We start from the raw sequence: 55178 nt of genomic DNA on the forward strand, positions 1-55178 counted from the left end.
TACGAGGGCCTGCGCCCGGCACGCCGAGAGCACGCACCTGACCCCGCGGGGCCCGCCCTCCGGGCGGACGACGGGAATTTGACGACAGGACCTAGTCCTCCCAGTCGGAGTCCGACCTGCCCCTGCGGCGGCCGAAGAAGTTCGGGGTGACGCGCGCGGCCTGGACCACGTTGACGCCCACGATGCCGGCCCAGGCGACCAACAGGCCGGACAGATGCGCCACGCCGCCGCCGATCGCGGACAGAGGGACCGCCAGGACCAGTGACACGATCCCGAAGCCGAAGCGCTCCCCCCACGAATCCGACGTCCCCTCCGGGGAGCGCGTACCGCGGGCCACCACCATCTGCTGCTCGGCCAGCTGCCGCCGTACCCGGCGGTCCACCGCGCCGTCGAGGCGCTGTTCGACCTTCTCCAGGAACGAGTCGACGAGCGCGGACTCGTATTCCTCGCCCAACTCCCTGCGTGCGTGCAGGGTGGCGTCGAGTTCCTTCTTCAGTTCGGCGTCGCCGCCCGCTTCCCTACCGGTCATGCTGTCCAGGTTAGGGAGCGACGGCCCCCGTGGCACTGGGGATAGCCCCCCTGTCGGGGCTGGGCTGCACCCCCCCGGGGGCGCAGCCGGGGCCAGTACCCCGAGCGCACCGGTCGCGCCGGCCGCCGTGAGACCCGACATCCGCCGGACACGCTCTAGGGGAGGAGGGTGACCAGGCTGGAGTCGAGGTCGAACCGCGCGGCGGCCACATGCGCCGGGGTGAAGGCCGGGTCCGCCCGGATCGCGTCCCGGACCCAGGCCGCGTGCGCCCGCACGGTGTGGTCGGCCCAGTCCCCGGGCACCGCCCGGGTACGGAGCGCCGCCGGCGTGATCTCGTCCACCAGAAGGCCGAGATGGCCGGGCACGGGCGCCCCGGTACGGAGGTGTTCGAGCGTCGCCGCGACGGCCCCGCAGCGCTCGTGCCCCAGTACCAGCACGAGGGGAACGCCCAGCTCCTCCACCCCGTACTGGATGGATCCGAGGACCGCCTCGTCGAGCACCTGCCCGGCGGTCCTTATGCAGAGCAGGTCCCCGATCCCCTGGTCGAAGACCAGCTCGGGCGGGACGCGGGAGTCGATGCAGCCGACGACGACCGCGAACGGGTGCTGCCCGGCGGCGAGGACATGCCGCCGGGCGCGCTCCTCGTGCGGATGACGGGGACGTCCGGCGGCGTACCGCCTGTTGCCCGCGAGGAGTTCGTCGAGCGCCGCGCGGGCGGTCGCCGGCCGGGAGCGGGGTGCGGCGACGGCCGGAGCCGACGCCGTGGTGGTGAGTACGGAGGCGGTGGTCGCCGCCAGAAAGGCCCTGCGGTTCGAGGGCATGACGCTCCCTCAGGAGTTGTGCCTGTAGCGCCAAATCACCGTACGCACACGCACACTCACCCTGAGTGTCGATTTAATGATCCTTGATTGAATCGTCGTCAGATCATCGCTGCCGGGATACCGCCCCTTGATCCGGCGGCGGAGCTGTCCGCGGGGAGGTCCAGGGGCCGCAGTTCGTCCGCGTACGAGACGGAGATCCGGCGCATCAGGCCGTCCTCGGTGATGTCGTACTGGCCCAGGCGCCACAGCGGCGGCGAGTACGCGTGGATCGACACCGCGTCGTCGGTGGCGCCGGTGAGACGGTGGATGTGCTCGGGACCGAAGCAGAAGGACTCGCCCGTGCCGACGGTGACGGACAGATGGCTGCCGCCGATGCGCGGGTTGGACTCGGTCAGCGCTCCCTGCACGACGCCGACCGCGCCGGAGGAGATGTCGTGGTCGTGCCAGCCGGTGTCGTTGCGCCGGGTCCAGCACAGCAGCCAGACATCGACGTACTCGTCGCGGTACAGCGACGCGTAGTGCCGCTCCTCGTCGGAGAACGCGACCTGTTCGCGCCAGAGTTCGGGGCGGGTGGCGAGGTCGTCGACGAGGGCCTGGAGCTCGCGCTTGTCGAGCGTGCGGTCCGGCAGGGCCTCGTACGTCATGGGGTGGCTCCCTTCAGGAGGCGGGCGGGGTTGGCGGTGCGCAGGGCGTGGACGGCGGCAGCCGCGCCGAGGTCGGGGACGGTGGGGGAGGCGTAGGGGCGGTCGCTGCCGCTGACGACCACGTCGATGCCGACGGCCCGCACCAGCGAGTCCACGGCGCGCGTCCCGTACGACGAGGTCTCGTAGAAGGCGTTGAAGTCGACCTCCCCACGCCCGCCGCCGCGCGCCGCGAACCGCTCGCCGTGCAGTGGGGCGAGGCCCGCGAGGGCGGCGAAACAGACGCGCAGACGGGGGTGACGGGTGCGGCCGAAGGCGCGGAAGGCGAACCAGGACGCGTGCATCTGGTGGACGTACGGGACCAGCGCGGGCCACCAGGGCGGGGTGCCAGGGGTGGGCGGGGCCGTTCCCGGGTGGACGAACAGCGGCTTGTCGTGGCGGGTGAGGGCGTCGAGGAGGGGCGCGCAGAAGTCCCAGCCGGCCGCGTCCAGCAGGGCGGTGGCGGGGAGCTGGAGGCCCGCGCAGCCGCGGCGGAGTTCGCGCTCGACCGCGTCTGGGTCCGGTTCCGACAGGCAGGCGGAGGCCCAGACGCCGAAGGGGGCCGGGAGCGCGAGGGCGCCGTCGTGGAAGGCGGCGAGCAGCGGGGCGGCCTCGGCGGACGGCAGGTGTTCGATGCCGAGCGGGCTGGAGAGGGAGACCAGGGCCAGGTCCAGGCCGTCGGCGTGGGCGAGCGCGGTGCGGGCCGTGACGTCGTGGTCGGCCGGGGCGACCTCGTACGGCGGCTCGCCCGCCAGGTGCAGGGTCCAGCCGTCGAGGTACGGCGGTGCGGTGCGGGCGCGCAGCAGCTCGACGAAGGCGGGCGGCCAGATGTGCTGGTGGACGTCGGTGGGCACGCGGCGGTCCTCGCTGGGTGTACTGAGGTTAAGCGCTTCACTGATGCGATTAACTTAAGCGGTTAACAAGGAGGCGTCAAGCGTGCGGACGGGGCGGGGACTGGGTGTGGGCGGGGTGTGGGCGGGGGCGGAGACGGGGGTGGAGGCGGTGCGGGTGGGGGGTCGGCCGGAGGATCGGCCAGGGGCCGACCGGGCCGTGCGCCCACAATGTGGACGCGTCCCGGTAGGCTTCCCGGCATGGCCAGGCCCAATAAGCGCACCACCCTCCGGGAGGTGGCCGAGGCCACGGGCCTCTCCACCGCCGCCGTCTCCTACGCCCTGCGTGGCAAGCACGTCTCGAAGGAGACCGAGGAACGGGTGCGCAAGGCCGCCGCCGACCTCGGCTACGAGGCCGACCCCATCGCCCGCGCCCTCGCCAGCGGTCGCACCAGCATGGTCGGTGTCCTGGCGGGCGATCTCCAGGACCTCTGGCAGCAGCAGCTGATGGCCGCCATCGGCCGTGAGCTGCTGGCCGGCGACCGCTACGCGCTGATCCTCGACGCGGGCGGCGACCCCGACCGTGAGCTGAAGCTCGCCAAGCAGCTGCGCGACCAGCGTGTCGACGCGCTGCTGGTGTCGCCGGTGAACCCCTCGGCCGAGGGGTGGGCGGCGATCGCCGAGGCGTTGCCGGTGGTGGCCGTCGGCGACTCGCTCAGCACGGCCCGTACCGCCGGGCAGGTCATCTTCGACAACCGGGCCGGCATCGACTCCGTCCTGGAATATCTCTACGGGCTCGGCCACCGCCGGGTGACCGTGCTGACCCCGACCCGGCCGAGCACGCCCGACCGGCCCGCCGACGTGTACGTCCGCGAGGCCGCCGAACGGCTCGGGCTGCGTGCCGAACTGGTCCCCTGTCCGCAGGAGTTGGGCGAGGCCACGGTCGTCGCCCGACGCCTCCTGGACGGGCCCCGGCCCGCGACCGCCGTCTTCTGCTTCTCCGACTCACTGGCGTACGGGGTGTACGCCGCCGCCGCCGAGGCCTCGCTCTCCGTCGGCCGGGACGTCTCCGTGGTCGGCTTCGACGACCACCCCGTGTCCCGGGTCCTCACCCCACCGCTGACCACGGTGGACTGGGGCCTCCCGGAGATCGCCGCGGAGGCCGCACGCCTGACCGTCGCGGCGATCGAGGGGAAACGGGTCCGCAAGAAGCGGATCCTGTGCGCGCCGAGGATGAGCGAACGGGGCTCAGCGGTCCGGGTGTAGTCCCCAGGTTCCGCGCCCCCGCCGCCCCTACCCGTCCCATCCCCACTCGGGGGCTCCGCCCCCAAACCCCCGATCGGCCTGAACGGCCTCGTCCTCAAACGCCGGACGGGCTGAAAGACGCGCGCCGGCGCTTGTGAGGGGCGCGGGGAACTGCGCGACCAGCCCCCACTCACCCGCAGCCGACAAACCCACCCGGGGGGCCTGGGGGCGGAGCCCCAGGTTGAGGATGGGACGGGTAGGGGCGGCGGGGGCGAGGGAATGCCCCCCCGGCCCCGACGGCACCCGACCGCTCACGCCAGCTTCTTGCTCTTCAGCCACGCGTCGGCGACCGCGTCCGGGTCCTTCTTCTCCTTGTCCACCAGGCGGTTGAGCTTGGTCAGTTCCTCGGAGGTGAGGACGTTGCCGAGGGTGGCCAGGGCCTTGCGGACCTTCGCGTCGGCCTTGCGGGAGGCGATGAGGGGGACGATGTGCTGGGAGGGGATCAGGTTGAGGGGGTCGGTGAGGACGACCCAGCCGTTCTCGATGACGTCCACGTCCGTGGTGAAGACGTTGGCGACGTCGATGTCGCCCTTCTTCAGGGCGCCCTTGACCAACGGGCCCGAGGAGTCGAGGGACTTGAACTCCTTGAACTCCACGCCGTAGCGGTCCTTGAGGCCCACCACGCCGACGACCCGCTTCTTCATCTCGGCGGCGGCACCCAGGACCAGTTCGCCGTTGGCCTTGCGCAGGTCGGCGAGGGAGGTCAGACCGTACTTGGCCGCCGTCTCCTTGGTGACGGCGAAGCTGTCGCGGTCCTCGGCCGCCGCGTAGGGGAGGACTTCGAGGCCGCCGGGGAGCACGGTCGTCAGCGTGTTCTGCATCGCGCCGGCCTCGGTGTCCGTGGCCTTCGCGTCCAGGTACAGGAGCAGGCTGCCCTGGTACTCGGGGAGGAGGTCGATGTCGCCGCCCTCCAGCGCGGGCACGACGATCTCGCGCGAGCCGAGGTTGGGGCGGACCTTCGTCTTGATGCCCGCGGCTCCCAGGACACCCGCGTACAGGTAGCCGAGGATCTGGTTCTCGCTGAAGTTGGCGGTGCCGATGGTCAGGCCGCCGGCGCTCGATCCGGAGCCGCCACCGCTGCCGCTGCTGGAGCTGTCGAGCGAGGTGATGCCGCTGCTGCAGGCGGCCAGGGCGGGGACGGAGGCCGCGGCGAAGAGGCCGCCGAGCAGAGTCCTACGGTTCATGGTTCTTCGGCTCCTCAGTGGGCGGCGGTACGACGGTGACGGAACAGGTAGCGCTGGAGTCCGGCCAGCGCGAGGTCGAGCACGACGGCGACGATCGCGACCAGCGCCGCCCCGCCGAGGACCTGGACGAGGTCGCGCTGCGCCAGGCCGTCGAAGACGTACCGGCCGAGGCCGCCGAAGCTGACGTACGCGGCGATCGTGGCGGTGGACACCACCTGGATGAGGGAGAGACGCAGGCCCGTCATGATCAGGGGAAGGGCGAGCGGGATCTCGACCTGGAACAGGACCTGGTGGCCGCGCATGCCCTGGCCCCGCGCCGCGTCCTTCACCTCCGGGTCGACGGCGCTCATGCCGGCGTAGGTGTTGGTGACGATGGCCGGTACCGCGAGGACGACAAGGGCCACGTACACCGACCACAGGGACAGGCCGCTGTCCAGGAAGACCAGGACGACCAGGCCCACGGTCGGCAGCGCGCGGCCGAAGGAGGACAGGTTGATGGCGAGGAACGCGCCCTTGCCGGTGTGACCGATCAGCAGGCCCAGCGGCAGCGCGATCGCGGCCGCGATGAGCGTGGCGAAGAGCGAGTACTCCAGGTGCTCCGCGATGCGGTGCGCGATGCCGTCGGTGCCGGCCCACTGATCGCCGCTGACCAGCCACTTGGCGAGGTTCTTGAAGAGTTCGTACATGTCAGGCTCGCCGCCTCGTCCACGGAGTGAGTACGTACTGGATCGCGACCAGCAGCGCGTCCGCGACCAGCGCGAGCAGCAGGGTCAGGACCACGCCGACGATCACCGGCGTCGGGAAGTTGCGCTGGAAGCCGTCCGTGAAGAGCTGGCCGAGTCCGCCGTCGCCGATGTAGGTGGCGACGGAGACCAGGGAGATCGACATGACCGTCGCGATCCGGACGCCCGCCATGATCACGGGGAGGGCGAGCGGGAGTTCGACGGTGAGCAGGGTCCGCAGCGGGCGGGTGCCCATCGCCTTGGCGGCTTCCTTGGTCTTCACGGGGACCGAGTCGAGGCCCTCGACCGTGTTCCGGAGCAGGACGACCAGGGTGTAGACCGTCAGGCCGATGACCGTGGTGGTGCGGGTCAGGCCGCTCACCGGGAGCAGGAGGACGAAGATCGCGATCGACGGGATCGTGAACAGGACGTTCGAGAGGCCGAGAAGCACGCCGCGCAGGGCGCGCACCCGGTGGGCCACGACGGCCAGCGGGAGGGAGATCAGCAGGCCGAAGAAGACGGCCAGCAGCGCGGCCTGGAGGTGGGAGAGGGCGAGGGAGGCGAGGTCGTGGGTGTGGTCGCCTATCCAGGACCAGTCGACGGTCATATCGCCACGCTCGCGGTGCCGTGGGTGCCGTGCGCCTTGCTCGCGTGCTCGTGGATGTCGTCGCGGGAGGTGACGCCGGTGAGCACGCCGTCGGCGTCCACACGTGCCACCAGTCCGGTGGGCGAGGCGATGGACTCGTTGAGCGCCGCCAGCAGGGAGTCGGTGTCCTTGAGCGGTCGTACGGGGAGTTCGGCGTCGTCCGCCGTCGCACGCCAGTGCCGCGGCTTGCGGGCCTCGTCGAGGACGAGGGTCCAGGCGCCGCCCTCGGGGGCCGCGCCCTGCGGTACGTCGGCGAGGTGCTGGAGCGAGAGGAGCTTGAGGCCCCGCTCGGCGCCGAGGAAGTCGGCGACGAAGTCGTCCGCGGGGCGGGCGAGCAGGTCGGCCGGGGTCGCGCACTGCACCAGATGGCCGCCGGTGCGGAAGATCGCGATCTGGTCGCCGAGCCGGACGGCCTCGTCGATGTCGTGGGTGACGAAGACGATGGTCTTGCTGAGCTCCTTCTGGAGGCGGAGCAGTTCGTCCTGGAGCTGGGTGCGGACGACCGGGTCGACCGCGCCGAAGGGCTCGTCCATGAGCAGGACGGGCGGGTCGGCGGCGAGCGCGCGGGCCACGCCGACGCGCTGCTGCTGGCCGCCGGAGAGCTGGTGCGGGTAGCGCTTGCCGGCGTCGGCGGCGAGACCGACGGTCTCCAGGAGCTCGGCCGCCCGCGCCCTGGCCTTCTTGCGGCCCCAGCCCAGCAGCAGCGGCACGGTGGCGATGTTGTCGAGCACCGTGCGGTGCGGGAAGAGGCCGGCCTGCTGGATGACGTAGCCGATGGAACGGCGCAGTTCGGCCGCGTCCTGCTCGAGGACGTCCTTGCCGCCGACGCGGATGGTGCCGGAGGTCGGATCGACCATCCGGTTGATCATCCGGAGGGTGGTGGTCTTACCGCAACCGGAAGATCCGACGAGGACGGTCACGCCCCCTTCCGGCATCTCCAGAGAGAGGTCGTGGACTGCGGTGGTGCCGTTGGGGAAGCGCTTGTGGACCGTGTCGAACTGGATCATGAGGTGTCCCTTGCCCGGTCTGCATATCGTCATGCAGAGTTCTCTGTACCTGAATAGGTTGTCAACGGCCCGGTGTTAATCGCTGGTTACTTATGACCGCCAGGCAAGATCCAATGTCGGGATTGAGGGGAGTTTGAGCTCTATGTCGTCTCGAAATGCGGACACGCCGAGTGCGGTGGTGGCCGGTCTCACCGCCGGTCTGGTGGTGCTCGACGGGTGCAGCACCGGTGTCGCCGACATCGTGCGGCTCGCCGACGGGGCCGCGCGGCCCGTTCCCGGCACCGAGGCGATGAAGCGCGTCGAGCAGTCCTGGGACGCAGCCCGGCAGATCGCCGCCACCGGCCGCGTCTACGGGCGCTCCACCGGCGTCGGCGCCAACCGGAACGAGGACGTGCCGACCGAGGCCGCCGCCGAGCACGGGCTGCGCCTGCTGCGCAGCCACGCCGGTGCCATCGGTGAGGAGCTCCCCGCCCGCCAGGTCCGGGCCATGCTCGCCGTCCGCGCCAACCAGCTCCTGGCGGGCGGAGCGGGCCTGCGCCCCACCGTCGTCACAGCTCTGTGCGAGGCCCTGGAGACCGGCGCGTACCCGGTCGTGAACGAGTTCGGGTCGGTGGGTACGGGGGATATCGCGGCGCTGGCCCAGGTGGGGCTGGCGCTGGTGGGGGAGCATCCCTGGCGGGGGCCGGACGGCTCACGGACGTCGTCCGTACCGTCCGGGCCGCGGTCCCCGGGACAGGGGGCGCCGCTAGCGGGGCAGGGAGTGTCGTCCCAGGGCCAGGGCCAGGGCCAGAGCCAGAGCCAGAGCCAGAGTCAGGGTCAGAGCCAGGGCCAGAGCCACGGTCCGTCGGCTCAGGGGCTGTCGCCGCTCGGTCTCGGGGAGAGGGTGACGTCCTTCGGGGAGGAGGTGTCGTCCGTCGGACAGGGCCTGCCCCCCGAACCCCAGCCCCTCGACAACAACGACGCCCTCGCCCTCATCAGCAGCAACGCCCTCACCCTCGGGCAGTCCGCGCTCGCCCTGGACGAACTGCGGGGGCTGATCGAGGCCACACAGGTCGTCGCCGCGCTGTCACTGCTGGCCGTCGACGGATCGCACGAGGCGTACGCGGCACCCGTGCACGCCGCGCGCCCGCACAAGGGCTCGGCCGAAGTCGCCCGTCGGATGCGGGAGTTGATCGGAGCGGCGGACCGGCCCACCCCGCCGCTCGGGCGGATCCAGGACCCGTACGGCTTCCGGTGCGTCCCGCAGATCCACGGGCCCGCGCAGGACGCCGCGGACGCCCTCGAAGGGGTCCTGGTCGTCGAGATCAACGCCGCCGCCGAGAACCCCCTCATCTCACCCGAGGACATGGCCGCGTACCACCACGGCGGCTTCTACCAGGCTCAACTCGCCCTCGCGCTGGACCACTTCAGGCTCGCCGTCACACAGGTGGCGCGGCTGTCGACCTCGCGGCTCTCCACCCTCAACGAACCCGCCTACACCCGCCTGCGCCCCTTCCTCGCCGACCACGAGCCCGCGTCCTCCGGCGTGATGATCCTGGAGTACGCCGCCGCGGCCGCCCTCGGCGACCTGCGCGCCTTCTCCGCGCCCGCCTCGCTCGGCCACGCTGTACTCTCCCGGGGCGTCGAGGAACAGGCGAGCTTCGCCTCGCTCGCCGCACGGCAGACACTGCGGGCGTGCGGTGCCTACCGTCTCGTCGTGGGCTGCGAACTGGTCTCCGCCGTACGGGCGCTGCGCCAGCGCGATCTGCGGCCCGACCCGGAGCTGCCGGTCGGACGGGCGATGGAACTGGCCGAGTCCGTGCTCGGCCTGGACCAGACCGACCGGCCGCTGACGGACGACGTGACGGCGGCGGCCGCGCTGCTCGACCGGTTCACGGACATCTGGAGGGGGAGCGAGTCATGAGCGTGGACAGGAGCATGGACGTGAGCGCGGAGGCGAAGGCCGGCGTGAAGGCCGACGTGAAAGCCGGCGGCGTGAAAGCCGACGTGAAAGCCGGCATGGATGCCGGTGTGAAGGCCGACGAGAGCGTGATGGACAGTCCCGCCGGGCGGCTGCAGGCGCTCTTCGAGGGGCACCGGCTGACGCCCACCCAGCGGCGCATCGCGCACAGCATGGTGCGCAGCGCCGCCGACGTGCCGTTCCTCTCCAGCGTCGAACTCGCCGAACTCGCCGGGGTCAGCCAGCCCTCCGTCACCCGCTTCGCGGTCGCGCTCGGCTTCGACGGCTACCCGGCGCTGCGCAAGCACCTGCGCGAGGTCGCGCCCACCGAACAGTCGGCGACCCCGGGCTCGTACAACGAGTACCAGCAGGCCGTCGAGGCCGAGATCGAGAACCTGAAGCACCTCGCCGAGGTGCTCGCCGACCCGCGCCCGGTGCAGCGCGCGGGACGGCTGCTCGCCGCCTCCCGTCCGCTCCCGGTGCTCGGACTGCGCGCCGCCGCCTCCCAGGCGTACGGCTTCGCGTACTTCGCCGCCAAGGTCCACCCGGACGTACGGCTGCTGCACGAGGGCGGCACCATGCTGCACGACCGCATCGACGCGGCCGTCCACGCCGGAGCCACCGCCCTGCTCTGCTTCGCGCTGCCCCGCCACCCGCGCGAGGTCGTGGACTCGCTCGCCTACGCCAAGGGGGCCGGGCTGACGGTGGTGACGGTCGCGGACTCCGCGTTCGCGCCGGTCGCCAAGGTCTCGGACCTTCTCCTGCCCGCCGCCGTCGGCACCGGACTCGCCTTCGACACGGCCTGCTCCCCGATGCTCCTCGGGCGCGTCCTTCTGGAAGCGATGTGCGACGACATCCCGGACGCCCAGACGCGGCTGGAGGAGTTCGACGCGCGGGCGGCGGCCAGGGGCCTGTTCGTGGAGTAGCCGCGGTCCCATGCGGGGGCCGGGGTTCGGCGGAGTAGTCACGGTTCGGTGGAGTGGCCCCGCTTCTCAGACTCGTCTCACCTTCGCTCGTTAGCGTGCGCGCCCAAAGACGCTGAAGACGCAAGCAGCCGAAGACGCAAGCACGGGAGGCGGAGAACGTGGCGCGCGGAGGGCAGGGCCTGGCTCGGGTGGCCGTCGTGGTGAGGGCCGGGGCGGCACCACTGTGGTGGTTCGGGGTGTTCGCGGCCGGTATCGGGGTGCTGTTGCCGGGGCTGACCGGACGCCGGATCGGGGTCATGGCCGGGGCCGCGCTGTTCATCCTCGCGGCCGTCGTGGTGGCGTACACCCGCAGGAAGCGGTACGCCGCACTCGTCCGCTCGGCCGCACGCGCGAGCAAGCAGGACGTGCTCCAGGACCGGGCCGTGACGGTACGCAACTGGCGCCGGGGTCATCGCCGGTGGCTGCTGCTCGCCTTCGTGGCCGCGCTCGGCAGCTCCTTGGCGGTGCCCGCCGCGGGCGGCATGCTGCTCGCCGGTGCGGGCGTCGGGCTGTGGCTGAAGGCCGGCTGGCTCGGGCGCCGGGAACGGGCCGAGGAGGCCCTGATCTGGGTGCGCGTCGACTGGCTCGGCCGACGCGCCGGTGCTCCCGCCGGAAAGCCGGTCAAGGCCTGCCGGGCCATCGGAGTGGCGGCCGGCGACGCCGCGCCCGGCGGAGCGCGACGCCGCTGACCCGAGGCGGCGACCGAGGGTCGCTACACCTCGAGGTCCGCCTCGATCCTCTTCAGCTGGTGCCGGGCCATCGCCAGGTTGGCCCGCTTGGCGTCGAGGACCAGGTACAGGAAGAGCCCGTTGCCGCCGCGCCCCTTGATCAGCCGGATCAGGTGGTACTGGTCGGACAGCGTGATCAGGATGTCCTCGATCTCGCCCTTCAGCCCGAGGTGCTCCATGGTGCGGATCTTGGCGCGGACCACGTCGGTGTTGCCGGCCGCCGCCACGGTGAGGTCGAAGCCCTTGCTGCCGCCGATCGTGCCCAGCGCCATTCCGCTGGTGTAGTCGACGAGGGCGGCTCCGGTCGCGCCCTCGATGGAGGCGAGTGCTTCCTTCAGCGCGGTTTCGGTGTTGGTCATGGTGTGGTTCTTCCTTTCGGGTTGTCGGCCCGACTTTTCGGTCCGACTCTCGGGCCGACTCTTCGGTCAGCTTTCCGATGCGGTGGGGGCGTTGGGGGTCGGGGTCGGGGGCGTGCGGGGCGTGCCGCGCGCCGTACGGGTGCGCGTCGGCATGGAGGCGGGCCGCGCGGGAGCCCGCGCCGGAGCGACCGGTTCACCGCGCGCCGTCGCGGCCTCCACGAGCTCGCCGATCCGGGTACCGGAACGGCGCCCCTCCAGATGCAGCCGGCCGACATTGACCCGGTCCTGGGCCAGCAGCGTCAGCACGGCGGAGCCGCCCGCCGCGTACGTCGCCACATAGCCGTCGACGCCGCGCACCAGCAGTTCGCGGAACTCGCCCTGCCCGGTGGCGTCCGCCATCCGCACGGCCACCCCCAGCGCGGCCGCGGTGAGCGCGGCCACGCCCTCGGGCTCCACTCCGGGCGTGTCGTGGGCGAGTACGAGTCCGTCGACGCTGGCCGCCAGCGCACCGGTCAACTGGGGCACGCGGGCCCTCAACCGGTGCAGCTCGTCGAGGACTTCGGGTTCCGCCGCCATCAGCAGTCTCCTCTCGGCACGCTGTCGCAGCGCGCGGATCACAGGGCCTCCAGCGCGTCTCGGAGCCGGCGCAACAACGCGACGTCGGGATCGGCGGAAGACTGGGTGAGCACCTTGGGCAACGGCGCACGCTCCGGCGCGTTCGCCGCCGTGACGAACCCGGCCGCGGCCAGCCGGCGGACGTCGACGAGGGTGTGGAACGCGGGCCGCCCCAGGGCGAGCGAGATGTCCGACGCCGTCCGCAGACCGTCCACCCGGCCGAGCACGGCCCACTGGCGCAGGGGGACCGACGGCTCGGCGGCGCGCCGGGCGCGCGCCAACGGGGCGGTGTCCGTCGCCGGGTCGGGCCAGACCCGGTGCAGCAGTTGGCGGCGGCGCAGCGTCTCACGCTCCACCGCGGCCACGGAGACGGGACGCACCGGACCGAGCCAGTGCGCGGCCCCGTACCGGAACCGGGCCGGAGTGCTGCTCGGCCCCAGCACGAAGTACGCCGCGTCGTACAGCGCCCCGAGATGGCACAGCTCCAGCGCGCCCTCGGCGATCCGGCCGCGCTCGACCAGGAACCGTCCGACCCGCCGCCGCGCCCCGGCCTCGGCCACCGCCTCCCGCCAGGACTCGGCCGCCAGCACTCCGCGCGCGGTGAGCAGCACGTCGAGCGAGGGGGTGGCGGGGCTCTCGGCGTGCACGACCTCGCCGTCACAGAGGTAGAGCACCCCGCGCTCGCGCACCAGCACGCCGGTGGCCCGCTCGGCGGCGAGTCGGCTGAGCATGGGCGAGAGGCCGACGGGGACCGCCGCCCTGTCCGTGTCGGTGTCGGTGCTGGTGTTGGTGTCGTTGTGCTTGTCGTGGTCTTGGCCGTTGTCCTTGCGCACGGCGAGTTCGGGTGCGGGCGGTGTTCTGACCGTCGTCATCCCAGCACCAGCCGTCCGGCCATCTCACCGAGCCGGATCCGGGCCAGCGCGAGATTGCCGTCCGCCCGGTCCAGCCACAGATGCAGGAACACGCTGCTGTCGAACGTGGTCCTGACGAACCGCAGCAGGTGGTAGCTGTCACGGTTGCTGACGATCAGGTCCTCGACCGGGGTCTCCTGCTCGGACCAGTCGGACCCGTCGGACGGGGCGAACGCCTTGTGCTCCGCGGCGAGCCGGGCGAGCTCCGCCGCTTCCGCCGCGGTCGTCTCGTGGTCACCGCCCGGGGCGTCCCCGACCGTGCCCAGGGCCAGCCCGCTGGTCCAGTCGACCACCGCGGCGCCCCGGGCACCGGGCAGTCGCATGGCTTCCAGTAGGCACTCGTCGATTCCGGGCACCACGTATCCCCTCCCGCCAAAGGGTTCGGCCGAGTGACGCCGAAGTTACGCAACGTGTGCGCTACGGGTGAGGGATCTGGCATTTTCCTGTGGAACATGCGCGCGGTGACTAAGGTGGGTCAACTGACCATATTTTCAGTCCTCTTCACGCTGTTCGGATGCTGGTGAGGGCGTTGTGAAGGCGCACCGGGGGGCGCTCGCAGGTCCACCGGGGTGCGCGGCGAGGCCACGCACGCCGTGTTCTATTTCGGGGTGCCGGGTGCCGGGTGCTACAGCGCCGTGAGTGCTGTCGGCCGCGCGCCGCCCGACTCCGCGACGATCTCCTCGACGCCCTGCGGCTCCCGTACGACCGCGAACCGCACGTCCGTACTCCGGCCGCCGTCGCCGTTCCCGCCCTCGACCGACGCGAAGCCGTAAACGCCCGGCCGGGCCAGGGAGTTGTACGCGTAGTGGTGGGCGAAGTAGTACGCGCCCGTGTCCAGCGCAGCCGCGTAGTCGCCCTGTTCGAGCAGCGGGAGCGCGCGCCCCTCGGCGAGCAGGTCGCCCGCGAAACAGGCGGGCCCCGCGATGTCCTGGACGACGTCCGGCCCCGCCTTGGGCTGCCCCTTCGTGTCGTACGCGGCGATCCGCAGTGGCCAGGCCCCGGGCGCGTACACCGTGCGGGTCGCGATCTGCACCCCGGCGTGCGTGACCGCGACCGGCCGGCCTCCGGCGGACTTCGTGTACTCGACCCGCGCGACCACGGTCCCGTGCTTGGCCAGCAGCGACCGCCCGAACTCGGTGACCAGCCCGTACCGCCCGTCGAAGAGCCCCGGCACCGCCTCGGCGAGCAGCCGTGCGTACTGCGCGTACGTCGGGGTCGTGACGTCGGAGCCGAAGTTGACCGGCAGTCCGCCGCCGATGTCGAGTGTGTCGATCTGCTGCCGCCCGACACGCCGGTTGATCTCCTCGGCGAGTGCGTACGTCTCCGCGATCCCCCGCGCCATCAGCGAGAGCGGAATGCCCTGCGATCCGGTGTGCGCGTGCAGCCGGGTCAGCCACGGCCGGTCGGCGTACGCCTGGACGATCCACTCCCGGGCACCCTCGTCGCGCAGCGCGACCCCGAACTTCGAGGTCGCCGTCGCCGTGGACAACGCCTCGATGGAACCCCCGCCGACCTGTGGGTTCACCCGGATTCCGATGGGGGAGCGGGGGGAGCCGGGGTGCGAGGATCCCGCGGGACCGCCGCTCGGTCCGCCGGGCAGGTCCCCGATCAGGCCGTCGATGCGGTCCAGCTCCTGCGGATTGTCCGCGTTGACGGCGATGCCCAGTGCCAGCGCCTCGCGCAGCTCGGCGATCGTCTTGGCGGGTGAGTCGAGCACGGTCTCGGAGGGCGGCACGCCGGCCGCCCGTGCGAGGGCGAGCTCGCCGGGGCTCGCGACCTCCGCGCCGATGCCGTGCTCGTGCAGCAGTCGCAGTACGGGCACCAGCGGGGTCGCCTTCACCGCGAAGGCGTGGAGCACGGGTGTGCCCGGCGCCGTCACCGCGTCGAAGGCGGCCCGCAGCTCCGCCACCGAGGCCTTGATGCCGGGAACGTCGAGGAGGGCGATGATGGGGGCCTCGGGCCCCAGCAGTCCATGCTCCACGGCGGCCCGGACGGCATCGTCGCGCCGCGCCACGCGATCGGAGCCGGACTCGCCCCCGCCCGCCGAAGGCGCCCCACCCGAAGGCGCCGCCGCTGAAGGCATCCCGGTCGAAGGCGTCCCCGTCGAAGACACCCCGGTCCCTGCCGCCCCATCGCTCACTGAATCCTCCATCGTGTCCCTGTCTGTGCCTATACATCCCAGCCAAACATCCGCGCCACGCCCCCGCTGGCCCACTCATCTATTGACTAGCTCTATTCAAGAAGTCAGGATGTGAATATCTACTGCAACAGTCCGCTGGGAGGCAGACCATGTCAGGACCCCGCCCCGTCCGAGCGCCGCGCGGTACGGAACTGAGTGCCCTGGGATGGCAGCAGGAAGCCGCCCTGCGGATGCTGCAGAACAACCTCGACCCCGAGGTCGCCGAGCACCCCGACAAGCTCGTCGTCTACGGCGGCACCGGCAAGGCCGCCCGTGACTGGCGCTCCTTCGACGCCATGGTCCGCACGCTGCGGACCCTCAAGCAGGACGAGACGATGCTCGTCCAGTCCGGCCGGCCCGTCGGCGTCATGCAGACCCACGAGTGGGCCCCGCGCGTCCTCATCGCCAACTCCAACCTGGTCGGCGACTGGGCGAACTGGGAGGAGTTCCGCCGTCTGGAGGCCCTCGGCCTCACGATGTACGGCCAGATGACCGCCGGCTCCTGGATCTACATCGGCACCCAGGGCATCCTCCAGGGCACCTACGAGACCTTCGCCGCCGTCGCCGCCAAGAAGTTCAACGGCACGCTCGCGGGCACCATCACCCTGACCGCCGGTCTCGGCGGCATGGGCGGCGCCCAGCCGCTCGCCGTGACGATGAACGACGGCGTCGCGATCTGTATCGACGTCGACCCGCGGGCGATCGAGCGCCGCATCGAGCACCGCTACCTGGACGTGAAGGCCGACTCCCTGGAGCACGCCCTCCAGCTCGCCGTCGAGGCCCGCGACCAGCGCAAGCCGCTCTCCATCGGCCTTCTGGGCAACGCCGCCGAGCTGCTGCCCCGCATGCTCGCCGAGAGCGCCCCGATCGACATCGTGACCGACCAGACCTCGGCCCACGACCCGCTGGCCTACCTCCCCGTCGGCATCGACTTCGACGACATGGCCGACGCGGCCGCCAAGGACCCGGCGGGCTTCACCACCCGCGCCCGGGAGTCCATGGCCAAGCACGTCGAGGCGATGGTCGGCTTCATGGACGCCGGCGCCGAGGTCTTCGACTACGGCAACTCGATCCGCGGCGAGGCCCAGCTCGCCGGGTACGACCGCGCGTTCGCCTTCCCCGGCTTCGTCCCCGCCTACATCCGCCCCCTTTTCTCCGAGGGCAAGGGCCCCTTCCGCTGGGCCGCCCTGTCCGGCGAGGCGTCCGACATCGCCAAGACCGACAAGGCGATCCTCGACCTCTTCCCCGAGAACGAGTCCCTGCACCGCTGGATCAAGCTGGCCGGCGAGCGCGTCCACTTCCAGGGCCTGCCCGCCCGTATCTGCTGGCTCGGCTACGGCGAGCGCGACAAGGCCGGCGAGCGCTTCAACGACATGGTGGCGTCCGGCGAGCTCGCCGCGCCCCTGGCCATCGGCCGCGACCACCTCGACTGCGGCTCCGTCGCCTCCCCGTACCGCGAGACCGAGGCCATGCTCGACGGCTCCGACGCGATCGCCGACTGGCCGCTGCTGAACGCCATGGTGAACGTCGCCTCCGGCGCCTCCTGGGTCTCCATCCACCACGGCGGTGGCGTCGGCATGGGCCGCTCCATCCACGCCGGGCAGGTGTCCGTCGCCGACGGCACCAAGCTGGCCGGCGAGAAGATCCGCCGTGTGCTCACCAACGACCCCGGCATGGGCGTCATCCGGCACGTCGACGCCGGGTACGACATCGCCGAGTCCGTTGCCCAGGAGCGCGGCGTGCGCATCCCGATGCGCGAAGGCGACGAGGGCGGCGCCGCGTGACCTTCCAAAGCATGTGGGCGGAGCTGCTGCCGATCGGCCGCAGCTCCGCCTCCGGCGGCTACCGCCGCTTCGCCTGGACCGGGGCCGACGCCGACTGCCGGGCCTGGTTCCGGGCCCAGGCCGAGTCCCGCGGGCTGCGCTACGAGCTGGACCGCAACGGCAACCAGTGGGCCTGGCTCGGCGACCCCGCCGAGGGCGACGCCGTGGTCACCGGGTCCCACCTGGACTCCGTGCCCGACGGCGGGGCCTTCGACGGGCCCCTCGGCGTCGTGTCGTCCTTCGCCGCCCTGGACGAACTGCGCGCCAGGAAGGCCGAGTTCACCCGCCCCCTCGCCATCGTCAACTTCGGCGACGAGGAGGGCGCCCGCTTCGGACTCGCCTGCGTCGGCTCCCGGCTGGCCGCCGGACAGCTCACCGTCGAGCAGGCGCACCGGCTGACCGACGGCGACGGCATCACGCTCCCGCAGGCCATGGAGCGCGCCGGACACGACCCCGACACCATCGGTCCCGACCCCGAGCGCCTCGCCCGCATCGGCGCCTTCGTCGAACTGCACGTCGAGCAGGGCCGCGCCCTCGACCTCAGCGGCGACCAGGTCGGCATCGCCAGCGCCATCTGGCCGCACGGCCGCTGGCGCTTCGACTTCCGGGGCGAGGCCAACCACGCGGGCACCACCCGGCTCGTCGACCGCCGCGACCCGATGCTGTCGTACGCCGAGACCGTGCTCGCCGCCCGCCGCGAAGCCCAGCTCGCCGGCGCCGTCGCCACCTTCGGCAAGATCTCCGTCGAGCCGAACGGCGTGAACGCCATCCCCTCCCTCGTGCGCGGCTGGCTCGACTCCCGCGCCGCCGACCAGGCGACCCTCGACACGGTCGTCACCGGCGTCGAGAAGGCCGCCCGCGAGTACGCGGAGGCCCAGGGCGTCGAACTCGACGTCGTCCGCGAGTCGTTCACCCCCGTCGTCGAGTTCGAGCACGCCCTGCGCGACGAGCTCGCCCGCATCCTGGGCAAGGACGGGGAAGGGGCCGTGGGACTCACGGTTCCCGTCCTGGGCACGGGCGCCGGACACGACGCCGGAATCCTCTCCGGGACCGTCCCGACCGCCATGCTGTTCGTACGCAACCCCACGGGTGTCTCGCACTCCCCGGCCGAGTACGCCGCCGAGGACGACTGCGTGGCCGGGGTGACCGCACTCGCCGACGTACTCGAAGGGCTGGCCTGCAGGTGACGCAGACGTACTGGCTTGAACACGCCTGGCTCGACACCCACGTCGAGCCGGGCGTGGCCCTGGACGTGACGGACGGCCGGATCACCGCCGTCCGCGAGAACACCGCCACCCCGCCCCCCGGCGCCGAGATCCTCCGCGGACTGACCCTCCCCGGCCTCGCCAACGCCCACTCGCACGCCTTCCACCGCGCCCTGCGCGGCACCGTCCAGGTCGGCTCCGGCACCTTCTGGACCTGGCGCGAGATCATGTACTCCTTCGCGGACAAGCTGACCCCGGACACGTACCACGCGCTCGCCCGCACCGTGTACGCGGAGATGGCGCTCGCGGGCGTCACGGCCGTCGGCGAGTTCCACTACGTGCACCACAACCCCGGCGGCACCCCGTACGCCGACCCGAACGCGATGGGCGAGGCGCTCATCGCGGCCGCGGGCGAGGCCGGCATCCGGATCACCCTCCTCGACACGGTCTACGTGTCCTCCGGCTTCGGACAGCCGCCCAACCACCACCAGCTCCGCTTCTCCGACGGCAGCGCGGAGGCCTGGGCGGAACGCTCTTCACTTCTCAAGGACCGTGATCACGCACGGATCGGTGCGGCCATCCACTCCGTACGGGCCGTGCCCGCCGGACAGCTGGCGACGGTCGCGCGCTGGGCCGAGGAGCGGCGGGCCCCGCTGCACGTGCATCTGTCGGAGCAGACGGCGGAGAACGACGCCTGCCAGGCCGCGCACGGGTGCACCCCGACGCGACTGCTCGCCGACCACGGCGTGCTCGGCTCCCGCACGACAGGCGTCCACAACACGCACCTCACGGACGAGGACATCGCGCTGCTGGGCGACTCCCGGACGGGCACGTGCATGTGCCCGACGACGGAACGGGACCTGGCGGACGGCATCGGCCCCGCCGTCGCCCTCCAGCGAGCCGGCTCGCCCCTCTCCCTCGGCTCCGACAGCCACGCCGTCATCGACCTGCTCGAAGAGGCCCGCGCGATGGAGCTGAACGAGCGCCTGCGCACCCGCACCCGCGGTCACTGGACGGCGGCCGCCCTGCTGCGCGCCGCCTCCGCCGACGGCCACGCGGCCCTCGGCTGGCAGGACGCGGGCATCCTCGAAGCGGGCGCGCTCGCCGACTTCACGACGATCGCCCTCGACTCGGTCAGAACAGCGGGGCCGGTGCCGCGCCTGGGCGCCGAGACGGCCGTATTCGCGGCGACGGCGGCCGACGTACGGCACACGGTCGTGGGCGGCCGGCATGTCGTACGAGACGGAGCGCACGCCCTTGTCCCCGATGTGCCGCAGGCCCTCGCGCAGGCAGTCGAAGCCCTGCGCGCCTAGAGACGACCGCCGAACTCCGCCCCCACGAGGACGCCATGAGCAGCACCACCGGCACGACCACCGTCATCACCAACATCGCCAGCCTGGTCACCAACGATCCCTCCCTCGGCGACGGATCCCCGCTCGGTCTGATCCAGGACGCGGCCGTCGTCATCGAAGGCGACCGCATCGCGTGGACCGGTGACTCAAGAAAAGCACCCGCCACTGACAACCGGGTCGACGCCGGTGGCCGGGCCGTGATTCCGGGCTTCGTGGACTCCCACTCGCACCTGGTCTTCGCGGGCGACCGCACCCAGGAGTTCAACGCCCGCATGTCGGGCCGCGGCTACACGGCGGGCGGCATCCGCACCACCGTCGCCGCCACCCGCGCCGCCAGTGACGAGGACCTGGAGCGCAACCTCACGCACTACCTCCACGAGGCCCTGCGTCAGGGCACCACCACCTTCGAGACCAAGTCGGGCTACGGCCTCACCGTCGAGGACGAGGCCCGGGCGCTGCGCATCGCGGCGGCGCACACCGACGAGGTCACCTACCTCGGCGCGCACATCGTCTCCCCGGACTACGCCGACGACCCGGCCGCGTACGTGGCCCTGGTGACCGGCGAGATGCTCGACGCCTGTGCCCCGTACGCCCGTTGGATCGACGTCTTCTGCGAGAAGGGCGCCTTCGACGGCGACCAGGCCCGTGCGATCCTCACGGCCGGCAAGGCGAAGGGCCTGCACCCGCGCGTCCACGCCAACCAGCTCTCGTACGGCCCCGGCGTCCAGCTCGCCGTCGAACTCGACGCGGCGAGCGCCGACCACTGCACCCACCTCACGGACGCGGACGTCGAGGCCCTGGCGAACGGCCGGACGGTCGCGACCCTGCTCCCCGGCGCCGAGTTCTCCACCCGCGCCGAGTGGCCGGACGCCCGTCGCCTCCTGGACGCGGGCGTGACCGTCGCCCTCTCCACCGACTGCAACCCGGGCTCGTCCTTCACCTCCTCCGTCCCGTTCTGCATCGCGCTGGCGGTACGGGACATGGGGATGACCCCGGACGAGGCGGTCTGGTCGGCCACGGCGGGCGGCGCGGCGGCCCTGCGCCGCACGGACATCGGCCGCCTCACCGTCGGCGCCCGCGCCGACCTCGCCCTCCTGGACGCGCCCAGCCACGTCCACCTCGCCTACCGGCCGGGTGTACCGCTGGTCACCGGCGTCTGGCGGCGCGGCGTACGCGAGCTCTGACGCAGGGGTTACGAGGCCGGGGTCACGAGACCGGGGGTCACGAGGCCCCCGCCCGCCACCGCTGACTCGTACCCCCGTCGAGCGGCAGCAGGGACAGGCCGTCCCCGCCGCTCGGCGTGACCGCGGTCTCGACGGCGATGGACGGGCGGATCACGCCGTCGTCGTCCACGGTGAACCTCAGGTTCTGGCCGTGGCTGCCGTCGATCGAACCGCAGTCCCAGATCCCGACGCCGTTGTCGACGGAGCCGCGGCTGTCCAGACAGAGGTCGGAGTCGGCGTACGACTGCAGGACGCCGCGCCCGGAGTCGACCCGCCACCGCTGGGTGCGGGCCGAGGTGCAGGGGGCCGTGACGACGTCCGCGCCCTGCGTCAGATCGCCGTCGCGGATGTCCAGGCACAGGCCCGAGGCGACGTTCACGACCTGGGCGTAGTCGCTGCCCGGCGGGTAGGCCGGGGCGGGCGTGGGGGACGGCGTCGCACTGGCCGATCTCGTCGGGGAGGGGCTCCGCGTCGGGGAAGGGGACTTGCTGGTCGCGGAGGGCAGCGGGGCCGGGGGCGAGGGGGTCGCCGAGACGGTCGCCGTCACCGTCACCTGCGGCACGCTCGACGGGGTGGTGACCGAGCCCGCCGTGTTCTGGGACGGCGAGCCGCCCGACGACAGCACGACGAACAGCAGCGGCACCAGGGCGACGCCGAGGGCCGCGGCCGAGGTCAGGACGAAGCGGCGGGACGGCGGCCAGGGCCCCGACGAGGTGGGGACGCCGGGCCGGGGCTCGCCCGCCTCGCTCATGACGTACGCCGTGCCCGCCCACGGCAGCAGTCCCTCGGCCAGGGCGGTGCGCGGATGGTCGCGCAGGGCGGACAGCTCCTCGTACGCCGTCGTGCAGTGCGCGCAGTGCGCCATGTGGGCGTGCAGGTCGGGGCTGGAACGGGGGTTGTGCGGCCGCAGCGACTCCTCGATCAGCCGCCGGAAGTCCCCGCAGCGCGGGTCGTCGGAGGCGGCGAGCCGGGACTTCAGACAGGCCTGGCCCAGGGCCTGCAGCGCGGGCTGCCCGCCGTACGTCACGTCCTCACGGGTGAGGCCGAGCAGGACGGCCGCCCGGTCGGCGGGCTCCTCTTCCACGACCCCGTACCAGAGCAGGCCCTGGGTACGGGACGGGAGGGACTGGAACGGGGCGAGCACGGGCGGCACGGGCCCGCCGGGGCCCGCCGTGCTCAGCACGAGGAGCAGACCGGGGTCGAGGCCGGCGGCCCCTTCGTCCCTCGCCCACGAGGCGGCCACCTGCCCCGCCAGCAGCAGGAGCCGGTGGCGCCAGGGGACGCTCGGATTCGAGCCGCGCGCCGTCTCCTGGGCCGCCAGGGTGAACGCCTGCGCCGCGAGCTGCCGCGCCGCCGACTCGCTGCGGGTGCACAGTCGGGCGTAGGCGAGGACGGACGGGCGGTGCCGCTCGCGGAGTTCCTGGAGGGCCGGATACGCGCTGTCGGTGTCGGCGCTCAGCAGTTCGGTGAGCCGCGTGTCGGACGCGCCCGCGTCGTCCTGAGCCATGTGTCGGCCTCCTCGTACCCCGTGCGGTCACTCGCTCCCGTCCTGACGTACCAGCCAGTTTGGAGTGCTCATAGTGACGGGGGTGGCCCTTTGAGGAAAGAGGGAGGGAGGAGGCGCAAGAAAAAAAGCGGTCCGGCGCCGTCGGCGCCGGACCGCTCTCAGCTGAAAGAGATGAGGTGCCGGAGGGGGCGGGGAGCGGTCACTCCTCGACCGTCACTCCTCGACCGTCAGTGCCTTCCGCAGTCGCACCAGCGTCCGCGACAGCAGCCGCGACACATGCATCTGCGAGATCCCGAGCTCGTCGCCGATCTCGGACTGCGTCATGTTGGCGACGAAGCGTAGCGAGAGGATCTGCCGGTCGCGCGAGGGGAGTTCGGCGATCAGGGGCTTGAGGGACTCCACGTACTCGATGCCCTCGAGGCCGTGGTCCTCGTAGCCGATGCGGTCCGCGAGCGCGCCTTCGGAGTCGTCCTCCTCGGGCTGGGCGTCCAGCGAACTGGCCGTGTAGGCGTTCGAGGCGGCCATGCCCTCGACGACCTCGTCGTTGGTGATGCCCAGGCGCTGCGCCAACTCGCTCACCGTGGGTGCCCGGTCGAGCTGCTGGGCGAGTTCGTCGCCCGCCTTGGCCAGGCCGAGACGCAGTTCCTGCAGTCGGCGCGGTACGCGCACGGACCAGGAGGTATCGCGGAAGAAGCGCTTGATCTCGCCGATGATGGTCGGCATCGCGAAGGTGGGGAACTCGACGCCGCGGCTCAGTTCGAAGCGGTCGATCGCCTTGATCAGGCCGATCGTGCCGACCTGGATGATGTCCTCCATCGGCTCGCTGCGGGAGCGGAAGCGGGAGGCGGCGAACTTGACCAGCGCGAGGTTGAGCTCGACCAGCGTGTTGCGCACGTACGAGTAGTCGTGGGTGCCTTCTTCGAGGGACTCCAGCCGCTCGAAGAGGGTCTTGGACAGGGCCCGTGCGTCCACCGGTCCCACCTCGTCGTACGGGGGGATCTCGGGAAGTCCTTCGAGTCCGTCGACTCCGCTGGTTCCGGTTTCGTCGAGACGCTCCTGGCGTTCCAGAGAAGGTGTCGACGTCGCCGTCTGGGTCTGCGATCCGTCGAGCCGGGGTGACATGGTGTCCTCCATCGTTCTCGGCATATGGCCGCCGATGCCAATGCGTGCACTGCGGTGTGCGGCGCCTCCGAAGCCGGCCGTGTCGAATAGGTGTCGCTACTAGCCCTACCCGCTTTCGCGCGCCGCCCGCAAGTGCGTTGCGTGATGAAATGTCCATTTTCAGGGGGTTGTTCGGGTGTCGGGGATCGTGTGGAAGGCGTAGTGTTCGAGTGCGTACATCAGCAGTCGCGACGCTCGGGAGAGAGACGGCATGGACCGCCAGACGGTCGGCAGCGCACAGTCGGGCCGGCTTCTAGTCGAGGTGCGGGAAGAGGGCTCAAGCGCCGTCGTGACCCCCGCGGGTGAGTTGGATCACCACACGGCTGAATTGTTGCGTGAGCCACTCGATGACTGCCTTGACAAGGGGCACTCGCGACTGGTCGTGGACTGCTCGCGACTGGAGTTCTGCGACTCCACCGGGCTGAACGTGCTGCTCGGCGCCCGGCTGAAGGCCGAGGCCGCGGGGGGCGGAGTCCACCTGGCGGGGATGCTGCCGGTGGTGGCCCGGGTCTTCGAGATCACCGGGGCGGAGGCCGTCTTCACCGTCCACGAGACGCTCGATGCGGCCCTGGCCGACTAGGCGGGGCGGTCGGGGCCCCGCCTCGGCATGCTCCGGAGTCCCCTCTGCGATCGCGGCATCGCCCGCGTCACACCATCCCTGTCGAACAAAAGGGTGTTCCGACGGATCGGTCGGGCAGGAGACATCCTGACTATGTCGGCAACAATCGGTGGGAACGTCGTAGGTGATCGTCGTAGATATTCGTCCGGAACGCCCTGAGTGCGGAAGCACCCGCGGCGCGTACCACATGCTGAGTGCTGAGTCTTGAATCGTGAAACTGGTGAATCGGTGAGGTGAAGCGCTGATGAGCACCACCCGGCCTTACTCGCCGGGCGACCGCGGCCCGGAGTCGGGCGACGGCGGCGCTTCCGGGGCACCTGGGGGCGGCGGCCTGGCCGTCCCGTCAGGGGGGCGTCAGGCCCGCAGGCTGAGCTTCGACGGCGAGAGCGGCGTCGTGCCCCTCGCCCGCGACTTCGCCCGCCAGGCGCTGCACGCGTGGGGCTGGCTGCCCGCCGCGAGCGCCGACCAGCGGGCCGCCGCCGAGGACGTCCTGCTGGTCGTCTCCGAACTCGTCACCAACGCCTGTCTGCATGCCGAGGGTCCGGACGAGCTCCGGATCGCCTGTGACAACAAGGTGCTGCGCGTCGAGGTCTCCGACCGTGGCGCGGGCCAGCCCGCCCCGCGCACCCCGCACCGCGCCGGCCGCCCCGGCGGCCACGGCATGTTCATCGTGCAGCGGCTGTGCCTGGACTGGGGAGTCGTACGCACTCCGGGGGTCACCGGCAAGACGGTGTGGGCGGAACTCGGAGCGCCCGCGTAGTCCCACCCGATCCCGGGTGCAACTCCCACCTTGGGTTACCCGCGGTTCGAACCCTTCTTCGTACGTTGCCGAACGCGCGCCGGATCTCCTCGGATCCGGCGCGCACTTTGTCTTCCCTCCACAAGGGACCGGGCGTACCTTGACGGCCGATCTGATGTTCCGTCAGGAATGAGGCCCCGAGGTGTCGTACCGGACGTACCAGAAACGAACCGCCGCGCTCGCGTTCGCCGCGGCCCTGGCCGGCTCGGCGGTGCTGATGGCCGCCCCCGCCGCCGAGGCCAGCGTGGTGAACGTCAACTACCAGTGCAAGACGCCGATCGGCGACAAGAGCGCCGTCTCGCCCATCGACATCAAGAGCGTCAAGAGCGGCAGCGCCTACAAGCTCACCATGTCCTGGCAGAAGGGCGTCTCCTCCAGCCCGGTGGAGCTCGGCAAGGGCGCGATGAGCCCGAGCGCCGTGATCAAGGTGGGCGGCGCGGACAGCGGCACGGTGGCCGTGAGCGGCCCCGCCAACGCGGCCGCGATCCCCGCCAACACCCCCATCAAGATCAGTGACTTGTCGGGTACGTACACGCCGAAGAAGACCGGCAAGGTCACCTTCACCGCGGGCGTGCTCACGATCAAGGCGCTCGGCACGACGACCACCTGTACCCCCACGAACAACCCCGGGCCGTCGCTGACCCTCGACGTCACGGCGGCGGGGGGCGGTTCGGGAAGCGGTGGATCCAGCAGCTCGGGCGGTTCGACAGGCTCGACCGGCACCGACTCCGGCGGCCAGCTCCCGCAGACCGGTCCCGCCGACTCGGCGATCGCCCTCGGCACGTTCGGCGGCACGGTGCTGCTCGCGGGCGCGGCGGGCACGCTGTGGCTGACCCGCAGGCATCAGACGACCCGCCGCTGAGGGCGCCGCGCCCCCCGTACCACCGTACGACCAGCAGGAGCCGCCGATGCCGTACGCCCCCGTCCTCCGCTGTGCCGTCGCCGTGCTGCTGTCGGCCGCCGCCGCCCCGGTGGCCGCGGCCGACGACGGCTGGTCCCTCGCGCCGTCCGCGAGCGCGCCGGAGGGGCGGCCGTACGTCTACGCGGAGGGCGCGCCCGGCACGGTGCTGCAGGACTCCGTGTCCGTGCTCAACCCGGGCGCGCGGCCCGTGACCGTGCGGCTGCGCGGCGCGGACGCCGACAACACCAAAAACGGCGACCTCACCGTGCGCGCCGCCGGGAAGTCCACGGACACGGGCGCGTGGATCGCCTTCGCCGGAGACCGGGACGGCCGCCGGGTCCCGGTGCGCACGCTGTCGCTACGGGTGCCCGCGCACACCCGGGCCGACGTGCCGTTCACCGTGAGTGTTCCGGCGGGCGCGACGCCCGGCGACCACCCCGGCGCGATCGTGGCGGGCGCGGGCGGCCGGTCCTCGGCGGTCCGGGTCCAGCTGCGGGTCGGCGGTCCCGCGGTGTCGGCGCTCACGGTCGAGCACGTCGCCGTGCACGGCGGACGCATCTCGTACGAGCTGGTCAACCGAGGCAACACCGTGCTCACCCCGAAACTCGCGGTACGCGCCGACGGCGTCCTCGGCCGGGCCCTGTACCGCGCCCCGCGCACCCTGCCCCTCGACCTCCTGCCCGGCCGCCGCGTCACGCTCACCGAACCCTGGCGCGACCCCCCGGCACTGGACGCGGTCGACGTACGGCTGACGGTGACGGCGGCGGGCGGGGCGCGCGCCACGGCGTCCGCGTCGGTGCGGTTCGTGCCGTGGGGCGCGCTCGCGGCCACCGCCGGGGCGGGGCTCGCGGCGCTGGGCGCCTGGTGGGGCGTACGACGTCACAGGCGTCGTACGACGGACGGCGGGACGAGTGAACGGCCGCGTACGGAAGTCGAGTGGACGGGAGCGGTGTCGTGAGCGGAGTCCTGAGCGGCAAGGCGCGGATGTCGGCGCTGGTGGCGGCGCTCGCGCTCGTCCTGGCCCCGCTGGCGGGACCGGTGTCCCCGGCGTCCGCGGCCGGGAAACCCGGTGTGAGCCTGTCCAGGTCCGAGGCGGGGACGGGCGGTTCGATCACCGTGACCGGCAACGGATGGCGGCCGAAGACCCTGCTGATGATGCTGATCTGCGGGCAGGCCGTGCCGTCCCGCGGGGTGATCGGCGGCACCAACTCCTGCGCCAACGCCGACGGCCGGGCCGTCACCACCGACGCGCAGGGCCACTTCAGCAAGGAACTGCCGGTCACCGAGCCGCCCAAGCCGTGCCCGTGCGTGGTGCACGTCGCCACGGTCACGGGGGAGAAGGCGGAGGCCGACGCGATCTTCATGGTCGCCGGGCACTCGGTCGAACCACTGCCGAAGGAGGTGGGCGGGGGGCGGCTCTCGGTGCTCACCGACACTCGCCTCGACGGGTCGAGCGGGCTGCTGACCTGGTTCGGCGCGCCGGCCTCGCGCGAGCTCGTCTTCACCGTCGGCAACGTCGGTACCGCCGCCGTCAAGGACCCCGTCTTCCAGATCGGCACCTCCCACGGCGTGTTCGCGCCGCAGTGGGAGGAACAGGACTGGCGCGGCACGATCGCACCCGGCAAGAAGGCGCAGATCAAGCTGCCGGTCGAGCTCGCGGCCGGGGCGCACGGCGACTACACGGTCTCGCTGCGGTACGGCGGGAAGGTCCTCGCCGAGCAGCCCTGGGGGGTGGGCCGCCCCTGGGGGGTGACCCTCTTCTGGATCCTGCTCGCCGTGGTGGTGCCGGCCGCGGTCTTCCGGGTCGGGATGGCCGTGGTGGACCGGGCGCGCCCGCGCAGGTCGGCGGGGCGGGCGGGGCGCCATCGGAGCCTGCGCCTGCCCGGACTCGCCTTCCGTGTGCCGAGGCCGGCCCCGTTCCGCATGGCCGAGGCGAGCCCGTCCCGTGTGCCCGGAGCGAGCGCCTGCGCGGCCACGCCCGTGCCACCCGGCACCGCTACGAACCCGACCCTGCCGTGGTTCACGCCGGACAACGTTCCGGGGACCGCGGCGAACGGTCAGCTCTCCGCACCGCACGACACCAGTCCGACGACGAAGGGGAACACGTGAACAGGCGACGGAGAGTTGTGCCCGGAAGCCGCAGAGCAAGTGCGGCCGGGATGGCGCTGATGCTCGGCGGCGCGGGCATCCTGTTGGGAGTGGCCGCGGTCCCGGCGCAGGCCGCCGAGGTGTCGTACAAGACGGAGTGCATACCGCCCGCGGCCTCCGGCCTGGGCCCCGTCGAGGGCACCACCAAGGTGGAGATCACCGCACCGGCGACGGCGAAGGTGGGTGACGAGATCGAGGTCGTGTGGAAGTTCGTCCAGGCGGCGTCCAAGAATCCGGACCTCATCGTCCTGCCGAAGGACTCGGTCAAGCCCACGGGAACTCTCAAGGCGTCCGGTGCGCAGACCGCGGACATCGCGATGGAGGGGCCGCAGAAGAACCCGGAGATTCCCAAGGGCGGCGACATGGTGCTGTCCGACATGACGGGCAAGGTCAAGCTGACGACGGCGGGTGATGTCACGTTGACCCCGGACGCGTACACCATCACCGCCTACTCGACGGACACCAAGTGCACGCCCCAGGAGGCGGTGCCGGCCGCTGCCACCATCAAGGTGACGGCCGCCGAGGGCGGTTCGACGACCTCGGGCGGCTCAACCTCCGGCGGGACGACCACCTCCGGAGGCACGGCGACGGGTGGTGACACCGGCGGTACGACTTCGGGGGGATCCACGACGTCCGGTGGCACGACGTCCAGTGGTTCGACCTCCGGTGGTACGACGTCCGGTGGTTCGACCTCCGGCGGCGATGGCGGTCAGACCGACTTCGCCGGCAAGACCGTGACCACGTCCTTCGCCTGCACCTCGCCCGGCCCCGCCAAGATCGACTCTTCTGCGACGATCAACGCCAAGAAGAACGGCGGGAGTTACGACCTCACGGTGAAGACCGCCAAGGGCGTGATGAACAGCCCCGCCCCGCTGCCCGCGGGCGCGCTGAAGCCCTCCATGGTGATCACGGTCGGCGGCGATGACAGTGGCTCGCTCAAGGTCGAGGGCCCTGCCAACAAGGACGCCCTCAACACGGGCGACCCGGTCTCGCTCGGCGATATGACGGGCACGTACAAGCCCGGAGCGGACGGCAAGGCCACGCTCAGCCCAGGTGATCTGACGATCGTCGTGACGCTGAGTGCCGGATCCGACCCGATCACGATTCCCTGCAAGGCGACAAAGACCGCTGTCTCACTGGAACTTGACGTCAAGAAGCAGTCGGGCGGCGTCTCCGGCGCGACGACGTCGGGCTCGGGGTCGTCCTCCGGGTCTTCCTCCGGATCGTCCTCGTCCTCGTCCTCGTCCTCGTCCGGCGGAGGCCTGGCCGCGACCGGCGCGAACGACCACGGCGGGCTTCGGGCACTCGGCTTCGTGGCCGGCACGGCGATCCTGCTCGGCGGAGCGGTCTTCACCTTCCTGCCGCGCCGCCGCGTGCGCTGACGCCCCCCTTGCACCGTCCGCACCCCGAGGTCCGCTTGACCTGGACCCCGGGGTGCGGGTTTAGGGCCTGTCCGGCGGATCATGCCGGAGACGCGGGGTCTGGCACGCCCATCTGCGGCGTTGTCGTCGGTTGCCGACGCTCCGCGTCGACGCCCTCCTCCGCCTTGCAGCTGCACGCACCAGACCCCGCTCACCTGCACTTATGAGGCGCCGTTACTTTCCTCCGACCTGATCCGCCGGACAGGCCCTAGCGTCGGGGCATGCGGGTTGGCGAGTTGGCACGCAGGACCGGAGTGACGGTCCGGGCGTTGCGTTATTACGAGGCGGTGGGGCTTGTCGTGCCCCGGCGGCTGACCAACGGATACCGGGACTATGCGCCAACGGCGTTGCGGCAGGTCGAGGAGATCCGGACGCTGACCGGGCTCGGCCTGTCGGTGGAGGACACCCGGCCGTTCGTGGAGTGCCTGGCGAGCGGGCATGACCTGGGAGACGAGTGCCCGGCGTCGCTGGCGGCCTACCGCCGGTCGATCAGGGACCTGTCCGAGAGGATCAGGCTCCTGATCGACCGGCGGGACACCCTGGCGGCACACCTGGAGGCGAGCGCCCGCAGATCGATTCCGGATTCCCCGGAGGGAAACGCCCGTACAGGGATCTCGGTTTCCCCGGAAGTGAGCGCCCGCGGGGCGTCCCCCGTGCCGGTGCCCGCCGACCCGGCCCGGCTGCCCCTCGGCCTGCCCCGGCCGGCCGACGACGGCGGCGCCGCGCATCTGCCGGGTGGGCGGCTGCCTGACCTCGTCCTGCCCGCCACGGACGGTCGGGCGGTCGGTCTCGGAGCACTGGGGCCCGGCCGGACGGTGCTGTACGTCTATCCGCTGTCGGGCCGGCCGGGGACCGACCTCCCGGACGGCTGGGACACGATCCCGGGCGCCCGCGGATGCACCGCCGAGGCGTGCGCCTTCCGCAATCACCACGACGACCTCCGGGCGGTAGGGGCGGCACGGGTGTACGGCCTGTCGTCGCAACCGCGGGAGTACCAAAGGGAACTGGCGGAACGGCTGCGCCTGCCCTTCGCGATCCTCTCGGACACCGGACTCGCGCTGCGCGAGGCCCTGGACCTGCCCACCTTCACCGCCGGCGGGCGCACGTTGTACCGCCGGCTGACCATGATCGTGAACCGGGGCGTGATCGAGCACGTCTTCTACCCCGTCTTCCCACCCGACCAGCACGCTGCCGAAGTCCTCGACTGGCTCCGGCTCCAGGATCCACCACAGGGGGAAACCGCACATGACCGCGAAGGCCACCCGCTATCTGTACCTCGCCCGCCACGGTGAGGCGACGGCCGACGAGAGCGAGCTGACCGAGAACGGCCGCCGCCAGGCCCAACTCCTGGGCGACCGACTCAGGAACGTTCCCTTGGCGGCGGTCCACCACGGGCCGCTGCCGCGCGCGGCGCAGACGGCCCGGCTGATCGGCGACCGTCTGAAGGAGGTGCCGGTACGGCAGGTCGAGACGGCCGGGGACTATGTGCCGTACGTGCCCGGCAAGGAGGAACTGCCTGCGGACGCGGCGGAGCGGCTGCTGGCGTTCCTTGAGCAGTTCACGGCTCAGGAGCGTGAGGAGGGAGCGGCGCTGGCCCGTGAGGCCGAAGAGCGGTTCACCGGGCCGGTGGACGGCGCCGAGGACCGGCACGAGCTGGTCGTCACCCACAACTTCCTCGTCGGCTGGCTGGTACGCGCCGCGCTGGACGCCCCGCCCTGGCGCTGGCTGGGCCTCAACCACTGCAACGCCGCCCTGTCCGTCATCCGCTACACACCGGGCCGCGCGGCCTCGGTCCTCGTCTTCAACGACATGTCCCACCTGTCCGAGGACCTGCGCTGGACCGGCTTCCCACCGGAGGCACGCGCTTAGGGCCTGTCCGGCGGATCATGCCGCAGACGTGGGGCCTGGCACGCACATCTGCGGCGTTGTCGTCGGTTGCCGAAGCTCCGCGTCGACGCCCTCCTCCGCCTTGCAGCTGCACGCACCAAGCCCCACTCGCCAGCGTCGATGGGGCACCGCCCGTTTCCTGCGACCTGATCCGCCGGACAGGCCCTAGCCCCGCACCCCGACGAAGAGCACCACAAGCACCACGCCCATGCTGAACAGCGTGAGGACCCCGCTCCAGAACGCGTCGTCGAGCGGGGTCCGCCGTCTCCTGCTCACCCACCGTGCTCCCGCCGCAGATGCGCCCGCATCCGCACGTTCGCGTCGCTCACCGCGCTGTGGTCGAACACCGCCCGCGCCGCGTGGCGCCGTGCGGCGAACTCCCGGCAGGCCTCGCAACCGTCGACGGGAACGGGGGAGCGGCTCACGTCGTACGTCGGCCCGGTCATGGCGTACGCCCCTCTCCGTGTCTGCCGTGCGCCCGCAACTCCCGGTCGCATTCGGCGACCTCGCCCGTGCGGCCCGCTTCCTTCGCGGCCGTCCGCTGGGCGAGCAGCGCCGCGCACACGTCGCAGCCGCCGCCGTACGGGGGCCTGGGCGCCGCCACCGCCGTACGCGCCGTCACGCCGACCACTGCGCGAGCGCCGCCTCGATCGCCCGCAGCGCCGCGGGGGTCGGACGCGCCCAGCCGCCGGGCGGGGTCCAGAGGGAGGAGGTGGTGGTGCGGGTGTGGGTGCGGCGGGGGAGTCGGGGGAGGGTCGTGGTGGTCATGGGGCTCACTCCTTGGTTGCGTGGTCGCGGACATGCCTGTGCGGAGCGCACCGGGTGAATTACGGTGCGTGTTCAGGCAGTACGAGCATGCCGCGTGAGCAGGGCGGAAATGCCGTGGAAGGGCGCTGGTTCCACACCGGGCACTCCAAATTCCACAAATTCCACAGCCGCCGGAGGGGGAGGACGGGATGCCGCAGAGACGGACGGTGACGAGCCGCAGCCAGGAGCCGCGCAGGCGATTCGCCGAGGAGGTGAGGGAGTTACGTGAGCGGAGCGGCGTCAGCCTGCGGCAGCTCGCGGAGCGACTGGGCTGGGACTGGTCGACACTCGGGAAGCTGGAGACCGGGCACACCCTGGGGAGCCCCGAGGTGGCCCAGGCGCTGGACCGGCATTACGGGACGCCGGGGTTGCTGTTGGCGTTGTGGGAGCTGGCGGTGGGCGATCCGACGCGGTTCAAGGAGCAGTACCGCAGGTACATGCTGCTTGAGGCGGAGGCGGTGAGCCTGTGGCACTTCGCCGTGAGTACCGTGCACGGCTTGCTTCAGGCGGATGGATACGTGCGTGAAGTGCTCGCGGTGGGCGGTACCAAGGGCGAGGAACTGGCCCAGCAGGTGGAGGCGCGGGTCGGCCGCCGCGCGTTGCTGGTGGGCGAGGACGCGCCGCCGTTCCGCACCATCCTGTCCGAGGCTGTGCTGCGCACACCGTTGCGGGACGCCAAGGCGTGGAGGGAGCAGCTCGAACACCTCGCGGAGATGGCAGAGCGCCCGAACATCACGCTTCAAGTACTGCCCCAGGGTTCCGGCCTGCACGGCTTGGTGAGCACCGACGTGATGTTCCTGAGGCTGTTTGACGGACAGACAGTGGCCTACACCGAGACCGCCTACCACGGTGAACTGGTCGAAGAAAACAGGGAGGTTGAGCGTCTGCAACGTGCGTACGATTCGATGCGCGACCTGGCGCTGTCCCCGGCCGAGTCGCGGAAGTTCATCGGGCAGATGCTGGAGGAAGCACCATGCGATCCGTCGACCTGACAGCCGTGACATGGCGCAAGAGCAGCTACAGCAACCCGGACGGCGGCGCGTGCGTCGAGGTCTCCGACGACCTGCTGGCCGCTGCCGCCTGGCGCAAGAGCAGCTACAGCAATTCGGACGGCGGCCAGTGCCTCGAAGTCGTCGACAACCTCCCGGCCCCCATCCCCCTCGTCCCCGTCCGCGACTCCAAGAACCCCCACGGGCCCGCCCTCATACTCCCGGCGGCGGCCTGGGCGTCCTTCGTCACGGCCGTACGACGTGACGAGCTGCCCGGCGCCTGAGGCTCAGGGTTTGCCGATGTCGACGGCCCACACGCCCGTACGGTCGTAGGCCTCGGGCGTGGCGGTCATGACCCTTCCTGGGACGACCCCCATGGCCGCGGCATGGACAGCGTGCCCGCACGCCCACTCCAGGCCGGCTGCCACCGTCTGCTCGACCGTGGCGGCGGCGGCGAAGTCGAGCGGCAGGAACTCCAGACCCGGCAGAGCGCCTACATGTGCGGCTTGATGATCAACGGTGTTCCCCTACTTGCCCGGCCTCGATCGCGGCACGCCATTCCTGCGCCGCGCGTACATCCGCCTCGGTGAGGTCCGGGCAGAGGTTGGCCCGGACGTAGGCAACCTCGCGGGCCGTGCGCTCCGCGCGCTCCTCCTCCGTCGGGGTCGCGGCGACCATACGCTCGACGTAGGCGCGCGTGCTCAGGCCGCGTTCCTCGGCGAGCGTGCGCAGTCGATCCCTTGTCGAGTCACTGATCTTGATGGTGGTGTCAGCCATACGGACAGAATGCAGGTGAATACCTCGGTCGGCAGGAAAACGCCGAAGGGCCGCCGCACCCCCAAAGGATGCGGCGGCCCTCCGGCAAGCCCTGGACCTACGTCAGTGGACGTCGCCCATCAGGACCTTGACCTTCTTGCGGTACATCCACACCGCGACACCGGCGATCACGGCGAGCGTGGCCTCCAGGGCGACGATGCCCGTCTTGTTGAGGTCGACGTTGGCGATGGACAGCAGACCCGTCGTGGCGTCACCGGCGGTGACGGCCAGGAACCAGACGCCCATCATCTGGGAGGCGTACTTCGCGGGAGCCATCTTCGTGGTGACGGAGAGGCCGACCGGGGAGAGCGTCAGCTCACCGACGGTCTGCACGAAGTAGATCGCGACCAGCCACATCGCGGCCGCCTTGTGACCACCCTCGGCGATCGTCAGCGGAGCCAGGAACAGGAAGAACGAGGCACCGATCAGGATCAGACCCGACGCGAACTTGGTGGCCGTGCTCGGCTCCTTGCCGCGCTTGTTCAGCGCCAGCCACGCCCAGGCGAACACCGGCGCGAGCGCCATGATCATGACCGGGTTGACGGACTGGTACCAGGAGACCGGGAACTCCCAGCCGAAGATCGTGTTCTTGGCGGAGGAGTCGGCGAAGATCGACATGGTCGAGCCGCCCTGGTCGTAGATCATCCAGAAGACGGCCGCGGCGACGAAGAACCAGATGTACGCGGACATCTTCGACTGCTCGGCGCGGTCGAGGTCCTTGTCCCGCTTGATCCGGGCGATGACCATGACCGGGATGATCAGACCGGCGATGGTGATCGGGACCAGCAGCCAGTTCAGGGTGTAGTGACCCGAGAAGCCGACGATGCAGTAGAAGACCACCGCGACGGCCGCCCACAGCGCGGACTTGCGCAGCGTCGCGGCCTTCTCCTCGCCCGACAGCGGCGTGGGGACCTCGTGCGAGCGCGGGTTCAGGTGACGGCCGCCGAGCAGGTACTGGGCCAGACCCAGCGCCATGCCGAGCGCGGCGAGCGCGAAGCCCAGGTGCCAGTTGACGTTCTCGCCGACGGTGCCGATGACCAGCGGAGCGGCGAAGGCGCCGACGTTGATGCCGATGTAGAAGAGCGTGAAGCCACCGTCACGGCGCGGGTCGTCCGGGCCGTCGTAGAGGTGACCGACCATCGTGGAGATGTTGGCCTTCAGCAGACCGGAACCGATCGCGACGAGCCCGAGGCCGCCGTAGAACGTGCCGGACGACGGCAGGGCCAGCGTGAGGTGGCCCAGCATGATGATGACGCCCGCGACGGCGACCGTCTTGCGGGGGCCGAGGACACGGTCGGCGAACCAGCCACCCGGCAGGGCGAGCAGGTACACCAGGGACAGGTACACCGAGTAGATCGCGGTCGCGGTGGCCGCGCTCAGGTGCAGGCCGCCCGGTGCCACCAGGTACAGCGGGAGCAGAGCCTTCATGCCGTAGTAGGAGAATCGCTCCCACATCTCGGTCATGAAGAGAGTGGCCAGTCCGCGGGGGTGGCCGAAGAAGGTCCTCTCGGAACCGGGGGTGCCCGGAGTCACCGAGTCCTTCGTCAGGCTGGACGCCATGGTCGTTCCTTGCTGGTCGGGACGCGCTGCTTGAGCGTTACGCGCCCGGTGGGGGGCGGCCGGCACCGGCGGGGTTCGCCTGTCCTTCCCCACGCCCACGGGGAGTCCGCTCCGGATTGCGAAGCGGTGGACGGCGACCACCGGGATCCACGCCCGTCACGCATGTGATGCGCTCGGGCCCGGCCACAGGTCATTCCTTTCAAGGCTGGCGAACACCAGCCCGCACATGAAAGAGACCTTCAGCGTCAAGTACGCGCCAAAGGTCCCCAAGTGGTGCTACAGGCGTCTGGTCACCATACGACATCTCAATGTGGCATATGGAAGGACTTGAGACATGGATCACAGGTAATAATGGAACCACGGATACGTATTCGAAGGTGTCAGGCAAGATCGCTTCCCACAGCCGCAGGCAGGAAACCGTACAGCCCCGGGTAAGAATTACGGTTGGCGATCACACCACAGGCGCTGTCCGCGGCGGACTACCATCACTCCATGACCCGTGTACTGCTCGCCGAGGACGACGCGTCCATCTCGGAGCCATTGGCCCGCGCCCTGCGCCGGGAGGGTTACGAGGTCGAAGTGCGCGAGGACGGACCCACCGCGCTCGACGCCGGAATGCAGGGCGGCGTCGACCTGGTCGTCCTGGACCTGGGCCTGCCCGGTATGGACGGCCTCGAAGTGGCCCGCCGCCTCCGTGCCGAAGGCCACACCGTCCCCATCCTCATCCTGACCGCGCGCGCCGACGAGGTGGACACCGTCGTCGGTCTCGACGCGGGCGCCGACGACTACGTCACCAAGCCCTTCCGCCTTGCCGAACTGCTCGCCCGTGTCCGGGCCCTCCTGCGGCGCGGCGCCGCGGAGCCGCAGCAGCCGCCCGCCACGCACGGGGTGCGCATCGACGTCGAGTCGCACCGGGCCTGGATGGGCGACGAGGAACTCCAGCTCACGGCGAAGGAGTTCGACCTGCTGCGGGTCCTCGTCCGGGATGCCGGCCGGGTCGTCACGCGTGACCAGCTGATGCGCGAGGTCTGGGACACCACGTGGTGGTCGTCCACCAAGACCCTCGACATGCACATCTCCTGGCTCCGCAAGAAGCTCGGCGACGACGCGGCGAACCCCCGCTACATCGCGACGGTACGAGGAGTCGGCTTCCGCTTCGAAAAGAGCTGAGGCCCCGCGGGGGCGGGTGGCGGGGGCAGGGAGCGAACCCGGGGATGCGGGGCGGAGCCCCGCCCTGAGGGGCGCGGGGAACTGCGCGCCCAGCCCCCACCGGCCCGCAGCCAAAGAGAACCCCGGGCTACCCGAGCGCCTCCCCTGTCCCAGCCGAGCGCAGCGTCAAGGCACACTGGTCCACGTACAGCCACCCGCCCGGAGGACCCCGTGCGCCGCCGTCTCATCCAGTCCACGCTCGCCGTCGTGCTCGTCGTGATCGCCGTCTTCGGCGTGTCCCTCGTGATCGTCGAGACCCGCACGATCAGCAACAGCGCCCAGGAACGCGTGGACTCCGAAGCCCTGCGCCTGGCCAGCATCGTCGACAGCCGCATCCTCGGCGACGAGCACATCAACGCGGAGATCCTCAAGAACCAGGTCGCGGAAGACCGGTACGCCGTGATCCGCATCCCCGGCCAGGCCCCCGTCGAGCTCGGCCTCCAGCCCAGCGGTGACGTCATCCACTCCACGGCCAAGGGCGAGGAGGGCGAGACGGTCACCGTCCAGGAGCCCCGCTCGGCCGTGACGCGTGAGGTCGGCCGCACCCTGCTGATCATCGCCTTGGTCGCGCTGCTCGCGATCGTCGCCGCGGTCCTGCTGGCCGTACGGCAGGCCAACCGACTCGCCTCCCCGCTCACCGACCTCGCGGAGACCGCGGAGCGGCTCGGCTCCGGCGACCCCCGCCCGCGCCACAAGCGCTACGGCGTCCCCGAGCTGGACCGTGTCGCCGACGTCCTGGACAGCAGCGCGGAGCGGATCGCACGGATGCTCACCGCCGAGCGCCGCCTCGCCGCGGACGCCTCCCACCAGCTCCGTACGCCGCTGACGGCCCTCTCCATGCGCCTGGAGGAAATCACCCTCACGGATGACCCGGACAACGTGAAGGAGGAGGCGACGATCGCCCTGACACAGGTCGAGCGCCTCACGGACGTGGTGGAGCGGCTGCTCACCAACGCCCGCGACCCCCGTACCGGCTCCGCCGTCACCTTCGACCTCGACGAGGTCATCAAGCAGCAGCTGGAGGAGTGGCGCCCGGCCTACCGCAGCGCGGGCCGCGCCATCGTCAGCTCGGGCAAGCGGCATCTGCAGGCCGTCGGCACCCCGGGCGCGGTCGCTCAGGTCCTGGCCGCGCTCATCGAGAACTCGCTCATGCACGGAGGCGGCACGGTCGCCCTGCGCACCCGTGTCACGGGCAACCAGGCCGTCGTGGAGGTCACGGACGAGGGCCCCGGTGTCCCCACCGACCTGGGCGCCCGCATCTTCGAGCGCACGATCAGCGGCCGCAACTCCACGGGCATCGGCCTCGCGGTCGCCCGCGACCTCGCGGAGGCGGACGGGGGCCGTCTGGAGATGCTCCAGGCACAGCCGCCGGTGTTCGGCCTGTTCCTCTCCCGCACCCCGCTGAAGAGGCCACCGCTGGTGGAGGACGAGGAACGAACGGTCAGATAGCCCTGGACGGTCGGACAGCCCGGGGCGGTAGGACAGCCCTGGACCGGCCCTGGACGGCTCAGTTCGCCCGTGCGCGTGCCCGGGACCGTCGAGGCTCCGGCTCCTCGTCGAGGAGCGCCTCCGCGCTCTCCAGGACCTCACGCGCCTCGTCCGGGACCGTACGGAACACCCACGTGCGGTAGGACCAGAACCGGAACAGCGTCGCGATGCCGATGCCGAGGAACTTGAAGATGTTGCTCTGCAGCGGGCTGTCCCAGCCGAACCCGTACGTCGCCACGTACAGCACACCGTTCTCGATGACCAGCCCCACCGCGCTGAACAGCACGAAGAGGCCCATTTCCTTGGTGCGGCCGCCACGGTCACGGTCCCGGTACGTGAAGTAGCGGAACCCGATGTAGTTGAAGACGATTGCGACGATCGTGGCGATGACACTCGCCCGTACGACCTGCAGCCCGGTCGCGCTACGCACCAGGTTGAAGGTCACCAGGTTGACGAGAAGCCCCGCTCCGCCGACCGCCCCGAACTTCGCGATCTCCCGGAACAGCTGGTCGAACCGGCGGCGAACCGCGCTGCGGGGCCGTACGTGAAGCCCCGAAGAAGCACTGCCCATGGTGTCGCCAGCCCCCGTAGGTCGGACATCGGTCAAAAAATTCAACCCAGCCACTCTAACCAGCGGGCCGCCCTCGTGCCTGCGGACGGTCTCACGGGACCGGAAAGAGCGTGTCGCAGCGGGGAAAAACCGGGGCCGCAGGCGGGATCACAGCCGGACCGCGGGCGCGGAAACCGGCCCCCATGGCGCGACCGATACCCTTGGAGCGTGACGTTCCCGGTAGTCGGCATGGTCGGCGGGGGCCAGCTCGCTCGTATGACACACGAGGCGGGCATCCCGCTCGGCATCAAGTTCAAGCTCCTCAGTGACACCCCTCAGGATTCCGCGGCGCAGGTCGTCGGTGATGTCGTCATCGGCGACTACCGCGACTTCGACACGCTGCGTGAGTTCGCGCGGGGCTGCGATGTGATCACCTTCGATCACGAACACGTACCCACCGAGCATCTGCGTGCCCTGGAGGCGGACGGCATCCCCGTCCGTCCCGGCCCGGACGCGCTCGTGCACGCCCAGGACAAGGGCGTGATGCGCGCGAAGCTCGACGAGATCGGCGTGCCGTGCCCACGGCACCGGATCGTGACCGACGTCGAGGACGTGGCCGCGTTCGCGGCGGAGGGCCTCGCCGAAGGGGCCGAGGGCGACGGTTTCCCGATCATCCTCAAGACGGTCCGCGGCGGCTACGACGGCAAGGGCGTCTGGTTCGTCCGGTCGATCGAGGAGGCGGCCGACCCCTTCCGGGCCGGCGTGCCCGTCCTCGCCGAGGAGAAGGTCGACTTCGTACGAGAACTCGCGGCGAACGTCGTCCGCTCCCCGCACGGCCAGGCGGTCGCGTACCCCGTGGTCGAGTCCCAGCAGGTCAACGGCGTCTGCGACACGGTGATCGCCCCCGCGCCCGGCATACCGGACGAGCTGGCCCTCCAGGCCGAGGAGCTCGCGCTGCGCATCGCCAAGGAACTCGGTGTCGTCGGTCACCTGGCCGTCGAGCTCTTCGAGACCCACGACGGACGCATCCTCGTCAACGAACTGGCCATGCGCCCGCACAACTCGGGCCACTGGACCCAGGACGGCGCGATCACCTCCCAGTTCGCCAACCACGTCCGCGCGGTCCTGGACCTCCCCCTCGGCGACCCGCGCCCGCGCGCCAAGTGGACGGTCATGGTCAACGTCCTGGGCGGCGACTACCCGGACATGTACTCCGCGTACCTGCACTGCATGGCCCGGGACCCCCAGCTGAAGATCCACATGTACGGCAAGGACGTGAAGCCCGGCCGCAAGGTCGGCCACGTCAACACCTACGGCGAGGACCTGGACGACGTCCTCGAGCGCGCCCGCCACGCAGCCGGTTACCTGAGAGGCACGATCACCGAATGAGCCCCGTCGTAGGCATTGTCATGGGGTCGGACTCCGACTGGCCCGTCATGGAAGCGGCCGCGCAGGCGCTGGACGAGTTCGAGATCCCCTACGAGGTGGATGTCGTCTCCGCGCACCGCATGCCGCACGAGATGATCACGTACGGCGAGCAGGCCGCGGAGCGCGGGCTCAAGGCGATCATCGCGGGCGCCGGCGGCGCTGCCCATCTGCCCGGCATGCTCGCGTCCGTCACCCCGCTGCCCGTCATCGGCGTGCCGGTCCCGCTGAAGTACCTCGACGGCATGGACTCGCTGCTGTCGATCGTGCAGATGCCGGCCGGTGTCCCGGTCGCGACCGTCTCCGTCGGCGGCGCGCGCAACGCGGGCCTGCTGGCCGCCCGGATGCTCGCCGCGCACGACGAGGAACTCCTCACCCGCATGCGGGAGTTCCAGCAGGACCTGAACGACCAGGCCACCGAGAAGGGCAAGCGGCTGCGCGCCAAGGTCGAGGGCGCGGGCGGCGGCTTCGGCTTCGGCTCCGGGAAGTGACGCGCATGGCCTCCCCCACGTCGTCCGCCACGTCCGTCACGTCCACGGCACCCCTCGACGAGGCCTGCGCCCTCCTCGCCGACTTCCCCGTCGTCGACGGCCACAACGACCTCCCCTGGGCGCTGCGCGAACAGGTCCGCTACGACCTCGGTGCACGCGACATCGCCGCCGACCAGAGCGCCCACCTGCACACCGACCTGGCCCGGCTGCGCGCCGGCGGCGTCGGCGCGCAGTTCTGGTCGGTGTACGTCCGCTCGGACCTGCCGGGCGCGGTCACCGCGACGCTGGAACAGATCGACTGCGTACGGCGGTTGATCGACCGTCACCCCTCCGACCTGCGGGCCGCGCTGACCGCCGCCGACATGGAGGCGGCGCGCGCGCAGGGCCGTATCGCCTCCCTGATGGGCGCGGAGGGCGGCCACTCCATCGACAACTCCCTCGCCGTGCTGCGGGGGTTGTACGCGCTGGGTGTGCGCTACATGACCCTCACCCACAACCACAACATCGCGTGGGCGGACTCGGCGACCGACGTGCCCACCGCCGGCGGTCTGTCGGCCTTCGGCCGTGAGGTCGTGCGGGAGATGAACCGCGAGGGCATGCTGGTCGACCTCTCGCACGTCGCGGCGACGACCATGCGGGACGCGCTCGACACGAGCTCCGCGCCGGTGATCTTCTCCCACTCCTCCTCGCGCGCGGTGTGCGACCACCCGCGCAACATCCCGGACGACGTCCTGGAGCGGCTGCCCGCCAACGGGGGAGTGGCGATGGTGACGTTCGTACCGAAGTTCGTCCTCCAGGCGGCGGTCGACTGGACGGCCGCGGCCGACGAGAACATGCGCGCGAACGGCTTCCACCACCTCGACACCACCCCCGAGGGCATGAAGGTCCACCGCGTCTTCGAGCAGTCCCACCCGCGCCCCGTCGCCACGGTGTCGACGGTGGCGGACCACCTCGACCACATGCGCGAGGTCGCCGGCGTCGACCACCTCGGCATCGGCGGCGACTACGACGGCACGGCGTTCACCCCGGACGGCCTCGACGACGTCTCCGGCTACCCGAACCTGATCGCCGAACTGCTGGACCGCGGCTGGTCGAAGACCGACCTCGCCAAGCTGACCTGGCAGAACACGGTACGGGTGCTGGGCGCGGCGGAAGACGTGGCGCGCGGTCTTCAGGCCACCCGCGGTCCGTCCGTCGCGACGATCGAGTCCCTCGACGGCGACGGGTCCTGAGCGTCCAGGGCGGGGTAGTCGGTGTAGCCGTCCGCCCCGCCCACGTACATCAGGTAGCGGTCCCGGACCGGGTTGAGCGGGGCTCCCAGGCGCAGCCGTCGCACCAGGTCCGGGTTGGCCAGGAACGGGCGGCCGAGGGCGACCAGGTCGGCGCCGGCCGCCGGCATCTCCCGGGCGGCCCGGGTGACGGCCTCGGTGGCGCAGAGAACATTCGTCCTCAGCAGGCGCAGAGACAGAAGGGGTGCCCCGCCGGGTCGGCGTACACCCGCCAGGTGCGTGAACGGTCCTCGGTGTCGAGTGCCCGCGCGCCGAGCGCCAGCACGCCCTTCTCGGCGGCGTCCAGGTCGTCGACGGTGAGGTCCAGATGGAACTGCTGCGAGTCGTCGGGCGCGGGCCACTGCGGCGGTACGTGGCCCGGGGCGGTCTGGAAGGCCAGCGAGGGCCCGTCGGGCACCTTCAGGTCGATCCAGTCCCCGTCCCCCTCGACCGTGCCGCCGAGCACCTCGGCGTAGAACCCGGCGAGGGCGCGCGGGTCGGGACAGTCCAGGACGACGACACCCAGCTTGGCGAGAGCCATGACTTCCTCCGAGGGGTTACCAACGACACCGACGAGTTACCTCTAGACCTCTTCAAGAGGTAACGGTTACTGCATGCTCTCGCATAGGAGGTAACGTCGCAACCATGAATGACCGTGCGCCCGCACCCGGCGGTCTGGCTCTGATCCAGTCGCTGGTGAACACCCTGGACATCGAGTCGGGCGCGGACTCGCTGGACACCGCCGAGGGCCGGGCGCCCTTCGGCCTCGCGGAGGGCGAGGCGGAGGCGTCCCGCGAGCTGCGCGAGTCGTTGCGCGCGGCCTGCCTGGCGCACGCGGGCCACCCGGCGCACCGCGCGGTGACCCCTCTCGGCGAGCTGCTGGCCCGGGCCCCGCTGCACGTGACGGTCGACGAGCACGACGGCTCGGCGCGGCTCGTCCCCGCGGCGGCCTCACTCACGTCCCGCGTCGCGGCGGCCCTCGCGGAGGCGCTCGCCGAGGGCACCTGGCTGCGGCTGAAGGCCTGTGAGGCGCCGACCTGTCACTGGGCGTACTACGACCGCTCCCCGGCGGGCCGCGGCCGCTGGTGCTCGATGTCGGTCTGCGGGGCGCGCGCGAAGATGCGCCGGTACCGCGCGAAGTAGCCCGTCCGTGGGCGCGGAGTGGGACAACCGGCCACACCGGTCGCCGGGAGCGTGGAGAATGTGCGATGACGGCGGTCCGGCCGACTGAGCCTCGGCCGGACCGCCGTCACCTGAGAAGTCCTACCGGGTCACCCGCGAAGCACTGTTAGGCGGTCGGGCGGCCCATCGCCCGGTACGTCCATCCGGCCCGGCGCCACACCTCGGGGTCGAGCGCGTTGCGGCCGTCCAGGAGAACCCGGGCCGAGGCAGCCTCGCCCAGCACCGCCGGGTCCAGCTCGCGGAACTCGCGCCATTCGGTCAGGTGCAGGACGACGTCGGCGCCGCGCACGGCCTCGACCGCGGAGTCGGCGTACCCGAGCGTCGGGAAGAGCCGCTTGGCGTTGGCCATGCCCTTCGGGTCGTAGACGGTGACCTGGCCGCCCTGGAGGTGGATCTGCCCGGCGACGTTCAGCGCGGGCGAGTCCCGGACGTCGTCCGAGTCGGGCTTGAAGGTCGCGCCGAGTACGGCGACCCGCTTGCCGAGGAAGGATCCGCCGCCCAGCGCCTCCCGGGCCATCTCCACCATCTGGCCGCGACGGCGCATGTTGATGGAGTCGATCTCGCGCAGGAAGGTCAGCGCCTGGTCCGCGCCGAGCTCACCGGCCCGGGCCATGAAGGCGCGGATGTCCTTCGGCAGACAGCCGCCGCCGAATCCGATCCCGGCCCGCAGGAACTTCTTCCCGATCCGCTCGTCGTGCCCGATGGCCTCGGCGAGCAGGGCCACATCGCCGCCGGCGGCCTCGCAGACCTCGGCCATGGCGTTGATGAAGGAGATCTTGGTCGCCAGGAAGGAGTTCGCGGAGGTCTTCACCAACTCGGCGGTCGGGAAGTCGGTGACGACGAAGGGTGAGCCCTCGGAGACGGGCGTCGCGTACACCTCGCGCAGGATCTTCTCGGCCCGCTCGCTGCGCACGCCGGCCACGAGACGGTCGGGGTGCAGCGTGTCCTGGACGGCGAAGCCCTCGCGCAGGAACTCCGGGTTCCAGGCGAGCTCGGCGTCCTCACCGGCGGGGGAGAGTTCGGCGAGCGTGCGCGCCAGCCGCTCCGCGGAGCCCACCGGCACGGTGGACTTGCCGACGACGAGGGCGGGCCCCTTCAGGTGCGGGGCGAGCGTCTCGAACGCGGCGTCGACGTACGACATGTCGCACGCGTACTCCCCGTGCTTCTGCGGCGTGTTCACGCAGACGAAGTGGACGTCGCCGAACTCCCCGACCTCGGCCCAGTCCATGGTGAAGCGCAGCCGGCCGGTGGATCCCTCGATGCCCGCCACGTGCTTGTGCAGCAGCTCCTCGAGCCCCGGCTCGTACATCGGGACCTCGCCCCGCTGCAGCATCTCGATCTTCTCGGGGACGACATCGAGCCCCAGCACCTCGAACCCGAGCTCGGCCATGGCCGCGGCGTGGGTTGCGCCGAGATAGCCGGTGCCGATCACGGTGATCTTGAGGGCCATGGGTGCTCCTGGGATGAATGGCTTCAGTGCGCTGCCCGAGCATAGTCGGGGCATGTTCGGACCCCTCATCGGGCAGGTTCCCTCCTGTCGCCAAGCTCACGTATCCCTCCCGTGGGCGGACCCCTAAAATTTGGGTTACTTAACGGTAATTAGCGTCTTTGGAGCGTGAGAGACCTTGGCCGGATCGGCTGATTTCGACCTGTACCGCCCGTCCGAGGAGCACGACATGCTCCGTGACGCGATCCGCTCCCTGGCCGAGGCGAAGATCGCGCCGTACGCGGCCGTGGTGGACGAGGAAGCCCGTTTCCCGCAGGAGGCCCTGGACGCCCTGGTCTCCTCCGACCTGCACGCCGTGCACGTGCCGGAGTCGTACGGCGGCGCGGGTGCCGACGCGCTCGCCACGGTGATCGTGATCGAGGAGGTGGCGCGTGTCTGTGCCAGCTCCTCCCTGATCCCGGCCGTGAACAAGCTGGGCTCGCTCCCGGTGATCCTCTCCGGTTCCGAGGCCCTGAAGCACAAGTACCTGACCCCCCTCGCCAAGGGCGACGGGATGTTCTCGTACTGCCTCTCCGAGCCGGACGCGGGCTCGGACGCGGCGGGCATGAAGACGAAGGCCGTCCGCGACGGCGACGACTACGTCCTCAACGGTGTGAAGCGCTGGATCACCAACGCGGGCGAGTCCGAGTACTACACGGTGATGGCGGTCACCGACCCCACCAAGCGCTCGAAGGGCATCTCGGCCTTCGTCGTCGAGAAGTCGGACGAGGGCGTCTCCTTCGGTGCCCCCGAGAAGAAGCTCGGCATCAAGGGCAGCCCGACCCGCGAGGTCTACCTCGACAACGTGCGCATCCCGGCCGACCGCATGATCGGCGAGGAGGGCACCGGCTTCGCCACGGCCATGAAGACCCTGGACCACACCCGCATCACGATCGCCGCGCAGGCGCTCGGCATCGCGCAGGGTGCCCTCGACTACGCCAAGGGCTATGTCCAGGAGCGCAAGCAGTTCGGCAAGGCGATCGCCGACTTCCAGGGCATCCAGTTCATGCTCGCCGACATGGCCATGAAGATCGAGGCCGCCCGCCAGCTGACGTACGCGGCGGCGGCCAAGTCGCAGCGCGGCGACAGGGACCTCACTTTCCAGGGCGCCGCGGCCAAGTGCTTCGCCTCGGACGTGGCGATGGAGGTCACCACGGACGCCGTCCAGCTCCTCGGCGGCTACGGCTACACCCGCGACTACCCGGTCGAACGCATGATGCGCGACGCCAAGATCACCCAGATCTACGAGGGCACGAACCAGGTCCAGCGCATCGTCATGGCACGCAACCTTCCGTAACCCACCCCCCGCACCACGGACTTGAGGGGCACCCCGCCGGGGTGCCCCTCGTTCTTGTCCCCGCTCGGCCTCACAGGCCGTTCAGCGCGCCCCGCAGATCCTCCGGCGTGCGGTAGTGGACGGTCCGCATGCCGAGTGCGGCCGCCGCCTCCACGTTCTCCAGGGTGTCGTCCACGAACAGGCAGCGCCCGGCCGGGACGCCGGCCCGTTCGACGGCGATGTCGTAGATGCGCCGGTCGGGCTTGGCGATGCCCACCCGCGCGCTGCTGACCACGTGGTCGGCGAGGTCCGTCAGACCCAGCGCCTCCAGGTCCTCCTCCAGCTGGACCGAGGTGTTGGTGACGAGGACCAGCGGCATGTGGGCGCGGGCCCGGCGCAGCAGCGCCACCACCGTCTCGTCGGCGTGGAACGGAGAGCGTACGAGCGCCGTGCTCAGCTCCACCGCCGTCCCGTCGGGCACCAGCCCGGTCAGGCCCTGCTGGATCGACCCCGCCCACTCGTCCGGTGTGATCCGGCCCAGCACCAGCGGCAGCACCGTCTCCGGTGCGAAGGCCAGCTTCATGGTGGTGCCCTCGGCCAGCCCGGCGGCGCGCTCCAGCGCGTACAGGCGTTCCGGTTCGTAGACGCGGATCACGTTGTCGACGTCACAGAGCACCGCGTCGAAGGGGCGTCCGCCGGAAGCGGACGGGGCGGCGGGGGAGAGGGGCATGACGTCACCCTGACATCCGCCCGAAAGCCACTGTCGGCCGGGGCCACCGGCCAGGGTGACTTCCCGGCCCGGTCCTGGGGCGTCCGGCATCACCGAACCCCTGGTTCTTCCGGCCCTCGCATCCTTACTAGGCCAGCCCCTCCGCCGTCCTAGTCCAGCCCCTCCGCCGCCCGCTTCTCCCGGAGTTCCATGATCGCCCGGCGGCGTGCCAGCCGGTGGGTGCGCCGGATCTGCGCCTCCTGGTAGCGCCGCTCGTCGCGCTCGGTCTCCGGGAGGACGGGCGGCACGCGCCGCGGCTTGCCGTCGGCGTCGACCGCGGCGAAGACGAGATAGGCCGAACCGACCTGCTGGGGCGGCGTCGACTCGTTCCAGCGCTCGGCCAGCACGCGCACGCCGACCTCCATGGACGTCCGCCCCGTCCAGTTCACCTGGGCCTTCACATGAACGAGGTCGCCCACCCGGACCGGCTCCAGGAAGACCATCTCGTCCATGGAGGCGGTGACGGCGGGCCCACCGGAGTGCCGCCCCGCCACCGCGCCCGCCGCGTCGTCGACGAGCTTCATGATCACTCCGCCGTGCACCGTGCCCAGAAGGTTGGTGTCGTTGTGGGTCATGATGTGGCTGAGGGTGGTCCGGGACGCGGAGGTCGGCTTGCCCGGAATATCGGATTCCGAGGTGGGCGCCAGGTCTGTCATGCCGTCCACCCTATGCGGGGGCGTGCGGCGGTCTCTTTGCATCAGCTCTGCAACAGGCGTGACCCAGATCTCCCCGGTCTCTTGTTAGGCACACGGTGCGGACCTGCACACTGGTCCGCATGAACGATTGGCCCGACGGGTGGTCCGACAGCAACCGCAGCGACCGTTACGGACGCGGCAGCGCAGGCGCTCAGCCTGAGGGCGCCCGCGTCATGCGGCAGGTTCAGCGTGGCCCGGGAACGCCCGGTCCGCGCCCGTCCGCCCCGCCGTACGGCGGGGTGCCCCAGCAGCCGACGTACGACGACGGCCAGGGGTATGACAACGGGTACGACTCCGGTTACAACACCGGGCAGGTCTACGGTTCGCCGGGCGGCCCCGGTGGTCCGCAGGGTCCCGGCGGCCAGGGCGGCCGTGGCCCGCGCCCCGCGCCGAACTGGCGGCGGCGGATCAAGTGGACCGCGATCACGCTGGTCACGCTGCTGGTCGTGGTCTCCGTGGGCACCTACTTCTGGGCCGACTCCAAGCTCCACCGTGACGTGGATCTCTCGAAGGTCATAGACCGGCCCGACGCGGGCAAGGGCACCAACTACCTGATCGTCGGTTCCGACAGCCGCGCGGGCATGTCGGCCGCGGACAAGAAGAAGCTGCACACCGGGTCCGCCGAGGGCAAGCGCACGGACTCGATGATGATCCTGCACGTCGGGGACAACGGCGACACGCTGGTCTCCCTGCCCCGCGACTCGAACGTGACGATCCCCACGTACCAGGGATCCGCGTCCGGCAAGACCTTCCAGGGCACGGGCCGTCAGGTGAAGCTGAACGCGGCGTACGCCGAGGACGGGCCGACGCTGCTGGTCCGCACCATCGAGTACAACACCGGCCTGCACATCGACCACTACGTGGAGATCGGTTTCGCCGGGTTCGCGAACATCGTCGATGCGGTCGGCGGTGTGGAGATGACCCTCGACCAGGGCTTCAAGGACAAGTACTCCGGCGCCGACTTCAAGGCGGGCAAGCAGACCCTCAACGGCGAGCAGGCTCTGGCCTTCGTCCGTACCCGCCACGCCTTCGCGGCCTCCGACCTCCAGCGCACCAAGAACCAGCAGAAGTTCCTGTCCGCGCTGGCCCACCAGGTCGCGACCCCCGGGACCGTCCTGAACCCCTTCAAGCTCTACCCGACCATGGGCTCGGGCCTCGACAGCCTCACCGTCGACAAGGACATGAGCCTGTGGGACCTCGGCAGCATGTTCTGGGCGATGAAGGGCGTCACCGGCGGCAGCGGCAAGTCCATGAACATGCCGATCTCCGGCTCCACGGGCGGCAACCTCGTCTGGGACAAGGCCAAGGTCAAGACGCTGGTCGACGAGCTGAAGAACGACCAGACGGTGACCGTGTCGGGCAACTGACCCGTACCACCACGAAGGGCCCCGCCGGACGAATCGGCGGGGCCCTTCGCGTGTCCCGAGGACGCGCGCGTCACCTACGTACACACCACCTGATCCCCCGTCACCACCCGGGTCTCCCCCTGGTAGGGATCCTGCACCCGGACCCGTGTGACCTCCTTGAAGTCCGCGCCGGCGATCACCTTCAGCAGCGGCCCCCGCCCCTTGACCTCACGCAGCTCGCTGCCCGGGAGCGCGGCGGCGAGGGACTTCGCGGAGCGGTCCCAGCGCGGGTCGTAGACGATGACGTTGTGCCGGGCGGTGCGGTCCTGGGCGTTGACGGGCCGGCCCGTCGTGCGGAACCCGGTGGCGGCCAGGGCGCTGTCCATGCGTTTGCCGAGGCCGTCCGTGGGCGTCCCGTTCTCCACCTGGACCTGGATCTGCTGCGGGGCCACCTCGACGCGCGCGGTCCTGGCGGGCGCCGCCTTGTGCGGGGGAGCGAGCGGCTTGTCGTCGCGCAGTGACTGGAAGAGCGCGGCGGCCTTGTTCTCGTCCCATTTCAGTGTGGAACCGATGCCCTTGGCGACGTACGCCATCTGCCCGATCGGCACGGTCGTGAACTCGGAGGAGGAGGGGGAGAAGTTCCGCATCGCCCGGCCGAGGTCCAGCAGTTCGTCCGTGCCGAACCCCTGGTCCGCGCGGACCGAGCCGAGCACGGCCCGGGTGACATCGCGGAACTTCATCGGGTTCAGCAGCACCCCCGACGACGTGGCCCGCTCGATCAGCGCCGCCAGGAACCGCTGCTGGCGTTGCATCCGGCCGATGTCGGAGGCGCCGTCGACATGCCGGGAACGTACGTACTGGAGTGCCTGCCCGCCGTTCAGCGTGTGCGTGCCGGCGGGCAGGTCGAGTCCGGTGTACGAGTCCTTCAGGGGATGTGCGGTGCAGATGCTCACGCCGCCGAGCACGTCCACCGTCTGCATGAAGCTGGTGAAATCGACCTCCAAGTAGTGGTCGATCTTCACGTGGGTCATGTTCTCGACGGTGCGCACGGTCAGCTGCGGGCCCCCCTCCGCGTACGCCGCGTTGAGCTTGAGCGGGTGGGGGCCGTGCTCGGCGCCGGTGGTCTGGTCGGTGTGCGCGGGCACCTCGGCGTACGAGTCGCGCGGCAGGCTCACGACGCTGGCCCGCTCCCTGTCGGCGGCGATGTGCACGATCATCATCGTGTCGGTGCAGTGGCAGGGGGCACCGCCCAGACGGTACTTCCGCCGCTCCTCCTCCGTGATCTTGTCGCGGCCGTCGGTGCCGACCAGCAGCACGTTCATGCCGTGGCCCGCCGCGGGGCGGTTCTTCATGTCCTTGAAGGGGTCGACCCGGGCGATGTCCTCGCCCAGGCTGGTGACCACCGCGTGCCCGATGCCCGCCGAGGCGAGGACCACCACCGAGATCGTGGTGACCACCCGCATGGCCCAGCGCGGCTTCTTCCTCCGTACGGGGGGCCGTACGGAGGACCGCTCCGGAGGCCGCCGGGAGCGGGGCGGCTGCGGACGGCTCTGGGGGCGGGGCTGCGGGCGTGCGGGGGAGCGGGGCGGCGTGGGCAAGGGGGGGACACCTCCGCGGGGGTGAACGTGGGGATCCGTGTGCACCGTAGGCCCATACGATCTGCTGCCCGGCCCGCGGACCGGGCGGCGCGCGCCCGTGTCCCCCATTCGCGGTAACGTGACGTCCGATGAGCGAGAAGTCTGACGTGCGGCCCCCCGCCGTTTCTGTGATCATGCCCGTCCTCGACGAGGAGCGGCATCTGCGCGGGGCCGTCCAAGCGATCCTGGCGCAGGAGTACGACGGCGAGATGGAGGTGGTGATCGCCATCGGTCCGTCCTCGGACCGTACGGAGGAGATCGCCGCCGAGCTCGTACGCGAAGACCCGCGCGTCCACACCGTCCCGAACCCGACCGGTCGCACCCCGGCCGCGCTGAACGCGGCGATCAAGGCGTCCCGGCATCCCGTCGTCGTCCGCGTCGACGGGCACGGCATGCTTTCGCCGAACTACATCGCGACGGCCGTACGCCTCCTGGCGGAGACCGGCGCGCAGAACGTCGGCGGCATCATGCACGCCGAGGGCGAGAACGACTGGGAGCACGCGGTCGCCGCCGCGATGACCTCGAAGATCGGGGTCGGGAACGCCGCCTTCCACACGGGTGGCGAGGCCGCTCCCGCCGAGACCGTGTACCTCGGTGTCTTCCGGCGCGAGGCCCTGGAGCGTCAGGGCGGCTACAACGAGGAGTTCATCCGCGCCCAGGACTGGGAGCTGAACTTCCGGATCCGGGAGGCGGGCGGCCTCATCTGGTTCTCGCCCGAGCTGAAGGTGTCGTACCGGCCCCGGCCCTCGGTCAAGGCGCTCGCCAAGCAGTACAAGGACTACGGACGCTGGCGCCATGTCGTCGCCCGCTATCACGAGGGCTCCATCAACCTGCGCTATCTCGCCCCGCCGACCGCCGTGTGCGCGATCGCGGCGGGCGTCGTGGTGGGCGTGGCGCTGACGCCCTGGGGCTTCCTGATCCCCGGCGGCTATCTCGCGGCGATAGCCGCGGGCTCGCTGCCCGCGGGCAAGGGGCTGCCCCTGAAGGCCCGCCTGCAGATCCCCGTCGCCCTCGCCACCATGCACATGTCGTGGGGCTTCGGCTTCCTCACCAGCCCGAAGGCGCTGGCGAGGAAGGTCATCGCCTCCCGCCGCCCGGCGGTGCTCAGCTCCACGGAACCCGCCAACTGAGCCCCATCCACCAACAGTTGGGCCCCTCTCGAGGTCGAGAGGGGCCCAACTGCTTTCCATCAACCGCCTACGACCAGGTGTAGTTCTTGTTGACGTGCATACAGGCGTCGGCCTTGGCGCCGTTGAGTACGTCCGCGGACTCCGGCGTCGTGTTGTCCTGCGCCTTGGCCTTGTACGCCGTGCCCTCGCGCCAGTCGGCACCGACCACGAGCGTGACGCCCGAGACGTCCGTCGACTTCTTCACCGCGCTCAACGGGACCCCCAGCGCCTTGGCGACCGCCTGGGCGTCGCCCTGCAGGTCGGCGCTCGGGTAGCGGATCACCGTCGTCTCCTCGACGGTCGCCGCCGAGGTGTCCGCCTCGGCCTTGGTGAAGCCCTTGCCGACGAGCAGCTGGGACACCGTGCGCGCGCGTCCGCCGACCGGGCCCAGCGTGGCCGTGCGGGTGCCGTTCTGCACGGTCACCCCGATCTGGTCGTCCGCGGCGGCCGGGTCCGTGGAGGCCTTCACCGCGGTCGCCTTCTTCTTGTCCTTGCCGTCGAGCGCGACGTCCTCGCGCACGAGACGGAACAGCTGCTCGGCCTCGACCGGCTTGGGCTCCACGCGGTTGCTGTCCGACACGGCCCACTGCCAGGGCATCGTGGTCATCGTGATGCGCTTCGGTTCGACCTTCTTGAGCTCGTTGCTGAGGTCGTAGAGCTTCAGCACGCTGCCCAGGTCCTTGTCGACGGTCAGCGCCTTGGTGGCCGTCTCCGCGAGGCTGCGCAGCTTGCCGGGGTTGCTGATCGTGGCGTTCTCGCGCATCTGGCGGACCATCGAGTTCATGTACTGGTGCTGGGCCCTGGTCCGGTAGATGTCCGTGTTGTCCTCGAAGCCGTACCGCGTCCGCAGCCAAGCCAGGGCCTGTGTGCCCTTGACGGAGGTCGTGCCCTTCTTCAGCTTCAGCCCGGAGCCGTGGCCCTGGCTGTCCTTGGAGTAGATGTTGGCGTCGACGCAGACCGGGACGCCGCCGATCGCGTCCGCCATCGACACCACACCCGAGAAGTCGATCTGCATGAAGTGATCGATGTGGATCTTGGTGAGCTTCTCCCAGGTGGCCACCGTGCAGCCCGGACCGCCGCGCCCGAGCGAGATGTTGGTCATCACCAGCCCGACCGTCGCCGGGTAGACCTTCTTGGTCTCCGGGTCCGTGCACTTGGGCATCTTCAGCAGCGTGTCGCGCGGCATGCTGATCACCGACATGTTGCTGCGGTCGGCGGAGAGGTGCAGCAGCATCTGGACGTCCGCGAGCGGGGGCGCGTTGAAGTCGTCCTTGGCGCCGCCGAGCGCCTGGTTCTCCTTGGTGTCCCGGGCGTCCGAGCCGATCAGAAGGATGTTCAGGGGGGTCTGCCCGGCCGCGTTCGCCTTGCTCTTGGCCGCCCGGTCCTTCTCGTCGCCGAGGTTCAGGTCGTCCTTCTTGATGTTGCTGTTCAGGTGCTGGTAGTAGAGGTAACCGGCGCCCGCGGTGCCAAGTATCAAAACCGCCAGAACCGACGCCGACCAGCGCAGTATGCGGCGTCTGCGCCGCGGGGGCCCGCCGTCGCCGCCCCCGCGCCGACGCCCGCCGCCACCGCCGTGCCGGCCCTGCCCACGCGGTTCGGCCGACGCGTCGTCGCCGCCCTTGTCGACCGGACGCCCGTCGCGCCCGATGTCTCTACTGGTGGAGCCACTGTCTTCACTGGTGGCACCGCCACCTCTGCCGCCGGAAGCCCCGCCTCCGTCGGTGGGATTGCCGTTCTCGTCGTACAGGCTGTCGTCCCAGCCCAGATCGTCGGCCTGCCGGACACGTGGTCGAGCCCCCTCCCCACGCACACCGCTTCGCGCCATCTCCCTGCCCCTCCCCACCCTGCGCCTGACAAACGGGTCCGTCCCGCGCCCGATCGGACGCGTACGTCTGGCCGGACACCCCTTGTCTCCGGCCCGGACGCCCCCGCGTCCTGTTAGACGTCTGACAGACCCGTTAGGTCATCAACTGGCGCACACTGTCTTGTCCGCCGTGGACTTGTCGACCTCGGGCGCCTTGGTCGGAGTGGTCAACGACACCCCCGCGCCCTTGAAGTCCTTGCCCAGGGTCAGCACGATCGCGGGCAGACCCTGTGAGTTCTTCTCGCTCTTGCCAGGCTTCAACGCCGAGGCGGACAGCCCCATGAGATCCGCCAGCTTGCGCGCCTGATCGGCCTGGTCGGGAGAGTACTCCAGGGTTGTCTTGCTCAGTGTTGCGTCGGCGTTACCGAGCTGGCTGGACTTGACCACGCCCTCAGTATTCTGCAGCCAGTTAAGAGTCTCCTGTGCGCTGCCGGCGGGGGCGCCGCCGTTGTAGATGTCGACGCGGATGTCGGCGGCGGCGGAACGGGTGCCCTTGAGGCGGGCGGCGACCTCGGCCTTCTCCTTCTTCTCCTTCTGCTTCACGGCGGTGAAGGAGACGTCGTTCTTGATCGCGTCGAAGACCGCGGGGGCCTGCGACTGGTTGACGACGACGGTCGCCTTGACCTTCTCGGCGGGGTTGTCGAGCACCGGCACCGTGGTGAAGGTGATGTTCTTCGTGGGCACCTTCTTCAGCTCCAGGGCCACGTCCTTGAGGGTGCTGACCTTTCCTATGCCGGTGTCCACGGTGAGCGCCTTGGTGGCGGCCTCGGCCAGGCTGATCAGCTTGGCCGGGTTGGTGAGGGTGTCGCTGGAGGCCATCTTGCGCATCAGCGAGCCCAGGAACTGCTGCTGCACCTTGATGCGGTCGAGGTCGCCCTGGTTGCCGAAGCTGTGCCGGGTCCGTACGAACGCGAGAGCCTGTTCGCCCTCGACCTTGGACTTGCCCGCGGGCAGCTTGAGGTGCGACTCCTTGTCGTTGACGGCGTGCGCCACGCACACCTCGACGCCGTCGACCGCGCTGGTCAGCGTCTTGACCGCGTTGAAGTCCGCCATCATGAAGTGGTCCACCGAGATCCCGGTGACCGCCTTGACCGTGCGCATGGTGCAGCCCGGGTCGCGGCCGTCCTGCCCGAGGCTGGTGTTGAAGCGGACGTTCTGTGTGCCCGGGATGACCTTCTCGGTGCCGTCCGGCTGCTTTGTCGGGCAGTCCGGCACATTGACGATCAGGTCACGCGGGATGCTCAACGCGGTCGCGTTCGTACGGTCCTTGGAGACGTGCAGCAGGATGTTGGTGTCGGCGTGCCCGACGCTGCCCTTGTCGCCGTAGCCCTCGTTGCCCTTGCCGGTGCGCTTGTCGGTGCCGATGATCAGGATGTTGAAGGCCTCGTCCTTGCTGAAGCCCTTCTTGCCCGCGCTGCCGACGTCCGTCGTGCTGACGTTGCCCTCAAGGTGCTTGAGGTAGAGATAGCCCGCGGCCGAGACGGCGACGAGCACGAAGGCCATAGTGCCGCCGGTCCACAGCACTATCTTCTTCGCCTTCGACTTCTTCGGCTTCGTCCGCCCCTTGCGGCGGCCCGGCGGTGGCTCGGCCGGCGCGCCACGGCGCCGGCGCGGCCCGGGCACGTCGGGGCCGGGCGCCGCCGGACTCTCTCGTTCCGGCGCCCGGCGCGCGCGTGTCCCCGCTC

55 protein-coding genes and 1 pseudogene (1 of these 56 running past the window's edge) are annotated in these 55178 nt (G+C 71.0%); 27 read left to right on the forward strand and 29 right to left on the reverse strand.

The features are described from left to right. Nucleotides 1-91 precede the first annotated feature (91 nt). From ACFVWD_RS31170 to ACFVWD_RS31185, 4 genes are all read right to left on the reverse strand, one after another. Nucleotides 92-529, reverse strand: a complete 438-nt coding sequence (locus ACFVWD_RS31170) for a hypothetical protein (RefSeq protein WP_389600894.1) — start codon at nt 527-529, stop codon at nt 92-94. A 155-nt stretch (nt 530-684) separates the two neighbouring features. Next, nucleotides 685-1350, reverse strand: a complete 666-nt coding sequence (locus ACFVWD_RS31175; RefSeq protein ID WP_389600895.1) for a carbonic anhydrase — start codon at nt 1348-1350, stop codon at nt 685-687. 98 nt (nt 1351-1448) lie between these two features. After that, entirely contained in the window at nt 1449-1994 is a 546-nt protein-coding gene (locus tag ACFVWD_RS31180; RefSeq protein ID WP_385383533.1) for a cysteine dioxygenase, read from the reverse strand. After that, nucleotides 1991-2884, reverse strand: coding sequence for an amidohydrolase (locus ACFVWD_RS31185; protein ID WP_389600897.1), 894 nt, complete (start codon nt 2882-2884; stop codon nt 1991-1993). Before ACFVWD_RS31185 ends, ACFVWD_RS31180 begins: the two co-directional genes overlap by 4 nt. 237 nt (nt 2885-3121) lie before the next feature. Here ACFVWD_RS31185 and ACFVWD_RS31190 point away from each other — a divergent pair, with 237 nt between their 5' ends. Beyond that, nucleotides 3122-4126, forward strand: a complete 1005-nt coding sequence (locus ACFVWD_RS31190; RefSeq protein WP_389600899.1) for a LacI family DNA-binding transcriptional regulator — start codon at nt 3122-3124, stop codon at nt 4124-4126. Between the two features lie 290 nt (nt 4127-4416). Here ACFVWD_RS31190 and ACFVWD_RS31195 read toward each other — a convergent pair whose 3' ends face one another. Genes ACFVWD_RS31195 through ACFVWD_RS31210 form a run of 4 tightly spaced genes read right to left on the reverse strand, consistent with a single transcriptional unit; the run spans nt 4417 to nt 7724 of the window. Beyond that, nucleotides 4417-5349 carry an ABC transporter substrate-binding protein gene (locus tag ACFVWD_RS31195; protein WP_389600900.1) on the reverse strand — a complete coding sequence of 311 codons (933 nt, stop codon included), beginning with the start codon at nt 5347-5349 and terminating at the stop codon, nt 4417-4419. A 14-nt stretch (nt 5350-5363) separates the two neighbouring features. Beyond that, on the reverse strand, nt 5364-6035 hold the full coding sequence (locus ACFVWD_RS31200; protein WP_389600902.1) for an ABC transporter permease: 672 nt from the start codon (nt 6033-6035) through the stop codon (nt 5364-5366). A 1-nt stretch (nt 6036) separates the two neighbouring features. Continuing rightward, nucleotides 6037-6678: an ABC transporter permease gene (locus ACFVWD_RS31205; protein WP_168509046.1), complete on the reverse strand. Its 642-nt coding sequence runs from the start codon at nt 6676-6678 to the stop codon at nt 6037-6039. Continuing rightward, nucleotides 6675-7724: an ABC transporter ATP-binding protein gene (locus ACFVWD_RS31210; RefSeq protein ID WP_168509045.1), complete on the reverse strand. Its 1050-nt coding sequence runs from the start codon at nt 7722-7724 to the stop codon at nt 6675-6677. Before ACFVWD_RS31210 ends, ACFVWD_RS31205 begins: the two co-directional genes overlap by 4 nt. 142 nt (nt 7725-7866) lie before the next feature. Between ACFVWD_RS31210 and ACFVWD_RS31215 the strand changes: the two genes are divergently transcribed. The 3 genes from ACFVWD_RS31215 (at nt 7867) to ACFVWD_RS31225 (ending at nt 11317) form a co-directional block, all read left to right on the forward strand. After that, entirely contained in the window at nt 7867-9627 is a 1761-nt protein-coding gene (locus ACFVWD_RS31215) for an aromatic amino acid ammonia-lyase (RefSeq protein ID WP_389600904.1), read from the forward strand. Between the two features lie 95 nt (nt 9628-9722). Beyond that, complete coding sequence (locus tag ACFVWD_RS31220; protein WP_389600987.1) at nt 9723-10589, forward strand: MurR/RpiR family transcriptional regulator; 867 nt, start codon at nt 9723-9725, stop codon at nt 10587-10589. A 158-nt stretch (nt 10590-10747) separates the two neighbouring features. Beyond that, nucleotides 10748-11317, forward strand: coding sequence for a hypothetical protein (locus ACFVWD_RS31225; protein ID WP_389600906.1), 570 nt, complete (start codon nt 10748-10750; stop codon nt 11315-11317). Nucleotides 11318-11340: 23 nt separating this feature from the next. Here the strand turns inward: ACFVWD_RS31225 and ACFVWD_RS31230 are convergent, their stop codons facing one another. From ACFVWD_RS31230 to ACFVWD_RS31250, 5 genes are all read right to left on the reverse strand, one after another. After that, a complete protein-coding gene (locus ACFVWD_RS31230) occupies nt 11341-11715 on the reverse strand; it encodes a hypothetical protein (RefSeq protein ID WP_389600908.1) in 375 nt (124 codons plus the stop codon). Nucleotides 11716-11781: 66 nt separating this feature from the next. Further along, the gene (locus tag ACFVWD_RS31235) at nt 11782-12291 is read right to left on the reverse strand and encodes a roadblock/LC7 domain-containing protein (protein WP_389600910.1); all 510 of its coding nucleotides are present in this window, start codon (nt 12289-12291) and stop codon (nt 11782-11784) included. A 38-nt stretch (nt 12292-12329) separates the two neighbouring features. Continuing rightward, on the reverse strand, nt 12330-13061 hold the full coding sequence (locus ACFVWD_RS31240) for a transcriptional regulator (protein ID WP_385383618.1): 732 nt from the start codon (nt 13059-13061) through the stop codon (nt 12330-12332). Between the two features lie 137 nt (nt 13062-13198). Then, nucleotides 13199-13597 carry a hypothetical protein gene (locus tag ACFVWD_RS31245; protein WP_054236907.1) on the reverse strand — a complete coding sequence of 133 codons (399 nt, stop codon included), beginning with the start codon at nt 13595-13597 and terminating at the stop codon, nt 13199-13201. A gap of 269 nt (nt 13598-13866) precedes the next feature. After that, nucleotides 13867-15324 (reverse strand): diaminopimelate decarboxylase, encoded by a 1458-nt coding sequence (locus ACFVWD_RS31250; RefSeq protein ID WP_389600911.1) that lies wholly within the window; start codon nt 15322-15324, stop codon nt 13867-13869. 206 nt (nt 15325-15530) lie between these two features. Between ACFVWD_RS31250 and hutU the strand changes: the two genes are divergently transcribed. The 4 genes from hutU to hutI are packed head-to-tail and all read left to right on the forward strand — an operon-like array spanning nt 15531 to nt 20984. Further along, entirely contained in the window at nt 15531-17204 is a 1674-nt protein-coding gene (gene hutU / locus ACFVWD_RS31255) for a urocanate hydratase (RefSeq protein WP_389600913.1), read from the forward strand. Beyond that, a complete protein-coding gene (locus ACFVWD_RS31260) occupies nt 17201-18430 on the forward strand; it encodes an allantoate amidohydrolase (RefSeq protein ID WP_389600914.1) in 1230 nt (409 codons plus the stop codon). Before hutU ends, ACFVWD_RS31260 begins: the two co-directional genes overlap by 4 nt. Beyond that, complete coding sequence (locus tag ACFVWD_RS31265) at nt 18421-19761, forward strand: formimidoylglutamate deiminase (protein ID WP_389600989.1); 1341 nt, start codon at nt 18421-18423, stop codon at nt 19759-19761. Before ACFVWD_RS31260 ends, ACFVWD_RS31265 begins: the two co-directional genes overlap by 10 nt. A 35-nt stretch (nt 19762-19796) precedes the next feature. After that, entirely contained in the window at nt 19797-20984 is a 1188-nt protein-coding gene (hutI, locus tag ACFVWD_RS31270) for an imidazolonepropionase (protein WP_389600916.1), read from the forward strand. A 37-nt stretch (nt 20985-21021) separates the two neighbouring features. On the opposite strand, the gene ACFVWD_RS31275 is transcribed toward hutI, so the two are convergent. After that, the gene (locus ACFVWD_RS31275; RefSeq protein WP_389600917.1) at nt 21022-22530 is read right to left on the reverse strand and encodes an RICIN domain-containing protein; all 1509 of its coding nucleotides are present in this window, start codon (nt 22528-22530) and stop codon (nt 21022-21024) included. A 213-nt stretch (nt 22531-22743) separates the two neighbouring features. After that, nucleotides 22744-23652, reverse strand: a complete 909-nt coding sequence (locus ACFVWD_RS31280) for an RNA polymerase sigma factor SigF (protein ID WP_389600991.1) — start codon at nt 23650-23652, stop codon at nt 22744-22746. Between the two features lie 250 nt (nt 23653-23902). On the opposite strand from ACFVWD_RS31280, the gene ACFVWD_RS31285 reads away from it, so the two are divergent. From ACFVWD_RS31285 to ACFVWD_RS31320, 8 genes are all read left to right on the forward strand, one after another. Further along, nucleotides 23903-24271 (forward strand): STAS domain-containing protein, encoded by a 369-nt coding sequence (locus ACFVWD_RS31285; RefSeq protein WP_168509036.1) that lies wholly within the window; start codon nt 23903-23905, stop codon nt 24269-24271. Nucleotides 24272-24554: 283 nt separating this feature from the next. Then, nucleotides 24555-25070, forward strand: a complete 516-nt coding sequence (locus ACFVWD_RS31290) for an ATP-binding protein (protein ID WP_075027342.1) — start codon at nt 24555-24557, stop codon at nt 25068-25070. Nucleotides 25071-25251: 181 nt separating this feature from the next. Continuing rightward, complete coding sequence (locus ACFVWD_RS31295; RefSeq protein WP_389600919.1) at nt 25252-25971, forward strand: LPXTG cell wall anchor domain-containing protein; 720 nt, start codon at nt 25252-25254, stop codon at nt 25969-25971. A 46-nt stretch (nt 25972-26017) separates the two neighbouring features. Further along, on the forward strand, nt 26018-26968 hold the full coding sequence (locus tag ACFVWD_RS31300) for a hypothetical protein (protein WP_389600921.1): 951 nt from the start codon (nt 26018-26020) through the stop codon (nt 26966-26968). Nucleotides 26969-26994: 26 nt separating this feature from the next. After that, a complete protein-coding gene (locus ACFVWD_RS31305) occupies nt 26995-28119 on the forward strand; it encodes a hypothetical protein (RefSeq protein ID WP_389600992.1) in 1125 nt (374 codons plus the stop codon). 50 nt (nt 28120-28169) lie between these two features. After that, on the forward strand, nt 28170-29540 hold the full coding sequence (locus tag ACFVWD_RS31310; protein WP_389600922.1) for a hypothetical protein: 1371 nt from the start codon (nt 28170-28172) through the stop codon (nt 29538-29540). A gap of 260 nt (nt 29541-29800) precedes the next feature. Further along, complete coding sequence (locus ACFVWD_RS31315) at nt 29801-30871, forward strand: MerR family transcriptional regulator (protein WP_389600924.1); 1071 nt, start codon at nt 29801-29803, stop codon at nt 30869-30871. Next, entirely contained in the window at nt 30825-31448 is a 624-nt protein-coding gene (locus tag ACFVWD_RS31320) for a histidine phosphatase family protein (protein WP_389600925.1), read from the forward strand. Before ACFVWD_RS31315 ends, ACFVWD_RS31320 begins: the two co-directional genes overlap by 47 nt. 290 nt (nt 31449-31738) lie before the next feature. Here ACFVWD_RS31320 and ACFVWD_RS31325 read toward each other — a convergent pair whose 3' ends face one another. From ACFVWD_RS31325 to ACFVWD_RS31335, 3 genes are read right to left on the reverse strand one after another with little or no spacing between them, the layout of a single operon-like run. Beyond that, nucleotides 31739-31912 (reverse strand): hypothetical protein, encoded by a 174-nt coding sequence (locus tag ACFVWD_RS31325; RefSeq protein WP_389600927.1) that lies wholly within the window; start codon nt 31910-31912, stop codon nt 31739-31741. Then, nucleotides 31909-32088, reverse strand: a complete 180-nt coding sequence (locus ACFVWD_RS31330) for a hypothetical protein (RefSeq protein WP_129592292.1) — start codon at nt 32086-32088, stop codon at nt 31909-31911. Before ACFVWD_RS31330 ends, ACFVWD_RS31325 begins: the two co-directional genes overlap by 4 nt. Then, entirely contained in the window at nt 32085-32234 is a 150-nt protein-coding gene (locus tag ACFVWD_RS31335) for a hypothetical protein (protein WP_389600929.1), read from the reverse strand. Before ACFVWD_RS31335 ends, ACFVWD_RS31330 begins: the two co-directional genes overlap by 4 nt. Nucleotides 32235-32422: 188 nt before the next feature. Here ACFVWD_RS31335 and ACFVWD_RS31340 point away from each other — a divergent pair, with 188 nt between their 5' ends. After that, the gene (locus tag ACFVWD_RS31340; RefSeq protein WP_389600931.1) at nt 32423-33265 is read left to right on the forward strand and encodes a helix-turn-helix domain-containing protein; all 843 of its coding nucleotides are present in this window, start codon (nt 32423-32425) and stop codon (nt 33263-33265) included. Beyond that, entirely contained in the window at nt 33247-33546 is a 300-nt protein-coding gene (locus ACFVWD_RS31345; RefSeq protein ID WP_389600933.1) for a DUF397 domain-containing protein, read from the forward strand. Before ACFVWD_RS31340 ends, ACFVWD_RS31345 begins: the two co-directional genes overlap by 19 nt. 229 nt (nt 33547-33775) lie before the next feature. Here ACFVWD_RS31345 and ACFVWD_RS31350 read toward each other — a convergent pair whose 3' ends face one another. Both ACFVWD_RS31350 and ACFVWD_RS31355 read right to left on the reverse strand, forming a co-directional pair. Beyond that, nucleotides 33776-34039 carry a hypothetical protein gene (locus ACFVWD_RS31350; RefSeq protein WP_389600935.1) on the reverse strand — a complete coding sequence of 88 codons (264 nt, stop codon included), beginning with the start codon at nt 34037-34039 and terminating at the stop codon, nt 33776-33778. A gap of 102 nt (nt 34040-34141) precedes the next feature. Continuing rightward, the gene (locus ACFVWD_RS31355) at nt 34142-35638 is read right to left on the reverse strand and encodes an oligopeptide:H+ symporter (protein WP_389600937.1); all 1497 of its coding nucleotides are present in this window, start codon (nt 35636-35638) and stop codon (nt 34142-34144) included. Nucleotides 35639-36130: 492 nt separating this feature from the next. On the opposite strand from ACFVWD_RS31355, the gene ACFVWD_RS31360 reads away from it, so the two are divergent. Then, nucleotides 36131-36808, forward strand: a complete 678-nt coding sequence (locus ACFVWD_RS31360; RefSeq protein WP_018566970.1) for a response regulator transcription factor — start codon at nt 36131-36133, stop codon at nt 36806-36808. Nucleotides 36809-37018: 210 nt separating this feature from the next. Continuing rightward, the gene (locus ACFVWD_RS31365; protein WP_168509022.1) at nt 37019-38296 is read left to right on the forward strand and encodes an ATP-binding protein; all 1278 of its coding nucleotides are present in this window, start codon (nt 37019-37021) and stop codon (nt 38294-38296) included. Nucleotides 38297-38354: 58 nt separating this feature from the next. Here ACFVWD_RS31365 and ACFVWD_RS31370 read toward each other — a convergent pair whose 3' ends face one another. Then, on the reverse strand, nt 38355-38906 hold the full coding sequence (locus tag ACFVWD_RS31370; protein WP_060894562.1) for a GtrA family protein: 552 nt from the start codon (nt 38904-38906) through the stop codon (nt 38355-38357). A gap of 207 nt (nt 38907-39113) precedes the next feature. On the opposite strand from ACFVWD_RS31370, the gene ACFVWD_RS31375 reads away from it, so the two are divergent. The 3 genes from ACFVWD_RS31375 to ACFVWD_RS31385 are packed head-to-tail and all read left to right on the forward strand — an operon-like array spanning nt 39114 to nt 42033. Further along, nucleotides 39114-40274: a 5-(carboxyamino)imidazole ribonucleotide synthase gene (locus ACFVWD_RS31375; protein ID WP_389600938.1), complete on the forward strand. Its 1161-nt coding sequence runs from the start codon at nt 39114-39116 to the stop codon at nt 40272-40274. After that, nucleotides 40271-40801, forward strand: coding sequence for a 5-(carboxyamino)imidazole ribonucleotide mutase (gene purE / locus ACFVWD_RS31380; RefSeq protein ID WP_389600940.1), 531 nt, complete (start codon nt 40271-40273; stop codon nt 40799-40801). The genes ACFVWD_RS31375 and purE overlap by 4 nt, the downstream gene beginning before the upstream one ends. A 5-nt stretch (nt 40802-40806) precedes the next feature. Further along, nucleotides 40807-42033, forward strand: a complete 1227-nt coding sequence (locus ACFVWD_RS31385; RefSeq protein ID WP_389600942.1) for a dipeptidase — start codon at nt 40807-40809, stop codon at nt 42031-42033. Here the strand turns inward: ACFVWD_RS31385 and ACFVWD_RS31390 are convergent. Beyond that, nucleotides 41973-42197: pseudogene (locus tag ACFVWD_RS31390) on the reverse strand (alkene reductase); the annotation flags it as partial. The gene ACFVWD_RS31385 and the pseudogene ACFVWD_RS31390 sit on opposite strands and share 61 nt — an antisense overlap. 53 nt (nt 42198-42250) lie before the next feature. Then, nucleotides 42251-42610 carry a VOC family protein gene (locus ACFVWD_RS31395; RefSeq protein ID WP_389600943.1) on the reverse strand — a complete coding sequence of 120 codons (360 nt, stop codon included), beginning with the start codon at nt 42608-42610 and terminating at the stop codon, nt 42251-42253. A 104-nt stretch (nt 42611-42714) separates the two neighbouring features. On the opposite strand from ACFVWD_RS31395, the gene ACFVWD_RS31400 reads away from it, so the two are divergent. After that, nucleotides 42715-43212 carry a CGNR zinc finger domain-containing protein gene (locus ACFVWD_RS31400; protein WP_389600945.1) on the forward strand — a complete coding sequence of 166 codons (498 nt, stop codon included), beginning with the start codon at nt 42715-42717 and terminating at the stop codon, nt 43210-43212. Nucleotides 43213-43357: 145 nt separating this feature from the next. Here the strand turns inward: ACFVWD_RS31400 and ACFVWD_RS31405 are convergent, their stop codons facing one another. Continuing rightward, nucleotides 43358-44701: a UDP-glucose/GDP-mannose dehydrogenase family protein gene (locus tag ACFVWD_RS31405; protein ID WP_168492265.1), complete on the reverse strand. Its 1344-nt coding sequence runs from the start codon at nt 44699-44701 to the stop codon at nt 43358-43360. Between the two features lie 175 nt (nt 44702-44876). Here ACFVWD_RS31405 and ACFVWD_RS31410 point away from each other — a divergent pair, with 175 nt between their 5' ends. After that, nucleotides 44877-46034: an acyl-CoA dehydrogenase gene (locus ACFVWD_RS31410; RefSeq protein WP_389600946.1), complete on the forward strand. Its 1158-nt coding sequence runs from the start codon at nt 44877-44879 to the stop codon at nt 46032-46034. Nucleotides 46035-46104: 70 nt separating this feature from the next. On the opposite strand, the gene ACFVWD_RS31415 is transcribed toward ACFVWD_RS31410, so the two are convergent. Together ACFVWD_RS31415 and ACFVWD_RS31420 are read right to left on the reverse strand one after the other, a co-directional pair. Continuing rightward, a complete protein-coding gene (locus tag ACFVWD_RS31415; protein ID WP_389600948.1) occupies nt 46105-46743 on the reverse strand; it encodes an HAD family hydrolase in 639 nt (212 codons plus the stop codon). 149 nt (nt 46744-46892) lie between these two features. Then, on the reverse strand, nt 46893-47438 hold the full coding sequence (locus ACFVWD_RS31420) for an acyl-CoA thioesterase (RefSeq protein WP_389600950.1): 546 nt from the start codon (nt 47436-47438) through the stop codon (nt 46893-46895). Between the two features lie 119 nt (nt 47439-47557). Between ACFVWD_RS31420 and ACFVWD_RS31425 the strand changes: the two genes are divergently transcribed. Next, nucleotides 47558-48844: an LCP family protein gene (locus ACFVWD_RS31425; protein ID WP_389600952.1), complete on the forward strand. Its 1287-nt coding sequence runs from the start codon at nt 47558-47560 to the stop codon at nt 48842-48844. Between the two features lie 74 nt (nt 48845-48918). Here the strand turns inward: ACFVWD_RS31425 and ACFVWD_RS31430 are convergent, their stop codons facing one another. Further along, the gene (locus ACFVWD_RS31430) at nt 48919-50421 is read right to left on the reverse strand and encodes an LCP family protein (RefSeq protein WP_389600953.1); all 1503 of its coding nucleotides are present in this window, start codon (nt 50419-50421) and stop codon (nt 48919-48921) included. A gap of 128 nt (nt 50422-50549) precedes the next feature. Here ACFVWD_RS31430 and ACFVWD_RS31435 point away from each other — a divergent pair, with 128 nt between their 5' ends. After that, nucleotides 50550-51590: a glycosyltransferase family 2 protein gene (locus ACFVWD_RS31435; RefSeq protein ID WP_389600955.1), complete on the forward strand. Its 1041-nt coding sequence runs from the start codon at nt 50550-50552 to the stop codon at nt 51588-51590. A 67-nt stretch (nt 51591-51657) separates the two neighbouring features. On the opposite strand, the gene ACFVWD_RS31440 is transcribed toward ACFVWD_RS31435, so the two are convergent. Continuing rightward, entirely contained in the window at nt 51658-53454 is a 1797-nt protein-coding gene (locus ACFVWD_RS31440) for an LCP family protein (RefSeq protein WP_389600957.1), read from the reverse strand. Between the two features lie 141 nt (nt 53455-53595). Continuing rightward, a protein-coding gene (locus ACFVWD_RS31445) for an LCP family protein (protein ID WP_389600959.1) crosses the window boundary here: on the reverse strand, nt 53596-55178 show its 3' portion. 160 nt of this gene lie beyond the right edge of the window; the window shows 1583 of its 1743 coding nt (coding positions 161-1743); the start codon falls outside the window, past its right edge — the gene reads right to left on this strand; its stop codon occupies nt 53596-53598.

It is taken from the genome of Streptomyces sp. NPDC058086 (genome assembly GCF_042885015.1).
GTDB lineage: Bacteria > Actinomycetota > Actinomycetes > Streptomycetales > Streptomycetaceae > Streptomyces.

Bases quoted from the DNA above. Each gene is read 5' to 3' on its own strand.
- ACFVWD_RS31170 (WP_389600894.1), bottom strand. From the start codon at position 529: ATGACCGGTAGGGAAGCGGGCGGCGACGCCGAACTGAAGAAGGAACTC.
- ACFVWD_RS31175 (WP_389600895.1), bottom strand. From the start codon at position 1,350: ATGCCCTCGAACCGCAGGGCCTTTCTGGCGGCGACCACCGCCTCCGTA.
- ACFVWD_RS31180 (WP_385383533.1), bottom strand. From the start codon at position 1,994: ATGACGTACGAGGCCCTGCCGGACCGCACGCTCGACAAGCGCGAGCTC.
- ACFVWD_RS31190 (WP_389600899.1), top strand. From the start codon at position 3,122: ATGGCCAGGCCCAATAAGCGCACCACCCTCCGGGAGGTGGCCGAGGCC.
- ACFVWD_RS31195 (WP_389600900.1), bottom strand. From the start codon at position 5,349: ATGAACCGTAGGACTCTGCTCGGCGGCCTCTTCGCCGCGGCCTCCGTC.
- ACFVWD_RS31200 (WP_389600902.1), bottom strand. From the start codon at position 6,035: ATGTACGAACTCTTCAAGAACCTCGCCAAGTGGCTGGTCAGCGGCGAT.
- ACFVWD_RS31205 (WP_168509046.1), bottom strand. From the start codon at position 6,678: ATGACCGTCGACTGGTCCTGGATAGGCGACCACACCCACGACCTCGCC.
- ACFVWD_RS31210 (WP_168509045.1), bottom strand. From the start codon at position 7,724: ATGATCCAGTTCGACACGGTCCACAAGCGCTTCCCCAACGGCACCACC.
- ACFVWD_RS31215 (WP_389600904.1), top strand. From the start codon at position 7,867: ATGTCGTCTCGAAATGCGGACACGCCGAGTGCGGTGGTGGCCGGTCTC.
- ACFVWD_RS31220 (WP_389600987.1), top strand. From the start codon at position 9,723: ATGGATGCCGGTGTGAAGGCCGACGAGAGCGTGATGGACAGTCCCGCC.
- ACFVWD_RS31230 (WP_389600908.1), bottom strand. From the start codon at position 11,715: ATGACCAACACCGAAACCGCGCTGAAGGAAGCACTCGCCTCCATCGAG.
- ACFVWD_RS31235 (WP_389600910.1), bottom strand. From the start codon at position 12,291: ATGGCGGCGGAACCCGAAGTCCTCGACGAGCTGCACCGGTTGAGGGCC.
- ACFVWD_RS31240 (WP_385383618.1), bottom strand. From the start codon at position 13,061: ATGCTCAGCCGACTCGCCGCCGAGCGGGCCACCGGCGTGCTGGTGCGC.
- ACFVWD_RS31250 (WP_389600911.1), bottom strand. From the start codon at position 15,324: ATGCCTTCAGCGGCGGCGCCTTCGGGTGGGGCGCCTTCGGCGGGCGGG.
- hutU (WP_389600913.1), top strand. From the start codon at position 15,531: ATGTCAGGACCCCGCCCCGTCCGAGCGCCGCGCGGTACGGAACTGAGT.
- hutI (WP_389600916.1), top strand. From the start codon at position 19,797: ATGAGCAGCACCACCGGCACGACCACCGTCATCACCAACATCGCCAGC.
- ACFVWD_RS31275 (WP_389600917.1), bottom strand. From the start codon at position 22,530: ATGGCTCAGGACGACGCGGGCGCGTCCGACACGCGGCTCACCGAACTG.
- ACFVWD_RS31280 (WP_389600991.1), bottom strand. From the start codon at position 23,652: ATGTCACCCCGGCTCGACGGATCGCAGACCCAGACGGCGACGTCGACA.
- ACFVWD_RS31285 (WP_168509036.1), top strand. From the start codon at position 23,903: ATGGACCGCCAGACGGTCGGCAGCGCACAGTCGGGCCGGCTTCTAGTC.
- ACFVWD_RS31290 (WP_075027342.1), top strand. From the start codon at position 24,555: ATGAGCACCACCCGGCCTTACTCGCCGGGCGACCGCGGCCCGGAGTCG.
- ACFVWD_RS31300 (WP_389600921.1), top strand. From the start codon at position 26,018: ATGCCGTACGCCCCCGTCCTCCGCTGTGCCGTCGCCGTGCTGCTGTCG.
- ACFVWD_RS31305 (WP_389600992.1), top strand. From the start codon at position 26,995: ATGTCGGCGCTGGTGGCGGCGCTCGCGCTCGTCCTGGCCCCGCTGGCG.
- ACFVWD_RS31310 (WP_389600922.1), top strand. From the start codon at position 28,170: ATGGCGCTGATGCTCGGCGGCGCGGGCATCCTGTTGGGAGTGGCCGCG.
- ACFVWD_RS31315 (WP_389600924.1), top strand. From the start codon at position 29,801: ATGCGGGTTGGCGAGTTGGCACGCAGGACCGGAGTGACGGTCCGGGCG.
- ACFVWD_RS31320 (WP_389600925.1), top strand. From the start codon at position 30,825: ATGACCGCGAAGGCCACCCGCTATCTGTACCTCGCCCGCCACGGTGAG.
- ACFVWD_RS31325 (WP_389600927.1), bottom strand. From the start codon at position 31,912: ATGACCGGGCCGACGTACGACGTGAGCCGCTCCCCCGTTCCCGTCGAC.
- ACFVWD_RS31335 (WP_389600929.1), bottom strand. From the start codon at position 32,234: ATGACCACCACGACCCTCCCCCGACTCCCCCGCCGCACCCACACCCGC.
- ACFVWD_RS31340 (WP_389600931.1), top strand. From the start codon at position 32,423: ATGCCGCAGAGACGGACGGTGACGAGCCGCAGCCAGGAGCCGCGCAGG.
- ACFVWD_RS31345 (WP_389600933.1), top strand. From the start codon at position 33,247: ATGCGATCCGTCGACCTGACAGCCGTGACATGGCGCAAGAGCAGCTAC.
- ACFVWD_RS31350 (WP_389600935.1), bottom strand. From the start codon at position 34,039: ATGGCTGACACCACCATCAAGATCAGTGACTCGACAAGGGATCGACTG.
- ACFVWD_RS31355 (WP_389600937.1), bottom strand. From the start codon at position 35,638: ATGGCGTCCAGCCTGACGAAGGACTCGGTGACTCCGGGCACCCCCGGT.
- ACFVWD_RS31360 (WP_018566970.1), top strand. From the start codon at position 36,131: ATGACCCGTGTACTGCTCGCCGAGGACGACGCGTCCATCTCGGAGCCA.
- ACFVWD_RS31370 (WP_060894562.1), bottom strand. From the start codon at position 38,906: ATGGGCAGTGCTTCTTCGGGGCTTCACGTACGGCCCCGCAGCGCGGTT.
- purE (WP_389600940.1), top strand. From the start codon at position 40,271: ATGAGCCCCGTCGTAGGCATTGTCATGGGGTCGGACTCCGACTGGCCC.
- ACFVWD_RS31385 (WP_389600942.1), top strand. From the start codon at position 40,807: ATGGCCTCCCCCACGTCGTCCGCCACGTCCGTCACGTCCACGGCACCC.
- ACFVWD_RS31395 (WP_389600943.1), bottom strand. From the start codon at position 42,610: ATGGCTCTCGCCAAGCTGGGTGTCGTCGTCCTGGACTGTCCCGACCCG.
- ACFVWD_RS31400 (WP_389600945.1), top strand. From the start codon at position 42,715: ATGAATGACCGTGCGCCCGCACCCGGCGGTCTGGCTCTGATCCAGTCG.
- ACFVWD_RS31405 (WP_168492265.1), bottom strand. From the start codon at position 44,701: ATGGCCCTCAAGATCACCGTGATCGGCACCGGCTATCTCGGCGCAACC.
- ACFVWD_RS31415 (WP_389600948.1), bottom strand. From the start codon at position 46,743: ATGCCCCTCTCCCCCGCCGCCCCGTCCGCTTCCGGCGGACGCCCCTTC.
- ACFVWD_RS31420 (WP_389600950.1), bottom strand. From the start codon at position 47,438: ATGACAGACCTGGCGCCCACCTCGGAATCCGATATTCCGGGCAAGCCG.
- ACFVWD_RS31425 (WP_389600952.1), top strand. From the start codon at position 47,558: ATGAACGATTGGCCCGACGGGTGGTCCGACAGCAACCGCAGCGACCGT.
- ACFVWD_RS31435 (WP_389600955.1), top strand. From the start codon at position 50,550: ATGAGCGAGAAGTCTGACGTGCGGCCCCCCGCCGTTTCTGTGATCATG.
- ACFVWD_RS31440 (WP_389600957.1), bottom strand. From the start codon at position 53,454: ATGGCGCGAAGCGGTGTGCGTGGGGAGGGGGCTCGACCACGTGTCCGG.